Origin of the sequence: Paenibacillus sp. MAHUQ-63 (assembly GCF_028765165.1) — a bacterium.
In the GTDB taxonomy this organism is placed as follows: Bacteria; Bacillota; Bacilli; order Paenibacillales; family NBRC-103111; genus Paenibacillus_E.
Map to the genome: position 1 here is coordinate 1 of NZ_JARADB010000011.1, position 57671 is coordinate 57671.

Annotated in this window: 53 protein-coding genes (1 of these 53 running past the window's edge); 49 read left to right on the forward strand and 4 right to left on the reverse strand. The window is 45.6% G+C overall.

Translation table 11 applies throughout. The features are described from left to right. Positions 1–516 precede the first annotated feature (516 nt). Positions 517–3756 (forward strand): S-layer homology domain-containing protein, encoded by a 3240-nt coding sequence (locus PUT07_RS32355; protein ID WP_274472918.1) that lies wholly within the window; start codon positions 517–519, stop codon positions 3754–3756. A 44-nt stretch (positions 3757–3800) separates the two neighbouring features. Here the strand turns inward: PUT07_RS32355 and PUT07_RS32360 are convergent, their stop codons facing one another. Continuing rightward, the gene (locus PUT07_RS32360) at positions 3801–4496 is read right to left on the reverse strand and encodes a stalk domain-containing protein (RefSeq protein ID WP_274472919.1); all 696 of its coding nucleotides are present in this window, start codon (positions 4494–4496) and stop codon (positions 3801–3803) included. A 103-nt stretch (positions 4497–4599) separates the two neighbouring features. Here PUT07_RS32360 and PUT07_RS32365 point away from each other — a divergent pair, with 103 nt between their 5' ends. The 43 genes from PUT07_RS32365 (at position 4600) to argH (ending at position 49537) form a co-directional block, all read left to right on the forward strand. After that, positions 4600–5151: a hypothetical protein gene (locus PUT07_RS32365; protein WP_274472920.1), complete on the forward strand. Its 552-nt coding sequence runs from the start codon at positions 4600–4602 to the stop codon at positions 5149–5151. A gap of 162 nt (positions 5152–5313) precedes the next feature. Then, complete coding sequence (locus PUT07_RS32370; RefSeq protein WP_274472921.1) at positions 5314–5586, forward strand: alpha/beta-type small acid-soluble spore protein; 273 nt, start codon at positions 5314–5316, stop codon at positions 5584–5586. A gap of 331 nt (positions 5587–5917) precedes the next feature. Further along, positions 5918–7123, forward strand: a complete 1206-nt coding sequence (gene metK, locus PUT07_RS32375; RefSeq protein ID WP_274472922.1) for a methionine adenosyltransferase — start codon at positions 5918–5920, stop codon at positions 7121–7123. A gap of 193 nt (positions 7124–7316) precedes the next feature. Next, on the forward strand, positions 7317–7781 hold the full coding sequence (locus PUT07_RS32380; protein ID WP_274472923.1) for a hypothetical protein: 465 nt from the start codon (positions 7317–7319) through the stop codon (positions 7779–7781). 169 nt (positions 7782–7950) lie between these two features. Then, complete coding sequence (locus PUT07_RS32385) at positions 7951–10554, forward strand: stalk domain-containing protein (protein ID WP_274472924.1); 2604 nt, start codon at positions 7951–7953, stop codon at positions 10552–10554. Between the two features lie 96 nt (positions 10555–10650). Continuing rightward, a complete protein-coding gene (locus PUT07_RS32390; protein ID WP_379241165.1) occupies positions 10651–11838 on the forward strand; it encodes a sensor histidine kinase in 1188 nt (395 codons plus the stop codon). Next, positions 11816–12541, forward strand: a complete 726-nt coding sequence (locus PUT07_RS32395; RefSeq protein ID WP_274472926.1) for a response regulator — start codon at positions 11816–11818, stop codon at positions 12539–12541. Before PUT07_RS32390 ends, PUT07_RS32395 begins: the two co-directional genes overlap by 23 nt. Positions 12542–12605: 64 nt before the next feature. Continuing rightward, entirely contained in the window at positions 12606–13001 is a 396-nt protein-coding gene (locus tag PUT07_RS32400; protein ID WP_274472927.1) for a hypothetical protein, read from the forward strand. A gap of 50 nt (positions 13002–13051) precedes the next feature. Further along, entirely contained in the window at positions 13052–14938 is a 1887-nt protein-coding gene (locus PUT07_RS32405) for a DEAD/DEAH box helicase (RefSeq protein WP_274472928.1), read from the forward strand. A 267-nt stretch (positions 14939–15205) separates the two neighbouring features. After that, positions 15206–15709 (forward strand): ComF family protein, encoded by a 504-nt coding sequence (locus PUT07_RS32410; protein WP_274472929.1) that lies wholly within the window; start codon positions 15206–15208, stop codon positions 15707–15709. Between the two features lie 112 nt (positions 15710–15821). After that, positions 15822–16244, forward strand: a complete 423-nt coding sequence (locus tag PUT07_RS32415) for a TIGR03826 family flagellar region protein (protein ID WP_274472930.1) — start codon at positions 15822–15824, stop codon at positions 16242–16244. Between the two features lie 113 nt (positions 16245–16357). After that, positions 16358–16630, forward strand: coding sequence for a flagellar biosynthesis anti-sigma factor FlgM (gene flgM / locus PUT07_RS32420; protein ID WP_274472931.1), 273 nt, complete (start codon positions 16358–16360; stop codon positions 16628–16630). Positions 16631–16665: 35 nt separating this feature from the next. Next, on the forward strand, positions 16666–17166 hold the full coding sequence (locus tag PUT07_RS32425) for a flagellar protein FlgN (protein ID WP_274472932.1): 501 nt from the start codon (positions 16666–16668) through the stop codon (positions 17164–17166). A gap of 47 nt (positions 17167–17213) precedes the next feature. Next, positions 17214–18659, forward strand: a complete 1446-nt coding sequence (gene flgK / locus PUT07_RS32430) for a flagellar hook-associated protein FlgK (RefSeq protein WP_274472934.1) — start codon at positions 17214–17216, stop codon at positions 18657–18659. 34 nt (positions 18660–18693) lie between these two features. Continuing rightward, complete coding sequence (flgL, locus tag PUT07_RS32435; RefSeq protein ID WP_274472935.1) at positions 18694–19593, forward strand: flagellar hook-associated protein FlgL; 900 nt, start codon at positions 18694–18696, stop codon at positions 19591–19593. 24 nt (positions 19594–19617) lie between these two features. After that, positions 19618–20187, forward strand: a complete 570-nt coding sequence (locus PUT07_RS32440; protein ID WP_274472936.1) for a DUF6470 family protein — start codon at positions 19618–19620, stop codon at positions 20185–20187. Between the two features lie 77 nt (positions 20188–20264). Beyond that, entirely contained in the window at positions 20265–20711 is a 447-nt protein-coding gene (fliW, locus tag PUT07_RS32445) for a flagellar assembly protein FliW (RefSeq protein ID WP_274472937.1), read from the forward strand. A 5-nt stretch (positions 20712–20716) separates the two neighbouring features. Beyond that, positions 20717–20947: a carbon storage regulator CsrA gene (gene csrA / locus PUT07_RS32450; RefSeq protein ID WP_274472938.1), complete on the forward strand. Its 231-nt coding sequence runs from the start codon at positions 20717–20719 to the stop codon at positions 20945–20947. Between the two features lie 169 nt (positions 20948–21116). Continuing rightward, positions 21117–22739, forward strand: coding sequence for a flagellin N-terminal helical domain-containing protein (locus PUT07_RS32455; RefSeq protein ID WP_274472939.1), 1623 nt, complete (start codon positions 21117–21119; stop codon positions 22737–22739). Positions 22740–22821: 82 nt separating this feature from the next. Beyond that, positions 22822–23112: a hypothetical protein gene (locus PUT07_RS32460; protein WP_274472940.1), complete on the forward strand. Its 291-nt coding sequence runs from the start codon at positions 22822–22824 to the stop codon at positions 23110–23112. A 1-nt stretch (position 23113) separates the two neighbouring features. Continuing rightward, positions 23114–25096, forward strand: a complete 1983-nt coding sequence (locus PUT07_RS32465) for a glycosyltransferase (protein ID WP_274472941.1) — start codon at positions 23114–23116, stop codon at positions 25094–25096. Beyond that, complete coding sequence (locus tag PUT07_RS32470; RefSeq protein WP_274472942.1) at positions 25077–26399, forward strand: glycosyltransferase; 1323 nt, start codon at positions 25077–25079, stop codon at positions 26397–26399. Before PUT07_RS32465 ends, PUT07_RS32470 begins: the two co-directional genes overlap by 20 nt. Positions 26400–26445: 46 nt before the next feature. Next, entirely contained in the window at positions 26446–27651 is a 1206-nt protein-coding gene (locus PUT07_RS32475) for a DegT/DnrJ/EryC1/StrS family aminotransferase (protein ID WP_274472943.1), read from the forward strand. Beyond that, on the forward strand, positions 27641–28219 hold the full coding sequence (locus tag PUT07_RS32480) for an acyltransferase (protein ID WP_274472945.1): 579 nt from the start codon (positions 27641–27643) through the stop codon (positions 28217–28219). The genes PUT07_RS32475 and PUT07_RS32480 overlap by 11 nt, the downstream gene beginning before the upstream one ends. Beyond that, a complete protein-coding gene (locus tag PUT07_RS32485) occupies positions 28216–29523 on the forward strand; it encodes a nucleotide sugar dehydrogenase (protein ID WP_274472946.1) in 1308 nt (435 codons plus the stop codon). The genes PUT07_RS32480 and PUT07_RS32485 overlap by 4 nt, the downstream gene beginning before the upstream one ends. A gap of 17 nt (positions 29524–29540) precedes the next feature. Further along, positions 29541–30575: a Gfo/Idh/MocA family protein gene (locus PUT07_RS32490; RefSeq protein WP_274472947.1), complete on the forward strand. Its 1035-nt coding sequence runs from the start codon at positions 29541–29543 to the stop codon at positions 30573–30575. Positions 30576–30664: 89 nt separating this feature from the next. Continuing rightward, positions 30665–31075 (forward strand): flagellar protein FlaG, encoded by a 411-nt coding sequence (locus tag PUT07_RS32495; protein ID WP_274472948.1) that lies wholly within the window; start codon positions 30665–30667, stop codon positions 31073–31075. 27 nt (positions 31076–31102) lie between these two features. After that, positions 31103–32998, forward strand: a complete 1896-nt coding sequence (gene fliD, locus PUT07_RS32500; RefSeq protein WP_274472949.1) for a flagellar filament capping protein FliD — start codon at positions 31103–31105, stop codon at positions 32996–32998. 43 nt (positions 32999–33041) lie between these two features. Next, the gene (gene fliS / locus PUT07_RS32505; protein ID WP_274472950.1) at positions 33042–33443 is read left to right on the forward strand and encodes a flagellar export chaperone FliS; all 402 of its coding nucleotides are present in this window, start codon (positions 33042–33044) and stop codon (positions 33441–33443) included. Beyond that, on the forward strand, positions 33436–33777 hold the full coding sequence (locus PUT07_RS32510; RefSeq protein ID WP_274472951.1) for a hypothetical protein: 342 nt from the start codon (positions 33436–33438) through the stop codon (positions 33775–33777). The genes fliS and PUT07_RS32510 overlap by 8 nt, the downstream gene beginning before the upstream one ends. A gap of 83 nt (positions 33778–33860) precedes the next feature. Beyond that, positions 33861–34862: a CatB-related O-acetyltransferase gene (locus PUT07_RS32515; RefSeq protein ID WP_274472952.1), complete on the forward strand. Its 1002-nt coding sequence runs from the start codon at positions 33861–33863 to the stop codon at positions 34860–34862. Positions 34863–35114: 252 nt separating this feature from the next. Further along, positions 35115–35312 (forward strand): cold shock domain-containing protein, encoded by a 198-nt coding sequence (locus PUT07_RS32520; RefSeq protein ID WP_274472953.1) that lies wholly within the window; start codon positions 35115–35117, stop codon positions 35310–35312. Between the two features lie 166 nt (positions 35313–35478). Continuing rightward, complete coding sequence (gene hpf, locus PUT07_RS32525; RefSeq protein ID WP_274472954.1) at positions 35479–36027, forward strand: ribosome hibernation-promoting factor, HPF/YfiA family; 549 nt, start codon at positions 35479–35481, stop codon at positions 36025–36027. A 259-nt stretch (positions 36028–36286) separates the two neighbouring features. Beyond that, positions 36287–38806: a preprotein translocase subunit SecA gene (gene secA, locus PUT07_RS32530; protein ID WP_274472955.1), complete on the forward strand. Its 2520-nt coding sequence runs from the start codon at positions 36287–36289 to the stop codon at positions 38804–38806. A 72-nt stretch (positions 38807–38878) separates the two neighbouring features. Continuing rightward, positions 38879–39998 (forward strand): peptide chain release factor 2 gene (prfB, locus tag PUT07_RS32535; protein WP_274472956.1). Its coding sequence is split into 2 segments (ribosomal slippage): positions 38879–38950 and positions 38952–39998, totalling 1119 coding nucleotides; the frame shifts between segments, so codons are not numbered across the junction. A gap of 144 nt (positions 39999–40142) precedes the next feature. Further along, positions 40143–41018 (forward strand): YitT family protein, encoded by an 876-nt coding sequence (locus PUT07_RS32540; RefSeq protein WP_274472957.1) that lies wholly within the window; start codon positions 40143–40145, stop codon positions 41016–41018. Between the two features lie 435 nt (positions 41019–41453). Then, entirely contained in the window at positions 41454–42503 is a 1050-nt protein-coding gene (gene argC, locus PUT07_RS32545) for an N-acetyl-gamma-glutamyl-phosphate reductase (RefSeq protein ID WP_274472958.1), read from the forward strand. Positions 42504–42528: 25 nt separating this feature from the next. Then, positions 42529–43755, forward strand: coding sequence for a bifunctional glutamate N-acetyltransferase/amino-acid acetyltransferase ArgJ (gene argJ, locus PUT07_RS32550; RefSeq protein ID WP_379241195.1), 1227 nt, complete (start codon positions 42529–42531; stop codon positions 43753–43755). Between the two features lie 38 nt (positions 43756–43793). After that, positions 43794–44564, forward strand: coding sequence for an acetylglutamate kinase (gene argB / locus PUT07_RS32555; RefSeq protein WP_274472996.1), 771 nt, complete (start codon positions 43794–43796; stop codon positions 44562–44564). Positions 44565–44584: 20 nt separating this feature from the next. Next, positions 44585–45781: an acetylornithine transaminase gene (locus PUT07_RS32560; protein WP_274472960.1), complete on the forward strand. Its 1197-nt coding sequence runs from the start codon at positions 44585–44587 to the stop codon at positions 45779–45781. Between the two features lie 28 nt (positions 45782–45809). After that, positions 45810–46769 (forward strand): ornithine carbamoyltransferase, encoded by a 960-nt coding sequence (gene argF / locus PUT07_RS32565; protein ID WP_274472962.1) that lies wholly within the window; start codon positions 45810–45812, stop codon positions 46767–46769. A 36-nt stretch (positions 46770–46805) separates the two neighbouring features. Beyond that, positions 46806–48044, forward strand: a complete 1239-nt coding sequence (locus PUT07_RS32570) for an argininosuccinate synthase (protein WP_274472963.1) — start codon at positions 46806–46808, stop codon at positions 48042–48044. 77 nt (positions 48045–48121) lie between these two features. After that, positions 48122–49537: an argininosuccinate lyase gene (argH, locus tag PUT07_RS32575; RefSeq protein ID WP_274472964.1), complete on the forward strand. Its 1416-nt coding sequence runs from the start codon at positions 48122–48124 to the stop codon at positions 49535–49537. A gap of 55 nt (positions 49538–49592) precedes the next feature. On the opposite strand, the gene PUT07_RS32580 is transcribed toward argH, so the two are convergent. From PUT07_RS32580 to PUT07_RS32590, 3 genes are all read right to left on the reverse strand, one after another. Next, positions 49593–50480, reverse strand: coding sequence for a DUF4097 family beta strand repeat-containing protein (locus PUT07_RS32580; protein WP_274472965.1), 888 nt, complete (start codon positions 50478–50480; stop codon positions 49593–49595). A gap of 3 nt (positions 50481–50483) precedes the next feature. Then, a complete protein-coding gene (locus tag PUT07_RS32585; protein WP_274472966.1) occupies positions 50484–51242 on the reverse strand; it encodes an HAAS signaling domain-containing protein in 759 nt (252 codons plus the stop codon). 129 nt (positions 51243–51371) lie between these two features. Next, positions 51372–52817 (reverse strand): VanW family protein, encoded by a 1446-nt coding sequence (locus PUT07_RS32590; protein ID WP_274472967.1) that lies wholly within the window; start codon positions 52815–52817, stop codon positions 51372–51374. A gap of 253 nt (positions 52818–53070) precedes the next feature. On the opposite strand from PUT07_RS32590, the gene ftsE reads away from it, so the two are divergent. The 5 genes from ftsE to PUT07_RS32615 form a co-directional block, all read left to right on the forward strand. Then, positions 53071–53757, forward strand: coding sequence for a cell division ATP-binding protein FtsE (gene ftsE / locus PUT07_RS32595; protein WP_167055104.1), 687 nt, complete (start codon positions 53071–53073; stop codon positions 53755–53757). Next, a complete protein-coding gene (gene ftsX, locus PUT07_RS32600) occupies positions 53747–54664 on the forward strand; it encodes a permease-like cell division protein FtsX (protein ID WP_274472968.1) in 918 nt (305 codons plus the stop codon). Before ftsE ends, ftsX begins: the two co-directional genes overlap by 11 nt. A gap of 130 nt (positions 54665–54794) precedes the next feature. Then, a complete protein-coding gene (locus PUT07_RS32605; protein WP_274472969.1) occupies positions 54795–55985 on the forward strand; it encodes a murein hydrolase activator EnvC family protein in 1191 nt (396 codons plus the stop codon). A 75-nt stretch (positions 55986–56060) separates the two neighbouring features. Then, positions 56061–57524, forward strand: a complete 1464-nt coding sequence (locus tag PUT07_RS32610; RefSeq protein ID WP_274472970.1) for a S41 family peptidase — start codon at positions 56061–56063, stop codon at positions 57522–57524. A gap of 123 nt (positions 57525–57647) precedes the next feature. Then, positions 57648–57671 carry the start of a PDZ domain-containing protein gene (locus PUT07_RS32615; RefSeq protein ID WP_274472997.1) on the forward strand. The gene runs 1260 nt beyond the window's last position, so the window shows 24 of its 1284 coding nt (coding positions 1–24); it begins with the start codon at positions 57648–57650; the stop codon falls past the right edge of the window.

Genomic DNA, 57671 nt, shown 5'->3' on the forward strand with positions numbered 1-57671 from the left:
AGGTAACATCAAAGTAGAAAGAATCGCTGATAAAGATGGCAACTTGCAAGATGCAGCATTCGATCTGACTATCACTTCTCCAAGCGGTAAATCCGACGTTGTCGCGGTTACTGTAGCAAGTGCTAAATAATTAACTTTCATTAAAAAAGAAGGCCTTTAGGCCTTCTTTTTTTGTTTTTATAAATGTACTATGCGCATAAGCACATGTAATTATAATGATACTCTAGGGCTCAATTAGATAAATTGAAAAAAAAGAAAAACTTTTTTCGATTAAGCGCAACTTTTTCGAACCCACTGCGTTTAATACTTTGAAAAGAACGAAATAATAAAAAGTTAACCAAAAGTTAAGGCAACAAAATAACTCTTTACGACGCTATTCGACCAATGTATAATGTAAATTGGTGTGGGCGTCCATATTCCTACTAAAGTTTACTAGTTTCTAATGTAGCCACTAGAGCGCTACACGCGAACTTAGTTATATTATGCTCTAACTCTGGAAAGGGGGTGAACCAAACAATGAGTGATACGAGCTCAGATAATGTTAGATTCAACCTAAAAAATAAAACCAAAGATATTCAAGGAGGAGAAAAAAAGGTTATGAAGAAAAGTTTATCCGTAGTTCTTTCTACAGCAATGGCATTATCCATGTTTTCTTCCGTAGCATTCGGTAAAACATCCGCTGACTTCACAGATCTTAAAGATCTTGACGCAGCTACAAAAGCAAAATTTGATGCAATGATCTCTGCAGGTATTTTTGACGGAGTGACTGACACTACATTTGGTCTGAAAGACGAAATGAACCGTGCTCAATTCGCAAAAGTTGCAGCTTTGATCACTGGTATCGAAGTTAACAAAGATCTTAAAACTTCCAGCTTCTCCGATGTTAAAGTTGACGACGCAGCTAACGGCTATGCGCTTCCTTACATCGAAGCTTTGAAATCCGCTGGTATCACTGACGGCTACGCTGAAGGTCAATACAACCCAGCTGGTAAAGTAACAAAAGAGCAATTGGCTACTTTCTTGGTTCGCGTACTGGGTAAAGATGCTGAGGCAAAAGCAAAAACTGGCGACGACAAATCCGTTTCCGACTGGGCACAAGGTTATGTAGCTCTTGCTCTTGAGCTGAAACTTCTTGCTAACGGAACTGATGGCACTTTCGGTGGTCAAGCTAACGCAACTCGCGATCTTCTTCTGACTGGTGCATACGAAGCAAAACAACAATACGTACCAGCTGGTAAAGTATCCGTAACTGGCGCTAAAGCAACAGGAGCTCAACAAGTAACTGTTACTTTCAACAAAGCAGTTGATACTGAAAAAGCGAAACTGACTTTGAAAAAAGGTACAGCTGAAGTAGCTACAACTGTTAAATTTGCTGATGACAAGAAATCCGCAGTTCTGACACTGACTGATGTTAAAGTTAGCAAAGGTGAATACACAGTAACTGTATCCGGTTTGGATGAGGCTACCGTTGACAAAACTTCCGCTTCATTCACTGGCGAAGACGAAGTTCTTACAAAAATCGATTTCTTGAACGCTGGCGACACAATCGCTTACGCTGACAAAACAATCGTTAAAGTAAAAGCTTCCAACCAATACGGTGAGAACGCTACAACTAACGCTGGTTCCTACAACGTTTACACATCTGCTGCATCTTTCACAAAAATCACTAAAGATACTGACGGTACTTTGTTGATCACTTTGGATACAGCAAATGAAAACACAACTCAAGGCGTATCTGTGATTCCAGTAACAATCGTTAACAACGATTTCCACATTACAGCTACGAAAAACTTCAAATTGGGTACACAACCAATCTTGACAAAACTTGAGCTTGGTGCAGCTCGTTACTCCGTAGGTGATGCTCTTAACGGTAAAGGCGAAAACGTTAAATTCGACCTTAACTTGTTTGACCAATACGGTGGTACAATTTCCTACGATTCTTTGATCAATGCTAAAACATACAGCAAAGATAACAGCAGCACTACTAAATTGTTCGGAGAAACTACTATCATCTGGAATGACTACATTTCAACTGATGATGTGCAAACAGATTTCGAAGACAATGGAAATGATATTCCACAAGTTAAGATCTCCTTGAAAAAAGATCTTGATAAAGCTGGCGAATATAACTTCACAGTGTTTAACCAAGCGGCTACAGCAACTGGTAAAATCTCCGTGAAATCCTCTAAAGTTGCTAACAAAGTTGAAATCGGCGAGCTTAACGATGTAATCGCTGCTGGCGACAAAGAAGTTTATATTCCAATCGTTGCTTATGATGCTTCAGGTAACCAACTTAGCCTTGAGGATCTGACTAGTGACCAAAACACAAAACGTATTAAAGTTAACGTTTCTGGCGCTGGCTCCCAGTCTGTTGCTACAATCCTTGATTCCGGAGAGCACAAAGGAAGCATTAAATTGGATCAAATCAGCAATAACTCTAAAGGTGCGGTTTCTGTTACTGCGATCATTGCAGAAGCTAATGCAAGCAGCACTTCAACAAAAACGTTTACTATTGCTGACGCTCGTGTACCTGATCACTTCAAAGTAGTAACTGATCCAGCTAAAGGTGCAGTTGCTGGTGGTACGGCTGCAATTGAACTTGCAGTTATCGACCAATACGGTAAAACACTTGATGATGCTCACTTTACAGATAACCAAGGTAATGATATTGACAATGCAAATACTAATGAGTATCTAGTAACTGTAACAGCAAATACTTACGATGCTAATGGCGCCGTATTGACTAATGGTACAGTTGGTCTTAAAGCACCAGATGGAGATGTGACTACTTCTGCAGTCTTTGGTAAGAATAAAACTAAAACGAGAATTGTAAACAACCAACAAGTTACAGTTAAACAAGATTTCGAAGCTTTCAATGACGAATTCACATTGTTTACTACAGGAAGTGCAGTTGGTGGTTCGAAGGTTGACTTCACAGCAAAAATCACTAAAAACGGTGTTGAGATCTCCAAGGTGACTAAAACATTAACTGTTGCAAAAGCTACTGATGATCTTACTTACTCCGTGAATGCTGTTCCTACATTGTTCAACTTGAGCGATAGCGGTACTGTTGTTGCATCAACTTACAGTACAATTGATAACCCTACGGTTATTAACAATATCGTTGCTGATGACCTTAAAGATGTAACGAAATCCCAAGTATTCGCACGCGAAGTTAAACTTTCCGCTAAGAATGCTTCTGGCGATGTAGTTAAACTTCCAGCAGGAACAATTACTGATATTAAAACATCCAACAACGCAGTTGCAAAAGTAGCTCTTGTTGGTGGTAAAGCTTACGTTCTTGGTAACAAAACAGGTTCGGCTACATTGAACGTGACTTACAAAACTGTTAAAGGCGAAGTTAAGCAAACAACAGTAGCTGTTACTTCTAAAAATGATGCTCTATCAGTTGACAAAATTGCTGCTGATAGTGATATGACAATTAATGTAACTACTTCTGGTGCAGCAGATGGTAACGCATTTATTACTCCAGATCTAATTGTTACAGATAACTATGGTAAAGAGTATGAGCAAGATGTTGCTCAAAAAGCTAACGGAGTACTTGGTGTAACATTCTCTGCTAACAGCTACTCTGACAACATTAGTGCTGTAACTATCTATTCAAATGGTAACATTGTTGTTACTAAAAATGATGATAAAGATGGAGCATTTGATCTGACAATTACATCTCCAAGTGGTAAGTCTGATGTAGTTTCAGTAACAGTAAAAGGTCCGAAATTCGTCCCAGCTCCATAAGATTAACTAACGCTTAATAAAAAGAAGGCCTAACGGCCTTCTTTTTATTTTTGTATATATGTAGTATGCACATATTTATTGGTATTTATAATGTTCTTTTGACTATTTTCAATACTATTGAACAGACTGATTTGTAGGCTTGAATTAATCTGCGCGTCGTTCTTGCGAGTCAGCCAAAGCTTGAATAATTCTTTTGTTTGGCCGACTGTATCAAGGGCTTTGGATTGGCTGGCAAGTATTTCGTTGATCCCTGTTTCCGCACCATATTGCTTATAAACGGCAGTAGCGAACTTTAATGATTTATTGTACTCATCTGTTAGCTCTAGATAATCACGATCAAGTAAATCTTTAAGATTAGGTACTTGGTCTAAGTCCATGTATTGCTGTAGCTTACTTGCATACATATAAATTTGCATGTCCGTATCGCTTAACCATTTATAAGCATTTGTTATAGACGTGTCTTTAGTGGCACTTTGAGCTTCATCTTTCTTTATAGAAACATTCACACTATAAGTCGAATCATCCCAAGCGACTTCAGTTCCTAATTGTCTCAACATATAAATCGGAACCATCGTCCTACCCTTATAATTGATAGCGGGTACATCTTCAACCGCAAGTTCGCTTCCATTACTCTTTACGTTTACGATTGGGTTACCTTCGAAATCTCCACGGATCGAGGAAGCGTTGACGTTGCTTGTAATAAAGAATAAAATCATAGTGGTTGTTAGTAGCTTTTTCATAGAATCACTCCGTTTGCTAAATTATTTAATTGAAAATAATTCGACAAAAGAAGTAAGATATCCTTTTATTTTACAGATGATTAAGACAGGAGAGTTAATAACGATGAATAGGAAACAAATGATTTTAACAGCAGGCTGTGCGATTGCCCTACTATCCTCATCTATTTCAGTCTCCCAGGCCGAAGCCCCAGCACCGGGCTCGTCCACCGATCCGGTGATCACGAAGAGCTACTTCGATCAGAACAGCTTAAGCGAAGCCGAGGTGAAGGAATTAATCGCCTCCGCGATTGCTGCCAACCCTGGCGGAAACCAGAGTGGCAGCGGGAGCAACGGAGGCGGGGGTACGATAACGCCAGTAGGCATGAAAGTTGTCCAATTGAAAAATGGACAAACGTTATATGCCGGAGCTGGCGCCGAATTTATCGTGCGAACCGGGCGAGTACTAGCGGTGAGCAACGATGACAATGGCATCCCGGATGTAACGGGAGGCAAAGATCTTGCAGCGGGGACCGAGGTCGCGCTGAATCATCTTTTGATTTTTCCCGCTGAAGGACGCGGTATTAAGCCATCGCCAAAGAACACAGCTGACATCTTTGTCATGGTACGCGGCAGCTATTTACTCACGAATGCAGACGGAAGTCAGGTTGGGGAATAATTTTTTAGCAATACCTCTGCTCCATAATTTTACCCTTACTGACAACTTCTTATCCGGTTTGGGCATAGCATATTAGCCATACTATAGGTGTACCCAAGGTCGACTGCTTAAAGAGTATCGTTCGTTATGTTATTAACAACAACTTTAAGGAGGCGTTTAGCAATGGCTAGAAACAATAACAAAGTGGTCCCTGAATCTAAAAAGGCTCTAGATGTCCTGAAATACGAGATTGCTGCTGAATTGGGACTTCCCGTGGGAAAACATATGTCGATGAATGCTGACACGGAATTCGCGACAGAGTTGGGCTCTATCCCTTCTTCCTCTATGAAAGAGGACTATTGGGGTCATATCTCGTCCAGAGATGCAGGTGCAGTCGGAGGGACAATCACGAAAAGGCTGATTCAACGGGCTGAAGAAGCTTTATTTTCTCTCTAAGGTTTTGTAATAATTCATAATTTCTTCACGATTACTTTCATTGACACTAGACGACAAATAAAGTAAGATAACTAATTGAAGGTCAATGATTTAATTAAACCTTTTCCAATCGGGAAAGGTTCATTTTTTTGTTTGTATTCATTGATTGTTTTGCTTGGAATTTATACTTACCCGTGCGGAATTCGAAGATCTTGCCAGCGCATGAGCGCAAAAGAGGGATTCCGCTTGGCGTGAAAAGCTGACGCTAAAGCCGGGCCCACTTTTTTTCATAATAGAGGCATCGAGTAGAAGCTTTTCAAACATACTAAATGGTATTAGGAGGATGAATGATATGGCGCAAGTACGCGGACGTCGTTTATTTACATCCGAATCCGTAACAGAAGGTCATCCAGATAAAATTTGTGACCAAATTTCTGACTCGGTATTGGATGCGTTTTTGGCTAATGACCCAAATGCTCGTGTAGCATGTGAAGTGTCTGTAGCAACAGGTTTGGTTTTGGTAATCGGTGAGATTACTTCCAGCTCTGAGTATGTAGACATTCAAGCTATCGCTAGACAAACAATCAAAGAAATTGGGTACACACGTGCGAAATTTGGTTTTGACCACCAAACATGTGCAGTTCTCGTCTCTTTGAATGAACAATCCCCTGACATTGCTCAAGGCGTGAACAGAGCGCTTGAAGCTAGAGAAGGCTCGATGTCTGAAGAGGAAATCGAAGCAATCGGTGCCGGCGACCAAGGTCTTATGTTCGGATTCGCGGTTAACGAAACACCTGAGCTTATGCCGCTTCCAATTTCAATCTCTCACCAATTGGCTCGTCGTTTGACAGAAGTTCGCAAAAATGGAACTCTTCCATACCTGCGTCCTGATGGTAAAACTCAAGTAACTGTTGAGTATATCGATGATAAACCAGTACGTGTTGACGCTATTGTCGTTTCTACACAGCATGGTGAAGAAGTTACTTTGGAGCAAATCCAAAAGGATATCAAAGAGCATGTTATCACTCCTATCGTTCCAGCGCATTTGTTGGACGAGAAAACTAATTATTTCATTAACCCGACTGGCCGTTTCGTAATTGGCGGACCGCAAGGGGATGCAGGTTTGACAGGCCGTAAAATCATCGTTGATACGTATGGCGGTTATGCTCGTCATGGCGGAGGCGCATTCTCCGGTAAGGATCCAACAAAAGTTGACCGTTCCGGTGCTTATGCAGCCCGTTATGTTGCGAAAAACATCGTAGCGGCGGGGCTTGCAGACAAATGTGAAGTTCAATTGGCATATGCAATTGGTGTTGCTCGTCCGGTTTCCATTGCGGTGGATACTTTTGGTACAGCAAAAGTTAGTGAAGAGAAGCTCGTTGAGCTCATTCACAAAAACTTTGACCTGCGTCCAGCAGGCATCATTAAAGAGCTTGATCTGCGTCGTCCGATCTACCGTCAAACGGCAGCTTACGGTCATTTTGGCCGTAATGATCTGGATGTTCCTTGGGAGCGCACAGACAAAGCTGAGGCTTTGAAAGCTCAAGCATTAGTTTAACATATAGCAAAGTCGTCCAATTCGGACGGCTTTTTTCATTCCAGGAAATGGGAACATATGTTTGACATAATCTCATCAAAATGGTAATATATTCATATACTCCAATAGTTTTTCATCCAGAGCGATTCATATGTTATACTGGATTCAACGATTAACAGCATCTATTAAAATTAGATGGATCGGGAGTGAAAGAATGGATCAAGAGTTGAAAGAAGCTTTATCCGCATTGTTGAAAGCAGAATTGTTGCCTGTATTTAGAGAATTGGGTGGAATTCATACACGGTTAGATGGTATTGACGCTCGTTTCGATGGTATTGATACACGTCTTGATGGTATTGATACACATCTTAATGGCATTGATACACGTCTTGATGGCATTGATAATCGATTATATGGTATTGACAATCGCCTTGATGATATTGACAGTCGTCTTGACGGTATTGACGCTCGTCTCGATGGCATTGACACTAGAATCGATGGAATCGACAGCCGGCTCGACAGACTCGAACTCGAGCAGTCTCAGATTAAACAAGCCGTACTGGAGACAAACGGAACGGTCAAACGTATGGAGCTTGTCCAGGAGCGGCAGCACTCGATCATCGAGCTTTTGTCCGCGCGATCCATTGAACATGAAGCTAAGCTAAAGCGTATTTTATAAGATAATCTCAAGCAGAGAGCAGCCCATTCAGGGGCCGTGCTCTCTTTTTTGGTGTATAAATACAACTCAGCGCTTATCGTAACTTTTTCCATAGTTTATGAGTCTATATAAGTATCGCCAAAATGATAGATACTAGAATTAATCTGAAAGAGGAGCGTGGAAAAGCAACATGACGTTACAGAAGCAAGTAGGAATAGGTGCGCTGGCTTGCGCATTGATGTGGCAGTTGGTAGCTGGGACTACAGTGAGCGCGGCAGGTTCAACGTTAACGCTTAGTTCGCAGGAAACAATAACATCAGGTGCAATTATGAAGAACTATGTGTGGACAACAACGAGAAGCAACAAGAACGTTTCGGTGAACGCGAATGTGATTGAGGTCGATTTGACGAACCCGAACGTGAAAATAGACGCAATGGCAGGAACGAATAATCAGTTCACGAAGAACCAGAGTGTTCTAGGCATGGTGAAGGATACTGGCGCTGTAGCCGGTGTGAATGGAGACTTTTTTAATACGCAAGCTGAGGGCGTTCCTGAAGGAGCTCAAATCACGAATGGTCAAGTGATGGCAACGCCGGCCAAAATTTCAGGACTTTATTCATTCGCTATATCGAAGGATAATAAGCCAATTATCGACATTTTTGATTTTCAGGGGAAGGTAACGGCGAAGGATGGTACTTCGTTTGACCTTGGCGGTGTGAACAAAACGTACTATTGGGACGACAACGATGTGCCGTTAATTGCAGATGGACTTTTCCTTTATACGAGTGCATGGGCAATGACACAAAGAGCTGTTGATGGAACGCATGTTCCGACCGAAGCCCTGATTCAAAACGATATCGTCAAGGAAATCGCTGTAGATACGAACATCAAAATGGTTGCTCCAGCAGATGGCTATATCCTCAGAGGCTCGGGCCTAGCAAGAGAGTTCATCGTTAATCACCTCAAAGTCGGAGACAAAATCACCACGAAATATGATATGATCCCGCACGATGCGTCCAAAACCTATGATTGGAAGAACTTTAAAATGCTCATCGGCGGCAGCACGCTGCTTGTAGATGAGGCGAAGCCAAGTTATTTTACACGGAATATCAATGACTTCAGCGGTTATAGTCCGCGCTCTAGAACAGCGCTAGGCTACTCCAAAGATATGAAGACTGCTTATATCATCACCTCAGACCGTAGTGCCGGCAGTGCGGGCATGACACTTCCAGAGCTTCAGCAGTTTATGATTGATGCAGGTGTTTGGAGAGGGTTGGTTTTGGATGGTGGAGGTTCTACTCAAATGGTTTCCAGACCGCTTGGTGATTTCGATCCTAAGCTGGTGAACAAAACGGAAAACGGCAATCAGCGTTCCGTTGCTAATGGACTAGGTGTATATTCCACAGCGCCTAAAGGCGATCTAAAAGGTCTTATTTTAAAAGGTCAAAATATTTTGTTCATGAATGAATCCAGCCCTTATCAATTTAAAGCTTATGATGATTATTATAATCCGATTTCTGTTACAGGCATCGTACCACAGTGGAGTACATCTACGACAAACGGAAGCTTCAAAGATAATGTTTACACGCCATCTGCCCCAGGTAAAACTCAAATTGTAGCAAAGTCGGGCAAAGGGACTGCCTCTATGGATGTGGAGATCGTTGGGCGGGATCAGATCACTTCGATGAAGTTCAACTCGGGATCTTTTTCGTTAACGGAAGGTGGAGACTTTAAGCTACCGATTATGGTAACCACGAAGAGTGGAGCGAAACGCGAGCTGCCCGCGGCATCTGCGACATGGGAGCTTAGCGGTGTAAAAGGGAGTTTGAAAGATGGCGTCCTTCATGTGGATAGCGCTTCGGGATCTCAGGCTGCCCAAGTGATTGCACGTTATGATGGTTATAGTACGATGGTCACTTTACCTATAGGTCAGGAAAAGGTTTGGTATGATTTGGATAAATTTGCCGTTATGACAACAGGGGATAAATACCCGGCTGAGGTTGTATCCGCAGTGAATATCGAACAAGCCAGCGGGAATAAGAATTTGTCGATTGCTTATGATTTTACCAAAGGTACGGGTACGAAAGCGGCATATGCCCGATTTAACGGCACGAATGGTGCTCCGATCGAAGGGAACCCTGAGTTTATTACAGCTAAAGTGCTTGGAGATGGCAGCTTCAACTGGGTGCGTGCAGAAATTGTCGACGCCGATGGCAAGTTGAATTATGTCAGCCTTACAGAAAATATGAACTGGACGGGTTGGCGGAAATTGACTGCTGACGTATCCGACCTGAAGTTCCCGATTACTATTAAAAGCATTTATGTGGCTAACCCTGCTAACGGGCAGGATGAAAGAGCCGCAAAAGGGAAAATTAATATTGATGATATTTCTTTTATTTATAAAGGGCAATTGGCGGCTTTGCCGAAAAACTCCGTTAAGCTTACAATTAACAAAAAACAAGTAACGGTTAATGATAAAGCCATGACGTTAGAACAAGCCCCTACTATCGTTGATGACAATACGTTGATTCCGATTCGTTTTGTAACCGAAGCATTAGGCGGCAATGTGAAGTGGGATGAGAAAGAACGGAAGGTTACGGTTATTCGCGGCGACAAACTTATCGACCTATGGATTGATAACGCGGATCTGTTGGCCAACGGAGATCGTGTGACCGCTGAAGTCGCCCCTAAAATTATGAGCAACGTAACGATGGTGCCTCTTCGTGTCATTTCCGAGAAATTAGGGTTTAAAGTAGGCTGGGATCCCCAAAATTATGGGATAACAATTGAATAAATAGTACTATAAGTACACTTCAAATTGGTCGAACTGTGCTACAATATGGGGTAGACTTATTTCTAATTATGGTTTGATAAAAGGAGCATGTTTCATTTGCAACCAGACGCTATAGATCGTGTAATAAAAAACGCAATTAACGTCATGGAGAGCAGCAAGTATCAGATGTTTGAAATCGCTGAAGCTTCCCGCTTGGAGAAAGAATCGCTTACTCGCGAACTCGAGGAGATTAAGCATGAGACGAGTGTAACGATCGATTTGGTCGACAAGTTGGAGAAGGATTACAAGCGTTCTCGCATTCGACTCACGGAGGTAAGTCGGGATTTTAACAAATACCGTGAGGAAGATATCAAGGTTGCTTATGAAGCGGCTATCGCTTTTCAATTACAGCTTACAATTGCTAGAGAGAAAGAGAATAATCTAAAGGCTAGACGCAATGATCTGCAAGTGCGAACGAAGAATGTGGATAAACAGGTTGAGCGAGCTGAGACGATTGTTTCTCAGATGAATGTCGTATTAGAATACTTATCAGGCGATCTAAATCAAGTTACTCGCATATTAGAATCCGCTAAAAATAGGCAGCTGCTTGGTTTGAAAATTATATTGGCGCAAGAGGAAGAGCGTAAGCGAATCGCGCGTGAAATTCACGACGGGATGGCTCAGACCTTAGCTAATGTAGTGCTTCGAACGGAGATCGCGCAACGCATGTTGGTGAAAGAGGACATTCCGTCTGTGAAGGAAGAGTTGGCAGATTTAAAGGGACAGGTTAGAGGGGGGCTTGAAGAGGTTCGCAAGATCATCTTCAACCTCCGCCCTATGGCTCTGGACGATCTGGGAATCGTACCGACACTGCGTAAATATGTGCAAGATTTCGAAGAAAAGTATCGTATTCGTACGCAATTCAATCTCGTAGGCAAACAGACTCGCATTCCATCAGGGCTAGAAATCGCGATTTTCCGACTGGTGCAAGAAGCTCTATCTAATGTAATTAAACATGCGAAAGCTACATTCTTATCTGTTGAGCTAACACTGGAACCAGATCATGTTCAAATCTATGTTGTAGATAACGGGATCGGCTTCGATGTGCCGCAAACAGAGCAGAAAATAGCCAAAGGGAATAATTTCGGTCTCCTCGGCATGCGAGAGCGTGTAGAGCTGCTGGAAGGCACAATGACAATTGATTCCGCGAAAGATTCCGGGACAAGAATAAAAATGCTAATCCCAATTGGTGGCGGTGCAGAGAACAAGGAGGAAAATCAAAATGGACAACACGGCGAGTCATAAACGCAATGTACGAATTGTGATTGCGGACGATCATCAACTTTTTCGTGAAGGTGTTAAACGAATTATTAACATGGAGGATGATATGGAAGTCATCGGGGAGTGCGGTGACGGCATCCAGGTGATTGAGCTTTGCAATCAGATTACGCCCGACATTGTTCTCATGGACATTAACATGCCGCTTGAGAACGGTGTAGTAGCAACTGAGCGTTTGAAGCTGATTTTCCCTGATATTAAAGTTATCATCCTTTCGTTGCATGATGATGAGAGCTATGTGTTCGAGACGCTGCGCAAAGGGGCATCGGGCTACTTGCTTAAGGATATGGAAGCGGAGTCACTCATTAATGCGATTCGTTCCGTTGTAGCCGGTCATGCCTACATTCATCCGAAGGTAACAGGCAAGCTGATTAATCAGCTAAGACGCATGACCTATCTGGACGATGTAGGAGTGGTTGGATCAGGCCAAGGCGTGAAGGATTCGGCGTTGAAATACATACATAATACAAACAGCCCACTAACTAAGCGGGAAGCGGAAGTGCTTCGCCTTATGGCAGAGGGTAAAAGCAATAAGCTGATTGGAGAATTCCTCTACATCAGTGAGAAAACGGTGAAAAACCATGTTAGCTCTATTCTCCAGAAGATGGAGGTCGATGATCGAACGCAAGCGGTCATTATTGCGATCAAGAATGGTTGGGTAACCTTGTAAGCATTCCCTGTTGGAACCCCTCAACTTTTTGCGGCATACACTGCAAATAAGGGAGGGATCCGTTATGTGGATTGGGTTGCTTTGGATCTTGGGTTGCTACGGAATCAGCATCGCTGTGCTTCATCTATTGTTCGGAGCCCGCAAGGGTAGAAATAAGAAGCCGGCCAAAGTTCTGCTTGTCACCAAAAACAATCAAAATCAAATTGAATGGTACATTCGTTCATTATTCTTTTTCTCGGGGCTGAAAGGTTACGAAGTATCGGCAACGATCTTTGATGAAGGCTCCTCTGATGACACCAAACGAATTATTGAGCGGTTATCGCACACGCATATGCTTGATCTGCGCTATCAGACTGAGTATGATGCCATTGAGCAGTTCATGAGCCAGCATGAGGGAGAAGCAGTCGTTGTCGTTCATCTTAGCAACAGGGAGGAGCTTGTGAAGATCCCTGTTAGCTAGTGGTAATCGCTTACAGAGTTTTATCTATACCAAAGAGAGTAAGGTGAGCAATGAAGGTTCAACTTTACGCTGTTTGCATCAGAAAAGAGTGGAGATGGCACTTAAGTATTCACTCCATGACTGACATCCAATATTGGTTCGAGCAATACGCAGCCGACGCCGGCCTCGTAATGTTCGAACCTTTTGTTTCGTTTGGACAGGGTATACGGATGCTGGCAAAGTTAAACTCAGCCTCAGGGGCCGCAATAGAGGATGAAGCTATGCTGGAACAGATTCGCCAGGCAGCTAATAGTTGCAAGTTTGCATTAACAGGTGAATTGAGAACTAAGCGGATTTCATATGAAATGTGGAAGTGTGGAGCCTTCACCATACAAAGCTTAGAATCGAGCCTGTATGCTAAGCTGGTAGAAGCTTGCAGGGGCAAAGCTTTGTTGATGGAGGAGTTTGAACAGCTAACAGATGCAGTTGGGCTTGGGGGTGGGATGGGGGAGCCGAGAAGTTATTTACAGCTCGCACATCTTCATGGAGATATCACATTGACCAACGGTTTGGTTGTGATGGAGAGCAGGGATTGGCGCCGTGCTTTAAGAAGAAGGACGAGCTATCGGTGTAAGCGCTGCGGAAGTGGTGAGGAACGTATGTTCTGGTCCTTATGCCAACAATGCGGACAGTCATGTCCGTATTGTGAGGCTTGTCTGAGTATGGGAAGGTCAAGATTCTGTTCAATACTTATTCAGGGTCACACCGATCAAGTTGTTGGAACGGGTATAGAGAAGCCGTATAAGCAAGATGAAGCCGAGAATGCGGAGGACCTTCAATGCTATATAAGGCCCTGGGGCCTTAGTGAAGCCCAGGCTAGAGCATCCGAGGAAGGGCTGAGATATATCAGCAGGGAAGGCTCACGTGGCAGGGGAGAACGTGCTGACCGGAATCCTGCGAAATTTCTTATTTGGGCTGTTACCGGTGCAGGGAAAACCGAGATGATCTTTCCGTTTGTGCAGTACATTGTTACAAAAGGGGGACGAGTTCTCCTAACAACCCCTCGCAAGGATGTGGTTTTGGAACTTCAGCCGCGAATAACGCGCGCTTTCATGGACAACAGCGTCGTAACGCTCTATGGCGGCAGTGAGCAGAGATGGGAACAGGGCCAAATAACGATTGCCACCACTCATCAGCTATTGCGGTTCCATGAGGCTTTCGATTTGGTCATCATCGATGAAATCGATGCTTTCCCGTATCATAATAACCCTATGCTTGCTTACGCAGCTGCCAAGGTGTGTAAGCCTAGTGGAGTCAACATTCTGCTTTCTGCAACTCCACCGACAATCGTCAGGAAGGAAGCTGAGCGCGGGCATCTCCCCCACGTACGTGTGCCGGTGCGCTATCACCGACATCCATTGCCTGTGCCGGAGTTAATCGTAATACCAGCGTTAACCAAAGTGATCCAATCAGGGAATATACCTGGAGCCATTTTTGAAAAGCTGAAGGTTTCATTGGAACGCAATGCGCAAGTGTTCGTTTTTGTTCCAAATATCCAACTGGTCGAACCTATGGTAGCTATTCTAAGGAGTGTTTTTAGCGTTGGCGGCAGCATCGTTCGTGTCGAGGGGACATCCTCAAAAGATGCGAATCGGACCGATAAAGTTCAAAAATTCCGCAGCAGAGAGATTCGAATGCTGGTAACAACAACGATTCTGGAGCGAGGAGTAACAATTCCTCAGTCCGACGTATTTATTTTAGATGCAGATTCAAAATTATTTGATGACGCAGCGCTTGTGCAGATGGCGGGACGGGCAGGCAGATCGAAAGATGATCCGGCAGGTAAAGTTTATTTTGCAGCCAAAGAAATCACCCATTCACAAAAGGAGGCCGTTAGACAAGTCAAGAAAATGAACCGTATTGCAAGTAAGCAAGGCTATTTCGAGAGGGGGAAATAGATGAGGAATTGGCGTACCTGGATAGACGTAATTAAGGGGACATTTCGCGTAGCGCTTAGCACAAAGAGAGAGGATTGTTTACTTTGCAAGCAGTCAGGCCTTATGCATGGACAGCATTTAGGGCTCTGCCCTTCCTGTTACATGCGGATACCATGGATCCGACAAGTGATGTGCGCGGTATGCGGAAGGGGCGAGCTTTGCTATGACTGCCAAAGGCGGAAAGATGCTTACTTTATACAAAGCCGTAGTGCCGTTAGATACGATGAAATGATGAAAGAGATGTTAGCTCGTTATAAATACCGGGGTGATGAGAAACTCCAAACGATGATTGGCCATATGCTTGTTCATGCTTTTCGTTCCTTACAGATGGATAGAACGAGCATGCCTGCATTGCCGGCTAAGGTACAGGAGCTTATTACTTTCGTGCCCGTAAGCGAGCGCAGAATGGAAGAGCGGGGCTTTAACCAGGCGGAACAAATGGCTATAGAGTTAGGCAATAGAGTGGGGTTGCCAGTGATTCCTCTTCTTCACAGATCCAAGCACACAGATAAGCAAAGCTTCAAAAAGAGAAATGAGCGACTGGATGATTTGGCGCATGTATTTGAGCTGAGTTTGGGATATTCAAGCCGACTAATGAGCTATCCGGCTGACTCATACTTCATTTATATTGTAGATGATGTGTATACGACGGGCAGCACGTTGAATCAGTGTGCAAAAGTGCTTGTCCAGTCTATCCCTGCTAGTGTGTTCGGAATCACTTGGGCTAGATAGCGTAGATTTTGTCATAACTCTGCCAAAAAATATGGATATGCAAGAGATGTCGAATTGCGGTAAACTGGAATTAAACACTAGGTATTGGCAATAATAGAGGGGAGGCCATAGGATGGGCATGAATGTAGCAAATTGTCCACGTTGTGGGAAGATTTTCGTAAAAGGCTTTGCTGAGGTTTGCCCGAACTGCGTCAAGGATTTGGAGTTGCAGTATGAGAAGTGCCTGAAGTATTTGCGCGAGAATAAAGGCACTACCATCAATGATTTAAGTGAAGCCACAGCCGTGTCGATCAAACAAATCACAAAGTTCATTCGCGAAGGTCGGATTTCCATCTTGCATGCACCGAATATGTCCTACCCTTGTGAAGTATGCGGGATCTCGATTAGGGAGAACACAATCTGTGAATCTTGCCGCAGCAAGCTTGTGAAGGATGTTAAGAACAATGCGGAGGATGAGCGGCGGAGAGCAGGGTTGGCTGATAAAGAAGCCAAAGTCAGCTTTAAGATCCAAGAACGCTTAAAGGATCGGCACTAAATTACAAATAGGTCTGCAGAGATATAAAGTTTCATATATGAGATGCCGATAATAGTTCTAAAGATTATCGGCATTTTGTTTTTTAGGCCAGAAAGCATAGGAGTTGTTACGGTATGAAAATTAATGATAATCAACGCATCGGAGCCATTAATCCTTATAAGAAGACAGGCGATTCCGCTTACTCGCAAGCTGTCAGCAAGAAAGGCAAGATGAAAGATCAAGTGGAGATTTCGGCTGAAGCAAAAGAGCTTTTAGGAGCGGCGGGGGCAGCCCGTACCGAAGAGCAGGCACTGCGCATCGAACAATTGAAATCCTCGGTTGCGGCAGGGACTTATCGAGTGGATGCGGCGAAACTGGCAGAGAAAATACTCCCTTATCTGAAATAAGGAAGATACATCATAGATAGAAGTAGGTGACGATCATGTCCTCCATACAGGCCTTGTTGGAAACGATGGCGAAGCTCCAGGAAGCGCATGAAGCATTGCATGAACTGGCTAAGGCGAAGACGCCTATTCTTGTTAGCAATGACATCGATCAGCTGAATATGATTGTGAATCGGGAAAATAAGTGGATAAGAGCGATTGCAGAGGCGAACCAGCAGCGGATTCAAATCATCGGCTCTTATTTAATATCGAGAGGATATAATCCTAACCCTAAGATTACGGTCGGCGATTTAATTAAAGTTATTTTTAAGGCGGAAGACAAGCAAGCGCTGATGGAAGCACAACAAAGGCTGCTTGCGACGATAGAGGATTTGAAGAAGGAAAATGTCATCAATCAGCAACTAATTGAGCAGTCCTTAGCTTTCATCAACTATTCGGTAGATTTGGTTATCGGTCCGCCGGAGGACGATCTGGTCTACAGAAATCCGAATCAAGCTAAGAGCGGGAATCGGTTAGGGATGTTTGATCGAAGAGGATAAAGTGGATAATGTCAGAATACCCAAGTAGGGCATAGGAGAGGGAAACCATGAGATCGACTTTTGGCGGAATTGAAATATCCAAGCGGGGAATTCTTACGCAGCAAGCCGCACTAACAACAGCGGGACATAATGTGGCTAATGCCAACACGCCTGGCTTTTCACGTCAGGTAGTTAAAATGGTTGCCGCTGAGCCTATAGAAGCATTAAGCCTGCAGCGCTCGACGATCCCTGGCCAAATGGGGCAAGGTGTTATGTTTACTGAAGTTGAACGGATTCGTGAAACCTTTCTGGATAAACAGTATGCGAATGAGAACAAAAGTTTGGGTGAATGGACTATTCGTCAAGATACGTTAGAGAAGCTGGAGGCTATTATTAACGAGCCTTCCGATACGGGGCTTCGTCAGGTGCTTGATAACTTCTGGAATGCATGGCAGGAGCTAAGCAAGCAACCGGACAATCTTGAGACAAGAGCAGTCGTCAAAGAAAGTGCATTGGCTGTTACGGATGCCTTCAATCACGCAGCCAAGCAGCTGAAGGATTTAGGTTCAGATTTGAAAGACAATATGACGGTCAAGGTCACACAAGTCAATACGACATTGAAACAGATTTCCGAGCTAAACACGGAGATTTTTCGAATAGAAGGTTTGGGCAACAATGCTAACGATCTTCGGGACCAAAGGGATCTGCTGGTCGATCAACTTTCCAAAGTCATTAATGTTTCTGTACAAGAGGAATCGGGCGGCTATCATGTGAAAATGGGCAATCAGGATCTGGTTGTAGCCGGCACAGCAACGACTTTTGACGAAACGCTGGCTAGTTCAGCATATCCTGCCGATTTGAATAGCGGGGAGCTCTATGGCTTGATGCTTTCCGACCAACGTTATGTAACGGAGTATAAAAACCAGCTGAACTCCATGGTTACAACCATTGTTACAGCTGTTAATGACATGCATAAACAAGGTTATACATTGCAAGATCCTCCGACCAAAGGCGGCGACTTCTTCGTACCCGTTGCGGATTTTAATACAGCTGCAGAAGCATTTACTGTTAGCGCGAATATTACAGATAACGTGGAGCGGATTGCGGCCTCCGGCAAGACATATATAGATGCTAACGGTGTAGAGCGAGTTGTCAAAGGTAACAATGAACTTGCGCTGAAGCTGGCAGGTATCAAAAACACAAAATACAATTTCGATGGATCAGGCGTGACTAAAATTATCTTAAATGGTGGCACCTTCGACGAATTTCTTCGTGCAGTAGTATCGGAAATAGGGGTACAGACACAAGAAGCACAGCGTCAGGTCTCCAACCAAAAGATTTTGGTTGATCAAGTGGAGGCTAGACGACAATCCGTTAGCGGCGTTTCACTGGATGAAGAGATGGCGGACATGATTAAATATCAGCACGCTTATAATGCAGCGGCACGGTCATTGACTACTTTTGACGAGATGCTGGATAAAGTCATTAATTCAATGGGAACAGTAGGCAGATAAATTGCTGGACATATTTGATACGGGGTGAAATAAAATGGCATTACGTGTTACGCAAGGCATGTTGAATACTCAATTGCTTCGCAATTTGAATTCGAATCTTACACGCATGGAGACGCTCCAGGACCAGCTTTCAACAGGTCGCAAAATTAATAAACCATCTGATGATCCGGTCGGTATCAGCTTTTCTATGCGATATCGCAGTGAGCTTGAGACGAACGATCAGTATCAAAGAAACGTAGATGCCACAGTCTCCTTCCTAGACTACACAGACACGATGCTTGATCAGACAGGTAGTGTTCTACAAAGAGCACGCGAACTGGCTGTTACGGCTTCCAACGGTACTAATTCGGAAGATTCACTGAATGCGATGAAAATTGAGATTGATCAGTTATATAGTCAATTGACGAATATCGGCAACAGTCAATTTAATGGCAAGTATGTGTTCAATGGTCAAATTACAGATAAGGCGCCTTTTCCTGATCCGGATAACGCAGCTAACGCAGTTACGGACAATGGAGAAATCAAGTTTGAGATCGGTGCTGGCGTTCAAATTGCCATGAACAAGACAGCTGAGCAAATTTTTGGTGCATCCGGTATGCAAAATAATGCTTTTCAGATCTTGAAAGATCTGTCAGCTTCTCTTGCCGCGGGTAATACGTCAGGAATTCAGAAGTCTATCGAGCTTATGGATCAGCGGATGAGCGGAGTGCTTGGGGCTCGAGCGGATATTGGAGCTAAGACGAACCGTGTGCAGCTTGCAGAGGATCGTTTGGATGACATCGGTATTAACCTACAAAGTCTGCAATCCAAAACGGAAGATGCGGACATGTCGCTAGTTATCACGAATTTGAAAATGGAAGAGAACGTATACCAGGCTTCGTTGTCTGCAGGTTCTAAGGTTATTGTTCCCACACTCGTTGATTTCTTGCGTTAAAATTTCGGTTAGGAGGCGGTTGTGATGCCTAGTATTCCACAAATACAAATAAGCCAGCAACCGGCTCTTATTGGGATTGACGCAGATCTAGGCAAACAGGATATTCGGCAGCCGCGGGCAACGTATGAGATGCAGGTAGACCGCCCTAAACAAGATATCCGGCAACCGCGAGGGGAGCTTGAGATTGATCAAAGCCGGGCATGGGATGCGCTAGGCCAAGGCCCAATTCTTCAGGCGCTGAGCCGGATCTATTCTCAATCCCGTGAAATCGCTATGCAAGGCATTGCGCGGCGGGTTGAGGATGGGAATCGCATGGCTGCCATTCATCTAGGCGGCAATGCGATCGCCGAGATTGCAAAAGATCTCAGTATTAGTCGTTCTCAGTTTGATTATTACGGTGAGGCAAGCTACGATAATGTAGACATTACTTACACCGCCCATAAAGCAGAGATTAGCGTCATAGACGGGAAAGTCAACGTCAATGCGCAGGTGAACAAGCCTGAGGTTGATTATACGCGCGGGAAGCTGGACATTTATATGCGGCAGTATCCGAAGGTAGAAATAACTCCCCCCCAAATTGATTTCAAAACCTAAAGAGGTATAATCAAGCTATAGATGATTTCTATGGCTTTTTTTAATTTCGTATGTTCAATTGAAAAGGAGCTTAGAATATGCAGATTTCGACTTTGTTTTTTGGTGAATTAGAGGTACATGAATCAGAAATCTTCACCTTTCCGCAGGGAGTGCCAGGTTTTGAAGGGTTAACGAAGTTTACTTTGGTGCAGCCTGAAGACAGTGCGCCATTCTCCTATATTCAATCCATTGAGGAAAGTGGGCTTTCTTTTCTTGTCACGGATCCTTTTCTCTTCTTCAAGGAATATGATATTCATCTGCCGGAGAGCTTGCAGGAGGAGCTAAAAATTGAGAATCCCGGAGATGTCCTGGTGTGGTCTGTCGTTACGGTGAACAAGGATTTTACGAAGATTACCTTGAATCTTTTGGCGCCAATCATTTGGAATGTAAAAGAGAAGCTGGCCAAACAAATAATCCTGCATGACTCTGAATATGGCATTAAACATGAAATCGTTTTGCATGAAGTAACACAAGTGGAGGGGTGAGGAGCATGCTAGTTCTGGCAAGGAAAAAAGGCGAGTCCATTATGATTGGCGATAATATCGAAATCGTAATTCTTGGCAGCGAGGGTGACACGATTCGTGTCGGCATTCAAGCCCCAAAACATGTCGAAGTTTTTCGCAAAGAAATCTACCAGCACATCCAGGAGTCCAATAAAGAAGCTACTGCAAGCTCAATTAGTCCTATGAACCTAAGTAAACTTATTCATAAATCTAAATAACTAAAGTGTCGGCCAAAGGTCGACATTTTTTTTGTTTTCGCTATAAACTTTTGGAGCAGCTCCGACGATATATATATCAACGGGCCACAAGCAGGGCGGCCGACCCGCTTGCCAGCCTACAATAAATCCACATGGACGTGGATCAAACGAACCTTCAGGAGGAAGAAAAATGAGAATTAATCACAACATCGCAGCAGCGAACACTCACCGTCAATTGACTGGTAACACTGCAGCAGCAAGCAAATCCCTTGAGAAATTGTCTTCCGGTCTTCGTATTAACCGTGCTGGCGACGATGCAGCAGGTCTTGCTATCTCCGAGAAAATGAGAGCGCAAATCCGCGGTTTGGATATGGCTGCTAAGAATGCTCAAGACGGTATCTCCTTGATCCAAACAGCTGAGGGTGCGTTGAACGAAACTCACTCCATTCTTCAACGTATGCGTGAATTGGCTGACCAATCCGCTAACGGAACGAACACAGCTGACGACCGTGCAGCTCTTCAAGAAGAGGTTAAACAGCTGAAAGACGAAATCGACCGTATCGGTAACACAACTGAGTTCAATACTCAGAAATTGCTGAATGGCGCTTTGAAAGGTGCTGCTGGTGCTAACGTAGCTCAGGATACAACTACGAGTGCGATTACTGCAAAGTTAACTGAAGGTAAACTTCAAGCGACTGGTGCTATGGGGTCCACGGGAACGCTCGTTACAAACGCTCATTTTGTTAAAGAAACTCTTAAAATCGATGGTAATGAAATCGAAGTTAACTGGCAGAACCTCACAACAGACGAGAAGGCCATTCTCACTGGTGTGAATAAGGCAGACTCTGTTTCGCAAACGAAAGCAAAAGATCTTATCATTAATAAAATTAATGAAGCAATTGATGCAAGTGGTAAAAACACTGCACATATTACGGGTTATGTAGATAGTGCTGGTAAGTTAGTTCTTCAAAGTGGAACAAAAGGTGTTGATTCAAATATCAGTGTTTCCAGTGGTACTGGTGTAGTTAAAGGATTTACTAGTGCAACTGCGACCTCAACTGCTGGTACAAGTAAATACAATGGTCAAAACATCGCAGCTGGTTCCAAATTCACTGTGAATGTTGGAGATGTAACACTGCAAGTTTCTATTGCAGCAATCACTGGTGGAACAACAACCGAAGCAAACCTTGCAACTCAACTTCAAAATGCATTAAAAGTTGCTACAAGTGCTTATAATAAATTGCAAGGTAAGACTAAAGGCCAAGAAGGTTACATTGAAGATATTAAGGTCAATGAAACTAAAGATGGTCGCATTTCTGTAGTAGGACAAAATGGCCCAGTTACGTTCAAAGACCTTGAAGGAAAAACTACCGTTAGTGATCTTGGTTTGAATCAAGCCCAAACAGAGGCTACTGGTAATGGCGGAGTATCATTCCAAATTGGTGCGAATCGTGGCCAGACCATTAGCTTTGGTATCAGCGATATGCGTACTGCTGCTTTAGGACTATCAAGTGTTGATATTTCTACTGCAACCAGTGCATCTCAAGCACTTACTTCTTTGGATAGTGCAATCAAAAACGTATCTTCCCAACGTTCCAAAATGGGTGCTGTACAGAACCGTCTCGAACACACAATTAACAATTTGCAAACAGCTTCTGAGAACTTAACAGCTGCTGAGTCTCGTATCCGCGATGTGGATATGGCTAAAGAAATGATGGATTTCACTAAGAACAACATCCTTTCACAAGCTGCTCAAGCAATGTTGGCTCAAGCAAATCAGCAACCACAAGGTGTTCTTCAATTGCTGAGATAATTTTCTTTTTTATATCAAAAAAGGCTCTGGGGTACCAGAGCCTTTTATATTATACAAAATTTCTGTGAAGGGGTAACCATATATGGAATTGAAAGAACTACTTATTGCAACAATACAATATATAAGAGTACTTAGAAATGAATTAACTAGTCCTAAAAGTAAGCAAGAGGTTATAATCTCAACTATAGATCAATTTACTTTATTAGCTAATGCCCTTAACGAAACATTAAACGAAATCATAAAAGTTGAGGAATTAAATGAATACTTAGAAAAACTGTTAGTTGCTATTGAAAATAATGATTTTGAATTATTTGTTGATATCGCAGAGTTTGAAATTAAGCCGCTTCTTGAGTATTGGAGCTTAAATATATAATTTGGATAATGTAGGTGATGAAATGAAAAGGAATACTTATAAATTGAGTATCTGTATGATGGTAAAAAATGAAGAAAAAAACTTGGTACGATGTTTAGATAGTCTAGCAGTGTTATTGGGAAATGATTCCATAGAGTTAATAATTGTTGATACTGGATCAACTGATGCCACCATACAAATAGCGCAAAAATATACAGAAAAAGTATATCATCACCCATGGAATAATCACTTTTCAGAAATGAGAAATATAACCATTTCTTATGCAAAAGGTGAATGGATTTTTATCTTAGATGCAGATGAAGAATTAGTTGAGGGTGAAAAATTACTTGCTTTATTGCGGCTCAGAGAATTAGATAAATATAATACAGTCCAATTTAAGATGCATGACTATGTTAAGTCAACGGATGACAAAAATTATTTAACCTATATTTCTTATCGTTTGTTCCGAAATGAGTCTACCTTTAAATACGAAGGTGCTGTTCATAACCAGCCTAATTTAAAGCCTCCAGTGATGCTGGCCCCGATAGTCCTTAATCATTATGGGTACCAATTTGACAACAAAGAGCTATTAGAGCGCAAGTTTCAAAGGACAGCAACAATTTTAAAGCAAGAGTTATTAAGGGATCCAAAAAATCTATATTATCGCTATCAATTAGCTAATAGCTATTATATACATGGAGATCTGAAAGAAGCATTGGAAGAAATCAGAAAATCGTATGGGATATTGTGTGAACTCCCACTTAATGCAAGGGGGAAATATGCTTATATTTACGCGGAGTATGGAAGAGAAAGCTATGCAAACAAAAAATTTAAAGAATGTATTAAAATATGTTCAGAAGGGTTAAGTCTAAAAGAGGATTATATAGATTTACACTATTACATTAGTTTGGCATATCAGGCAGAAGAAGATGCGAGTAAGGCAATTGAGCATGCAAATGCGCACCTTACTCTAATGGACAAATATGATCAACTTGATATTACAAAAGATCCTGCAATTATTATGATGTGCGCAGATCTCTTTTCTAGAAATATGATGCAGTCTGTTCTTGCAAACCAATATTATGTAATTGAAATGTTTGATGAAGCCCTTGTGCATGCATTGAAAATGGTGGACTCTAAAGAAAGAACTCATTTTTTAATAAATATATATTTTAAACTGGATTGTTATAAAGATTTAAGAATGATTTATGAAACATTGGATGATACTCTTAAAAAAGCAATGATTGATCAGATCGAATATCTAAGAGAATCCATGACACATAATCAGAAGAAGTCAGTTACTCAGGAATTTGCTTCGGGTAGTGATGATTATGCCGTACTTAATAAAATTCGGAACGCTAATGGAGAAATGAGCGAGTTCTTAACTAAAGAATTCATACGTACAACAGACTTTAGTGATAAGGATATATTTTATGCAGAAGTATTTAGAAATTTCGACAGAGACCAGAAGGAAGTTTTAGCAGCTTTTAAGAAAATTAAAAGTAAGAAGCTAAAAATATTTATTAAGTATTTATTAGATCATTATACGGTTCTAGAAGGATCGTTTCTGACTTATTTAAAATATGGGGTAATAAGGGACTCAGATTACGAAGGGAATCGGGTTTACACATGTATAGCTAATGTGTTATTGCTAAACACTATTGAGTATGTCAAAGAAGCAAATAGTGAAATCGAAAAAATTCATTTTGAAATTTTCATGAAATATTTTGAGCATAGTATTAATCGTGTTAACCAGATTTATCGAATGGATCGTATGAAGTTAAATTATTCAACTTTGGACCAAGAGGAAGACAAATTTATAATTCTATTGTACTTAGCAAAAGAAGCTGTTGAGAAAGGGAATTATAAATCTGGAATTAAATACTTTAAAGAGGCTGTTGAAGAATATCCTTATCTCACCTTGGTTCTTAACACTTTTAGGGATCAATTTTTATCTTCAATTGAAGTTGAGGTGAACAAAACCAATGGATTCGAATTCATATAGAATTATTAAGGAGATTCAAAAAAATAAAGATAATATTAAAAGAATGATTGAAGAAAGGAAATATGATGATGCCATTCTCGCATTAGAACAATATGAGAAAGTTATGCCTGAAGATATTGATATTTATTCTATGAGAGCAGTTATTATGATTATGAATAAAAGGCTTGATATAGCTGAAGTTGAAGTACTTAAGGGACTTGAAAGAAGACCAAATGATTTTGATTTATTATTCAATTTAGGTTATATAAATGAAGTGAAAGGTCAATCAAATAAGGCTTATACAAATTACCTTAAAGCCGGTACTTTGGCTAATAATTTAGATCAAAGCAATGATATTTCATCTGCACTAGTTAGATTGAACGAAAAAATACTTAGAACACAAAAAGAAAGACTGGTTTTTTTTGTTAAACCGGGTATGGATAGCTTTCTGGACTCTGTTATTAATGAACTAAAACAAGATTTTCACACAAGAAAAATAATTGTTACAAGTGACAAGCAAATAGAAGAGGGGCTTAAATGGTGTGATGTTGCTTGGTTCGAATGGTGTGATGATTTAATTACCTATGGGAGTAATCATCCCATAGCAAATAAAAAAAAGATCATATGTAGACTCCATAGTTATGAAGCATTCACGGATTACATTCATCAAGTAAACTGGACAAATATATATAAAGTTATTTTTGTAGCGGAACATATTAGAAAATATGTACTTTCACAGCAAAAGTTATTAAAGATAGAAAGTACAATAGTTATTCCTAATGGCGTAGATATTGATTTTCATACCTTTAAGGAGAGGAGAACAGGGTTCAGAATTGCATACGTTGGATATATTAATTATAAAAAGGGGCCGATGATACTACTCCACTCGTTTAAAGCTATACATGATTTTGATAATAGATATAAATTGTATATAGCAGGTAAATTTCAAGATCCTAGGTATGTTCTATACTTTAATCAAATGATAGAAGAATTCGGACTTCAGGGGAGCGTCATTTACGAAGGTTGGCAAGAAAATGTTGAAGTTTGGCTAGAAGATAAGAATTATATACTTTCTACTAGTTTATTAGAATCACAATCAATGTCTTTAATGGAGGCTATGATCAAAGGAATAAAGCCGCTCATTCATAATTTTGTTGGGGCCAGAGAGATATATCCTTCCTCGTATATCTGGAATACTTTTGACGATTTAGTGCAAATAGTAAAAAGCCAATCTTATAATTCTTTTGAATATAGAAACTATATTGTAAACAATTTTAATTTAAAACATAGAATCTTACAGATAAAATGTTTATTGCTTACTTAAGTCCAGATTTGAAAATTTCCATAAGTTTGTAAAATTTGGAGGAAAAATGAAAATACCTTTACTTGATCTATCAAAACAATATTTAAATATTAAAGATATGGTAGACAATGTATTAATAAGGGTTACAGAATCAACTCAATACATTTCGGGACCAGAGGTAAAAGCATTTGAATCCGAGATAGCTTCATACTTAGGTTGTAAGTATGCAATCTCTTGTGCAAATGGTACTGATGCACTTATCATTTCTTTAAAAGCTTTGGGTATTGGACCTGGTGATGAAGTGATTACGTCTCCATTTACGTTTTTCGCTACCGCTGAGGCAATCTCAAGTGTTGGAGCAACACCAGTTTTTGTTGATGTAAATCAAGATACTTATAATATAAATCCGACTTTAATTGAATCAAAAGTGAACTCTAAGACAAAGGCAATTATACCTGTTCATATATTTGGACAATCTGTTGAGATGGATCCTATTATTGATATAGCCAAAAAGTATTCTTTATATATTATTGAGGATGCATGCCAAGCTATAGGGGCGGAGTATAAGGAAAAGAAGGTTGGGACAATAGGAGATATTGGATGCTTTTCTTTCTTTCCGACTAAGAATTTAGGAGCGTTCGGTGACGGTGGGTTGATGGTGACCAATTCCGATAAAATAGCAACAATTGTAAGGGGGCTTAAAGCTCACGGCAGTGGACATGCGGGAATGCTTGCGTACAGAAATTTAAATCCCGGTTTAGATGAATCAAACACAAAAACAATAAGTGGTTTAGATGAGCAATCAGCAAAATACTATAATTATTTAGTGGGATATAATTCAAGATTAGACGAAATTCAAGCCGCTGTTCTACGAATTAAGTTAGTCTACTTAGACAAATGGAATGATTCTAGGAGACAATTGGCAGCAAGATATACAAAGAATTTAAATGAAACTTTATTAGTGACTCCAAAAGTTTCAAGTCAAGGAAGAGAAGTTTTTCATCTTTATATTGTTCAAACGGAAACAAGAAGTCAATTAGTAAAATATTTAAGTATGAAGGGCATATCAACAGGTGTTTATTATCCTGTTCCTCTCCATCTTCAAACAGTCTACCAACATTTGAATTATAAAATGGGAGATCTGCCGGTATCTGAGTATTTATCTCATCGAACTCTTGCTTTGCCACTGTATCCGGAGATGTCTCAAGCTGAACAAGATTACATTATTGATTGCATAAATCAATTTGAAAGCGAGAATCAAGATGGAACCTGAAGTTTTTATTCATGAATCGAGCTATGTTGACCAGCCATGTGAAATAGGTACTGGAACAAAGGTTTGGCATTTTAGTCATATTATGGCTAACTCAAAAATAGGTAATAATTGTAATATTGGTCAGAATGTTGTCATTTCGCCGTATGTTATTTTGGGTAATAATGTTAAAGTCCAAAATAACGTATCCGTTTATACTGGGGTTACTTGCGAAGATGACGTATTTTTAGGTCCATCTTGTGTCTTTACAAATGTTACTAATCCAAGAAGCCATATTAATCGTAAAAGTGAATATAAACAAACTCTAGTTGGAAAAGGTGCAACAATCGGTGCTAATGCTACGATAGTTTGTGGGCATAATATTGGTAAATATGCATTTGTTGGTGCAGGTGCAGTTATAACAAAGGATATCCCAGATCATGCTCTTGTTGTTGGGAATCCATCAAAGATAGTAGGTTGGGTTTGTCAATGTGGGGAAAAACTTCGATTTATACAGGATCAAGCTATCTGCTTAAAATGTAAGTTTGAGTATATATTGATTGATGGACAAATAAGGGAAGTGCTAATATGAGCGAGACCTTGCTAAGGAAAATTCAAACTAAAACTGCGGTTATTGGAGTTGTTGGTTTAGGTTACGTAGGCCTTCCACTAGCCTTAGAGAAAGCAAAGGCAGGATTCCGCGTCATTGGATTTGATATTCAAGTAGACAAAGTTGAGAAGGTAAACCAAGGGATAAATTATATAGGTGATATTATTGATAGCGAGTTTACGGACATAGTTTCAAAAGGAATGCTTTCGGCAACTTCCGATTTCTCGTTTGTTAAAGATGTAGATTGTATTGCAATTTGTGTTCCAACACCATTGGATAAGTACTATCAACCTGATATTTCTTATGTTGTTAATTCAACAAAAGACATTGCGAAATTTTTAAACAAGGAAATGTTAATCATTCTTGAAAGTACGACGTATCCTGGTACGACTGAAGAAATATTGAAGCCAATTCTTGAAGGAAGTGGCCTAAAATGTGGAGAGGATTTCTTTTTGGCTTTTTCGCCTGAACGTGTAGATCCGGGAAACAAGCTTTATGGTACAAAAAATACGCCGAAAGTTGTAGGAGGAGTAGGAGAAGTCAGTACTAGACTCGCTGCTGCTTTATATCGAAGTGTTTTAGAGGGGGAAATTCATGAAGTTTCTAGTCCAGCTGTAGCAGAGATGGAGAAAATACTCGAAAATACTTTTCGAAATATAAATATTGCGCTTGCAAACGAAATGGCAATACTTTGCAATAAAATGGGGATTAATGTCTGGGAAGTTATTGATGCTGCAAAGTCAAAACCATATGGCTTTATGGCATTCTATCCAGGTCCTGGATTAGGAGGGCATTGTATTCCTGTTGACCCCTTTTACCTAACTTGGAAAGCTAGAGAATATGATTATCACACTAGGTTGATTGAAACTGCAGGTGAGATAAATATCTATATGCCGCAGTTTGTGACAGAAAGAAGTATGAAGATTTTAAATCGCTTCAAAAAAACGATGAACGGTTCCAAGATTTTACTTCTTGGTGTAGCATACAAACAAGATATTGATGATCTGAGGGAATCTCCTGCTTTAAAAGTTATTGAGCATCTAGAGAAAGAGGGGGCATTAATCAGCTATTATGACCCATATATTCCGGAATTTAAACATCAAGGGAAGGAATATCGGTCCATCGAACTAAATCATGAGAAACTTAATAATTCAGACCTAGTTATTTTAACTACGATGCATACACAATACGACTATGAAGCTATTGCACGGGATGCTAAATTTATTTTTGACACGAAGAATGCGTTTAAGCATATTAGAAACCGGTCCAATATAGAGGTTTTATAGAGAATGGAGCGATTGAAATGGGTGGAAAAAAACTAAAAGTCGCTTTAGTTGGCTGTGGAAGAATATCAGCAAATCATTTTGAAGCGATCGATAAGAACCCCAATTTAGAACTAGTCGCTGTTTGTGATGCTCTTCAAGAAAGAGTTGAAGAAGCAGCTCAGAAATGGGATGTTGCTTCTTATACATCTTATGAAGAAATGTTGGATAAATCAGAAATTAACATAGTGACTCTGTGTACACCAAGTGGTCTACATTCTAAGCAGGCAGTCATGGCAGCATCCAGAAAAATTCATGTAATTACAGAAAAACCTATGGCAATTACATTAAAAGATGCTGATATGATGATAGAAGCTTCTATAAAAAATGATGTTAAATTATTCGTGGTTAAACAAAACAGATTAAATACGACTCTTCAGCTTGTTAAAAGAGCTGTTAAAAAGAATAGATTTGGGAAAATCTATATGGCTACTGTAAATGTGTTCTGGCAACGGCCACAGAGCTATTATGACGCGGCATCCTGGCGAGGGACATGGGAGTTAGATGGCGGAGCATTTATGAACCAAGCTAGTCATTATGTGGACATGTTAGAATGGTTAATTGGTGATGTAGAGAAAGTATACGCTATTACTGATACTATGGGTCGTGACATTGAGGCAGAGGATACAGGGAGTGCTGTATTACGTTTTCAAAATGGTGTAATTGGGAATATGAACGTGACCATGCTAACCTACCCTAAAAACCTTGCAGGTAACTTAACTATCCTTGGTGAAAAAGGCACTGTGATTGTTGGGGGGACATCCGTAAATACAATTGAGAAATGGGAATTTGATGAGCCAGACGAGGATGACATTCTTGTTCATGATGCAAGTTATACGCCTCCATCGGTTTATGGATTCGGCCATCAAGGATATTATGAAAATGTTACGGATGTGCTCATGAATGGAGCCATGGCGGGAACTGATGGAAATGAGGGAAGGAAATCATTAGAGGTGATACTTGCGATTTATCAATCAGCTAGAGAGAATAGAGAGATTAAGCTTCCATTGTTTTGAAAAGTAAAATATACACAAAGACTATAACAACTAAACAACCTCCATCCGATATAAAAGATATACGTATATCTTCGGATGGAGGTTTTTCTATGACCATTAGTAACCCAATTGGTGGGTATGGAAGTAACGGGGATAACAGGCCGGCTCCTGAGCCAGTAAGGGTCCATAAATTGGATGAGATCGGAACCGAAAATGCTGCGGCATTCATTGCATCCAACATTACCAATACATCAGAGCTCAAACAGGCCGAGCTTCAAGGTGAAAATGTTACGATTAGTGATGCTCAGCTAGTTAAGGCGATTGAACATGCAATCAAGGCTATTCAAGGGAGAACAACGTCTCTTGAATTTTCCATCCACCAGAAGACAAAGCTGATTTCTGTGAAAGTTTTAGATAAGGACACTGGTGAAACAATTCGTGAAATCCCACCAGAAAAGAGCTTGGATTTCGTCGCCAAGCTGTGGCAAATGGCAGGAATCCTTGTAGATGAGAAAAGATAGCTATCTAATTGGAGAGGACAGAATAACATGGTAATGCGTTTAAGCGGGTTTTCGAATACAGGCATAGATATTGATGAAACCGTTAAGAAATTGGTCGCAGCTGCACGAATTCCTCAAGATAAGTTGAAACAGCAAAAGCAACTGCTGGAATGGCAACGTGACGATTACCGCGCTATGAACACTAAGATTTTGAATTTCCGGAGTGCTGCATCAGACATGACACGCCAAGCCGTGTATCAAACTAAGAAGTCCACTTCTGCTGATGATAGTGTTGTTTCAGTAACTTCGACGGCTACAGCTCCGGAAGGGATTTACTCTTTGAAGATAATTAAGCTCGCGACTTCTGCGTCCGTTACTTCAGGTAAGACGGGGCTGGCTTCAGAAACGGCAGAGCTCAAAGCAATTGACGCAACTTTCACCAAAGCAACTACGTTGACAATTGGGGGTGAAAAAGGATCGGCAACAATCAATGTGAAGCCAACGGATACTATCGCCGGTCTAGTTGCTGCTGTTAATGCAAAAACGAGCACGACAGGTGTTACAATGAGTTATGATGCTACGTTGGACAAGTTTTTCTTTGCTTCCTCTTCTACGGGTAGTAAGGCAGAGATTAATCTTAAAATGGGCAGTGAAGAGAATGGACACAATCTGTTAAATTCCCTTTTAAAGTTGAACTCGGGTACACCAACTACACCAGTTCCGGTAGACCAAGTGAACAAGGGTCAAATCATCACAGGTACCCAGGTGTTTGCGTCGGGCATCACCACCTTGATCGATGAGGATCTCACAACTACCCAAAAGTTTCATGTGGAGGTTAATGGCAAATCCTTTGACATGGATATTACAAAAACGACGACAGTAGGCCAGCTAATTGATCAAATCAATAGTTCGGACATTGGGAAATCGGGAGTTTCCGCCTATTTGGATGCAAATAATAAAATTGCTTTCAATAACCCGGATCAAACTAAAACAATTACGTTCGGTGATGGCACAACTGACACTTATGATTTGCTGGATAAATTAGGTGTGAAGGCACCAATCACAACAGCAGATCAAGATTATGCTGCGTACAGTATTAAAGGCCAGAAAGCGCAGATTGAATTTAACGGCGCGGCTGCCGAGTATGATACGAATACTTTCTCAATCAGTGGAATGAACATTACGATTAAAAAAGAACAGTCTACAGCTGTTAATATCACGAATACACGTGATGTGGATAGTGTCTTTAACGCTATTAAATCATTTGTAGATAAATATAACGAGCTGGTAGACTCCGTTAATACGAAATTATCAGAGAAAAGGTATCGTGATTTTAGTCCATTAACAGACGAGCAACGAGAAGCTATGGAAGAAGATCAAATTAAGCAATGGGAAGATAAGGCGAAGAGCGGTACGTTGCGCAGTGACTCCCTGCTAACCCGTGGGCTGACCAATTTCAGGACATCCTTCTCTTCAGCAATCGACGGTCTTCCTGTTGGTAATGCCAAAACGTTATCCCAAATTGGTATTTCTAGTACGAATATAAGCGGGAGTGTCATATCCGGGAGCTATCTGGAGAATGGTAAGATCTACATTGACGAAGATAAGCTAAAAAAGGCGATTGCGGAAAAGCCGGACGAAGTAATGGCATTATTCACAGCGAATGATGGCTTAAAGGACTCGGATAAAGGAGATGGGCTAGCGAGACGTTTGTCAGACCAAGCCGATGCTTTATTTAAGAACATCACAGCTAAAGCAGGCATTACCAACAGTGTGGATACAAGTTACCTAATGGGTAAAACCATGAAGGATATGGATAAACGGATTGACGCTATGACTGATAAGCTTGAAGCCCTTGAAACTCGTTACTACAATCAATTTACTGCAATGGAAAAATATATAAGCCAGATGCAAGCGCAAAGTTCGCAACTGTTGTCTCAATAAATGGGCTAAGAAGAGTCCTACTTTTTACTAGGGGGAATAACAAATGATTCAAGCCCAACGTAATAAATACTTGGAGAATACGGTACAAACCGCTAGCCCGGCACAATTGCTAATTATGCTTTGTGACGGCGCCATTCGCTTTTGCCGCGCCGGTATAGAGGCTTTGAAAAATACGAACTACCAAGACGCTAACACCAACCTAGTCAAGGTGCAGGATATTATTAGCGAATTCTCCATTACAATCGATCGCAATGCACCAATCTCCGGGGACTTGCTGAGACTCTATGAGTACTTTATATATCGTTTGATTGAGGCTAATATGAAGAAATCGGTTGAGCCTGCTGAAGAAGTCCTTGGTTATCTGATTGAGCTCAAAGAAACCTGGCTTCAAGCTGCTAAACAAGTTAACGCTGCTTCAGCAACAGCGGGAGCTGTCCATGGATAAGCTGGTAACAGAGCTAGAACGATTGACTCAGCAGGGCCTTGCAGACTTGGTGACGATGGATGTCGAGCGTATAACTGACTTTATGGAGCAACGAGGCGAGATTATGCAAAAGCTTATTGAAGCCAGAGAAAAGGCGACAGCTATTGATAAGAGCGCATATAAGACTCGTATTCAATCCGTCCTAAGTTTGGATGCCATTTTCATCAAGAAGCTCGAGCAGTTTAGGAATGAAGCCAGTTTACAATTGGCTAAGCTCGACGCGGGGAAAACGCAAAGAAATGCATATGATAACCATTATGATGGGGAAAGTCTCTTTTTTGATCGAAAGAAATAAAGAAATGAAACAACCTTCAGCCTCGTAGCGGAAGGTTGTTTATCTTATGATATAGATTATATTAATTATGGAGGGGTTATAGGATGATTAATGTCGGGTACAGCGATTCCATTCGAACATTTACATTTAAAAATGGGGAGAAGGAGAATTTCCCCTTATTCACCATTGGGAAGAATAGTTACATTAATAGTATGGATGTTCAGCATTCAGAAGGAAATGAAACAATAAACATTCATATCGGAAATTATTGCTCATTTGCTTATAATATTCAATTACTAGTTGATAGGAACCACGATTATTTATCTATCTCCACATCACCGCTTTTGGAGGTGAATAGGAAACTTAAAAAGAAAGGTCAAATTATTATCGGGCATGACGTGTGGGTAGGCAATGAAGTAACGTTACTATCGGGAATCCATATTGGACACGGCGCTGTTATAGGTGCGGGAACCATTGTGTCTAAGGATGTACCTCCATATGCCATTGTTACAGGAAATCCAATGAGAATTGTGAGGTATAGATTTGATGAGAAGATCATCGATCAACTTCTGAGAATCCAATGGTGGAACTGGAGTAAACATAAAATCGATATGAATAAAGAATGGTTTGGTAAAGAAATAGAAGAATTTGTAGATAAATTCGAAACTAATCAGATTAAAGATATAGCAGAAATTGAGATGACTACAAATAGTGTAAGATTACTATTTATACCGGATTTTGATGACACGTATCCAATTTGGGAGAAAGTCCTCAACCAGTATTTGAATGTATTTTCTATTAATGATGATATAACCCTGGTTTTGAGAATTGAACAGGGACTAAATTTTGATGGAAATGTAAATAAAGTTATTCAAGTAATTTCAGCTTTTGGAGTAGAACGAGCAGCAGACATCCTTGTTGTTAATGATTCTATTAGCGATATGCGAAGTTTATTTAAAAGTGTAGATTATTTTATCACAAACAGGAACCCTTGTACGATGGAACTTGTGGATATAGCGAATTTGTTTAACGTTACTGTGCTTTCAGGAGTTGATACTCCTATATTTGATAAATCGATGTACACAACCAAATCACAACAAGCCTGACTTATCCATAATCCCCTCAACAGGACCTGTGGATAATGTGAATAATCCTGTGCATAACTTTGTGCATAAATGGGATAAACCATTGATACGACAGCATTCTACAAATTCCGCACTTATCCACGGCTTGTATATACCGGAATTTTCAAAAAATTTACGTTAGAGCCAAGTTTCAAATTGACAGGCCAAGCGCGACGGTGTTATAGTCGAAAAGTAAGGGCTTACATTTTTTAAAACGAAGGGAATGTGTACGTTATGCAAGGTAAAGTGAAATGGTTTAACGCAGAAAAAGGTTATGGCTTCATTGAGCGTGAAGACGGTGGGGATGTATTCGTACATTTCTCAGCGATCCAAGCTGAAGGTTTCAAAACGCTGGACGAAGGTCAAGCTGTAGAGTTTGACATCGTGGAAGGCGCACGCGGACCACAAGCCGCTAACGTGAACAGATTATAATGAATCCGGCACACCGGTGCCGCTAGTATACACCTACGAACATGCACACCCTGGGAATCGTCCTGGGGTGTTTTTTTGCGTAAAATATTATGCTCGGAATTTAAAGGAATTATGAAGATGGAGTGGAATGTAGTATAATGTAAGTAAGGAAGGGAGATGTTTAACTATGATGATTAGCATTCGCGGAGAACACCTTGAAGTAACTGAAGCACTCAGGGACTATGTCGAGAAGAAATTAACAAGACTAGATAGGTACTTTGATGCTCCCCTCACATCCGACGTACAAGTTAAGCTAAGCGTGGTTAAAGGTCTGCAAGCCATTGAGGTATCCATTCCCCTTACAGGCGTGCTGCTAAGAGCCGAAGAACGCAACACGGACATGTATGCTTCGATTGATTTGGTCGTGGACAAGTTGGAACGCCAAATTCGCAAGCACAAAACGAGAACCAACCGCAAAATTCGCGAAGAAGGCGGCAAGCGCGATCTGTTCAAAATCGAAACATCGCCGGTCACCTATGTGGATGAGGAAGAGGACTTTGAATTGGTCCGCAACAAACGCTTCGATCTGAAGCCGATGGATGTGGAAGAAGCGATTTTGCAAATGAATCTGGTTGGTCATAACTTCTTTGTATTCTCCAATATGGACACAGACACTGTGAATGTAGTATATAAGCGTAACGACGGCAAATACGGATTAATCGAGCCGGCGATCTAACACATACGAGATAACCACAAAGCTTGATTCGACCCGTTCGAATTAAGCTTTTTTCTATTGAAAGCCGGAGCTCAGACGTCGTTCATTTAGCATGCATGCATTTCGGACAACGATTGAATACTATAGAAATAGGTTTTAAAACGTGAGCTTTATGAGCCATCAGGATGGATTAAAGCATGGAGATACAGGCTCTGTTGCGGCAAGCTGGTCAAAGGTGGTACAATTTAAGGATACGAATGCAATGGAAAGGGGTTCACCGATGCTAGGACTAGTGAAGAAAATTTTTGGTGATTCCAATGAACGGGAAGTTAAACGGATGTTGAAGGCTGTTGATTATATCAACGAGCTTGAAGCGACGATTCAGCCGTTATCCGACGAAGAGCTTAAAGGCAAAACGGTGGAGTTCAGAGAACGCCTGGCCAAGGGCGAGGATCTGGATGATTTGCTGCCGGAAGCTTTTGCTGTTGTGAGGGAAGCGGCCAAGCGTGTACTCGGCAAGCGTCACTACGACGTTCAGCTCATCGGAGGTATGGTACTGCATGAAGGCCGTATCGCGGAGATGAGAACAGGGGAAGGGAAAACGTTAGTTGGAACCCTTCCGGTTTACTTGAATGCCTTGTTGGGCAAAGGCGTGCATGTAGTAACGGTCAATGACTACCTGGCACAGCGCGATAGCGCCGAAATGGGCGAAGTCTATAAATTCCTCGGCCTGACGGTTGGGGTTAACCTGCATGAGCTTTCTCATGAAGAGAAGCAAGCGGCTTACGCTTGCGATATTACGTATGGAACGAATAACGAATACGGCTTCGACTACCTGCGCGATAACATGGTGCTATACAAAGAGCAGATGGTTCAGCGCCCGCTGTATTATGCGGTAATCGACGAAGTAGACTCGATCTTGGTCGACGAAGCGAGAACGCCTTTGATTATTTCCGGACAAGCCGCTAAGTCCACGGATCTTTATTATGCGGCGGACCGTTTTGTTTCGAAGCTGAAAGAGGAAGAGGACTTCACAATTGATATCAAAGTGCGTTCCATTGCTCTGACGGAAGAAGGCGTCGCGAAGGCAGAGCGCGCATTCGGCATTGAGAACTTATTCGATCATCAAAATGTGAACATTAACCATCACGTGACTCAAGCGCTTAAAGCGCGTTTCATCATGAAGCGTGACGTGGATTACGTCGTTCAAGACGACGAGGTCATGATCGTCGATGAATTTACAGGCCGGATTATGACAGGCCGCCGATATAGCGATGGGCTGCACCAAGCGATTGAAGCCAAAGAGCAGCTGCAGGTTCAAAATGAGAGCATGACGCTGGCGACCATTACGTTCCAGAACTATTTCCGGATGTATCGTAAGCTTGCGGGGATGACAGGTACGGCGAAAACGGAAGAAGAAGAGCTCAAGAAGATTTACGGTCTTGAAGTTATTATCGTTCCGACGAACCGTCCGATGATTCGTAAAGATATGCCGGATGTGGTATATAAATCGGAGAACGGTAAGTTCAGGGCTGTTGTTGAGCAAATCGTAGAGAAGCACAAGCTGAACCAGCCTGTTCTTGTAGGTACGGTGTCGATCGAGAACTCGGAAAGACTGTCCGAGATGCTCAAGAAGAAAGGCGTTCCGCATAAAGTGCTTAACGCCAAATACCATGCCGAAGAGGCGGAAATCGTATCGCGTGCGGGTCAACCGGGTGCGGTCACGATTGCAACGAACATGGCGGGCCGCGGTACGGATATCATGTTGGGCGAAGGCGTACACGATATCGGCGGTTTGCATATTATAGGTACGGAACGTCATGAGAGCAGACGGATCGACAACCAGCTGCGCGGACGTGCGGGACGTCAAGGCGACCCGGGTTCCTCCCAATTCTATCTCTCTCTGGAGGATGAATTGATGAAGCGTTTCGGTGCGGAGAACATCATGGCGATGATGGACCGCCTCGGGATGGAAGAGGACCAACCGATCGAGAGCAAGCTGATCTCGCGTGCGGTGGAGTCTGCTCAGAAGCGCGTTGAGGGTAATAACTTCGACGTGCGGAAAGTCGTTCTACAGTATGACGACGTCATGAACCAACAGCGTGAGATCATTTATAAACAGCGCCGCGAGCTGCTGGAATCGGAAAATATCCGCGAAGTGATCGAGGGTATGATCAACGCTGTGATCGAGCGTGTCGTGAAAGCACATTGTCCGGAAGAAACGATCCCGGAAGAATGGGAATTGCAAGAGGTCGCTAATTTTGTGAATAACAACTTCCTTCAGGAAGATGCGCACATCAGCGATCAAGATATTTGGGGCAAAGAGCAAGAAGAGATTATCGAATATATTAAAGAGCTCGTAGCCAAACGCTACGATGAGCGTGAAGAAGAGATCGGTCCGGAATTCATGCGTGAATTCGAGAAGGTTGTCGCGCTGCGTGCGGTAGACTCCAAATGGATGGATCACATCGATGCGATGGATCAGCTGCGCCAAGGGATTCACCTGCGTGCTTACGGTGGTACGGATCCGCTTCGTGAGTACCAGTTCGAAGGCTTCGAGATGTTCCAAGAGATGATTGAGAACATTCGTGAGGAAGTCGCGATGTATATCATGAAGGCACATGTACAGAGCAACCTGGAGCGTCAAGCGGTAGCAGAAGGCCAAGCGGTGGATACAAAGAATGAAGCTGCAGGCAAAAAGCCAGTCGTACGCGGCGACGAGAACCGTATCGGACGCAACGACCCATGCCCATGCGGCAGCGGCAAGAAGTTCAAACAGTGCCACGGACAAGGCAGCTAAGGCGAATCGAATCCAATCGAAGATTGGTTAAGCCGCTTTTAGAGGCATAAGAGAATAAAGAGGTGTTAAGATATGCTGGAACCAGAAGTGAAACAAGACTTAAGAGAAACAGCAAAGCGACTAACCGAATTACGGGGGTCTCTTTGACTTAGATCATAAACTGGAAATGATCGGCGATCTCGAGGAGAAAATGGGAGCGCCGGACTTCTGGGACGATAACGAACGCGCCCAGAAGACGATTGCCGAGCTTAACGCGGTGAAGAGCGTTGTGGATCAATTCCAAGGCTTCTCGAACGAGTTCGAGGACCTGCAGGTCATGGTCGAGCTCGAGGAAGAGGAGAGCGATGCCGGCCTGGTGGCTGACATTGAGTCAGGCATCGCGGCGCTCAAGACCAGGCTCGAAGCCTTCGAGCTTGGCTTGCTGCTCAATCAGCCATATGACCGGCTGAATGCGATTCTGGAGCTACATCCCGGTGCGGGCGGCACGGAGTCGCAGGACTGGGCGGAGATGCTGCTGCGCATGTACCGCCGTTGGGCGGAGAAGCGGGGCTACAAAGTCGAGGTGCTCGACTATTTGCCCGGCGATGAAGCCGGCGTGAAGAGCGTCACGCTGCAGATCACGGGCTTCAACGCCTACGGCTATTTGAAGGCGGAGAAGGGCGTGCACCGGCTCGTGCGTATTTCGCCGTTCGATGCGTCCGGCAGACGCCACACGTCCTTCGTGTCGTGCGATATCATGCCGGAAATCGAAGACGATACGGAGGTTGAGATCCGCACGGAGGATCTCAAGGTCGATACGTATCGCGCCAGCGGTGCCGGCGGTCAGCATATTAACACCACGGACTCCGCCGTACGGATTACGCATATTCCGACGGGCGTCGTGGTTAGCTGCCAGCAGGAGCGCTCGCAGATCAAGAACCGCGAGAAAGCGATGAAAATGCTGCGCTCCAAGCTCTACGAGAAGAAGATCGAAGAGCAGATGAAGCAGCTGGCGGAGATTCGCGGCGAACAGTCCGATATCGGCTGGGGCAGCCAAATCCGTTCGTATGTCTTCCATCCATACAGCATGGTCAAGGATCACCGGACCTCTGCGGAGACAGGCAATGTCGGCGCGGTCATGGACGGAGATCTGGATATGTTCATCGATGCGTTCCTGCGCCATCAGATTAAGAAGCCGGAGAACGAGGAGTAAAGCGAAGCGAAGCGAGCGGCGGTTATCGACGTGGCCGGCATTAAGCGGAATCCACTCGCTGAGCCGTGCCGCGCATAGCCAAGACTTCAGACGATCATCCTACACCTAACAGGTGTAGGTTTTTTTGTGAGAGGAGGGCCTAGGGTGTCCCGAAGCCGAAAAGAACCATGGATACGGATAGGAAGTCCAGCGCATACCGTATTGGAATATACGTTATTAATAGTAGGCTCGTTAATTATGGCGGCGAGCTTTAACTGTTTTCTGAACGCGAACCAAATTGCCACCGGAGGCGTATCGGGCATTTCGACGATCGTTCAGTATGTGGCGGGTGTGAGCCCGGCAATCACCCAGTGGGCACTCAACATACCGATTTTCCTTTTGGCCTTGTGGCTGCTCGGCGGACAATTCGGGTTGAAAGCGGCCGTAGGATCGGTCGTATTCCCGCTGTGCGTCCTTGTCACCAGCCATCTGGGTATTCCGACGCATAATCCGCTGCTAGCCGCCGTTTACGGCGGAATCGGCGTAGGGTTGGGATTGGGTATCGTTTTCCGCGGCCGCGGATCGACAGGGGGTCTAGGGTTGGCCGCACAAATTTTACATAAGTATACGGGCTTGAGTTTGGGTTTCTCGGTTGCGGTGTTCGACGGCTTGGTCATTATCAGCTCAGCGCTGGCGTTTACGCCGGAGAATGCCCTGTACGGGTTGATCGGGCTTTTCGTCACGACCAAGACGATCGATATCGTGCAGCTGGGCTTCAATTATGCCAAAGTGGCGTTTATAATTTCGGATCAGACGGAGGCGCTGCGCAAAGCGATTCTGTACGATTTGGACCGCGGCTTAACGGAATTAAACGGCTCGGGCGGATTTACCGGGGAGTCGCGGACGGTGATGATGGTCGTGGTGAAGCAGAGCGAAGTGAGCCGGCTGAAGACGCTGGTGCGGTCGGTGGATCCGCAGGCTTTTGTGATTTTGAGTGAAACGAATGAGGTGCTGGGCGAAGGGTTCAAGCGGCATGCCTAGGTGCGGCGATTGGCGTTTCTACGGCTCTCACATATTGAATCAGGCGGGGTAACCCCAAAGACTGTCAGGCCCTGAAATGCACGCCCAATGGTAGATCGTGTCTAACAATTGGAGCGCACTTCGCGGCCTGACGGTTTTTTTGATAGGGCGAGCGCTGAACTCCACAAAAAAAAGTTGCTAGTCCACTGCTCAATTTGGGATAATATAACTGTTCGTTTTCTGAACAAGCCGTCTATGCATATTATGAATATTTTTTCGTGGAGTCCCTGAGGGAAACAGCTCTTGGGGTTTTCGTTCAAAAAGCTGTCAAACCCTTGACCGATCCTGCATCTTCTGACCTAAATCCAGCGAAAAAGGACGAAAAAAATTCATTGAATTATTATGTATATGACTGTATAATCATACATATATTTTCGGAGTAACGGGGGAATTCATATGAGTCAAGGCGTTAGAGCGGCAATTATCGGAGCTACTGGATACGGCGGCGTGGAAGTCATCCGCCTCTTGCAGGCGCATCCATTGGTGACAATCACTTCGGTCATTTCGACCTCGAATGCGGGAGCGCCATTGGCGGACCATTTTCCACATTTGCAAGAAATCGTGGTTGATATACTCGACGAATTAGACGTTAATTTGATCGCAGGCAAAGCCGACGTCGTGTTCCTGGCCACACCGGCGGGCGTCAGTGCGGAGCTTTCACCGAAACTTTTGGCTGCGGGCCTGAAGGTTATTGATATTTCCGGAGATTTGCGTTTGAAGTCCAGCAGCGATTACGAGAAATGGTATAAAAAGAAACCGGCCTCCGAGGACGTGCTGGCGAAATCGGTCTATGCGCTATCCGAAGTGTTCGGAGACGAAGTGAAAGGCAGCGATCTGGTCGCGAATCCGGGCTGTTATCCGACAGCAACGCTGCTTGGTTTGATCCCGGCTGTCAAAGCGGGCTGGATCGATCCTGCGACGATCATCATCGATGCCAAATCCGGCGTATCCGGAGCGGGTCGCGGGGTGAACCTCGGCGTGCACTACGCGGAAGTGAACGAGAATCTAAGCGCGTATAAGGTGAATAAGCACCAGCATATTCCGGAGATCGAACAGGCGCTCAGCCGTGTAGCGGGGAAACCGGTCGTTACTACGTTTACGACACACCTGGTGCCGATGACACGCGGAATTATGTCGACGATGTACGCGACGGTTCAAGGCGAGCATACGACAGCCGATTTCATCGAGCTGTATCGTCAGTTCTATGAAGGCCGGAAGTTCGTGCGGATTCGCCAAGAGGGCAAATACCCGTCTACGAAGGAAGTTGCCGGCTCCAACTACTGCGATATCGGCTTTTCCGTGGATGAACGGACAGGTCGTGTGACGATTGTGTCGGTCATCGATAATGTCGTGAAGGGCGCTGCAGGGCAGGCTATTCAGAACTTGAATTTGATGTACGGCTGGGAAGAAACAACCGGATTGCTGTTCGCGCCGGTTTATCCATAAGAAGAGGACATGTGAGGAGACGAGAATCTTGGATAAAGCTAGTTTCACGGTCGTGCCGGAGGGCACGGTAACGACGCCGAAAGGCTTTCGCGCAGGCGGTCTGCACTGCGGTTTGAAGAAGACGGAGCGCTTCGATTTGGGCGCTATCGTATGTGATGTGCCGGCGGCAGCGGCGGGCGTATACACGCTGAACGCGTTCCAGGCGGCACCGCTGCGCGTGACGCAGGAGAGCATCGCGCAAGGCGGCAAGCTGCAGGCGATGATCGTCAACAGCGGCAACGCCAATGCTTGCACGGGCCAGCAAGGCGAGGACGACGCCTATGCGATGCGTGCGGCTAGCGCGAAGGCGCTGGGCGTGGCGGAGCATCACGTCGGCGTCACAAGCACGGGCGTGATCGGCGAGCTGCTGCCGATGGGCAAGGTGCTGTCAGGCATCGAGCAGCTGCCGCAGCGCATTCAAGCAGACGGCGGGGAAGACTTCTGCCAAGCGATCCTGACGACGGATCTTGTGCAGAAGATGACATGCGTTCGTCTTACGGTCGGCGGCAAGGAGGTTCACATTGCCGGGGCAGCCAAGGGTTCGGGGATGATTCATCCGAACATGGCGACGATGCTCGGCTTCATGACGACCGACGCGCCGATCGAGAGCGAGCACCTGCAGGCGCTGCTTAGCAGGATTACGGATAACACCTTCAACATGATCACCGTTGACGGCGATACAAGCACCAACGACATGGTCGTGGTGATGGCCAGCGGTTTGGCCGGCGGTGAGACGCTGACACCGGCGCACCCGGATTGGGAAGCCTTCGCAGCAGGCTTCCAGTATGTCGGCGAGTACCTCGCCAAGGCAATCGCACGCGACGGCGAGGGCGCAACGAAGCTGATCGAGACGACAGTCATCGGCGCGGAGAACGATGAAGCGGCGCGGAAGATCGTGAAGTCGATCATCGGTTCGAGCCTCGTGAAGTCCGCCGTGTACGGCGCTGACGCGAACTGGGGCCGGATCATTGCGGCCGTCGGTTACTCGGGCCAACCGGTGAATGTGAACACGGTTGATATCCGCTTGGGCGATATCGCTGTACTGGAGCAATCGCGTCCGGTAAAGTTCGACGAGGAAGCGGCGCTGTCTTATTTGAAAACGGACACGATTCAAATACACGTGAATTTACATATGGGCGCCGGCAAGGCAACGGGCTGGGGCTGCGATTTGACATATGATTACGTACGCATCAACGCGGCTTACCGCACTTAAGAAGGGGAACGAGCGCAGTGAAGAACAATTGCTTTGTGATGAAATGCGGCGGCAGTACGCTTGCGGCGCTGCCGGCCAGTTTTTTTGAAGATATGCGTCAGCTGCAAGAAGAAGGCATTGTCACCGTGATTGTGCATGGCGGCGGGCCGGCGATTTCGGATACGCTCGGGAAGCTGGGCATCGAATCCGGCTTCGTGAACGGACTCCGGGTAACGACGGAGGCGGTGCTCGACGTCGTGGAGATGGTGCTATCCGGCCAGATCAACAAAGAGATCGTCCGGCGCATTCAATTGACCGGTGCGGCGGCGCTCGGATTGTCTGGTGTGGATGGACATCTGATTGAAGCGAAGCCGGTGGCGAACAGCCATGAAGTCGGTCTTGTCGGCGACGTAACGAAAGTCAACGCCGAACTCATTCAGGGCGTTGTGAATATGGGCTATATTCCGGTCATCGCGCCTGTCGGTCTTGGTGCTGACGGTGGCCAGCGTTACAACATCAATGCGGATACGGCGGCCGGTGCCGTTGCGTCGCACCTAGGTGTCGAGCAGATGGTCGTCGTAACGGACGTTCCCGGCATTATGAAGACGGTGGACGGCGAGAAGCAGGTACTGCCTGTCGTGAGCGTGGCGGAGATCGAAGAGATGATCGCTAGCGGAGACATTTATGGCGGCATGATTCCGAAGGTTCGCGCAGCGATTGCTTGTATCCAAGGCAAGGTGCAGGAAGTTGTGATCGTGAACGGAGCGGAGCCGAATGTGCTGAGCAAAGTGCTGAAGGGCACGGGAATCGGAACAAGAATTGTACGATAAACACTAAGGAGGGAATGTACATGAGTGAAACGGGGAAAAGCTCGCTCTTTCCAACGTACGCCAGATATCCGATTACGCTGGTGAAAGGGGAAGGCAGCCGGCTGTGGGATGACACAGGCAAGGAATATATCGACTTGATGAGCGGGATCGCCGTAGCGAACCTTGGGCACGCGCCGAAGGAAGTTAAGGAGGAGCTTGTGCAGCAGTTGGATCAGCTGTGGCACGTAAGCAACCTTTTCCATATTCCGAATCAGGAGAAGCTTGCATCGTTGTTAACGGCGAACAGCTGTGCGGATGCCGTTTTCTTCTGCTCCACGGGAGCGGAGGCGAACGAGGCTGCGATCAAGCTGGCACGCCGTTACAATCAGAAGGTGCTGAACAACGGCCGGTACGAGATTATCACGTTCAACATGTCGTTCCATGGACGTACGCTCGCAACATTGACGGCAACGGGTCAAGATAAAGTGAAGGAAGGCTTCCTTCCGCTTCCCGAAGGCTTCGTCTATGCACCGTACAACGATATCGAGGCTGTCCGCAGTCTTGTGAATGATAAAACATGCGCTATCATGCTGGAGATGGTCCAAGGAGAAGGCGGCGTGCTGCCGGCGGATCCGGAATTCGTGAAACAGCTTGCCGAGCTGTGCAAGCAGGAGAATCTGCTGTTGATTGCGGATGAGATTCAAACGGGTGTAGGACGCACAGGCAAGCTCTTTGCCTATGAGCATTATGGGGTTGAACCGGATATTTTCACATTGGCCAAAGGTTTGGGCGGCGGGTTCCCGATCGGGGCGATGCTCGGCAAAGCTTTCTTGGCGGAAGCGTTCAACGCGGGAAGCCACGGCTCGACATTCGGCGGTACGCCGATTGCGACGGCTGCCGGCTATGCGGCGGTGAATGCGATTCTAAGCCAGCAGCTGCCGGAGCGCGCAGCCGAAATCGGCGACTATACGATCAAGAAGCTGGAGAGCAAGCTGGCCGGCAATCCGCTCGTCGCGAAAATTCGCGGCATCGGGCTTTTGATCGGCATTGAGTGCACCCAGCCTGCAGGCGAATTCATCAGCGAAATGCATAAGCGTGGCGTACTGGTCATTCCGGCGGGGCCGAACGTGATTCGGTTAGTGCCTGCTTTGAATATACCGCAAGCGGATTTGGATCAAGGGCTTGATGTGCTGTGCGCCGTCCTCTCGGAGAAGGCAGCGACGATCAGCGCGAAGTAATGAGGAAACAGGGAGAGAGGTTGAACGAATGAACACAACTTTACAAGAAGAAGTGGCGGCCCAGTTGAAAGGTAAGGATTTCCTCGCACTGGCTGATTATACACCGGAAGAAATTGAATATTTGATTCACTATGGCATCGAGCTGAAGCGCAAGCAGAAGGCGAGAGAGCCGCATGCCGTGCTGGCCGGCAAGACGCTCGGCATGATTTTCGAGAAGTCCTCGACGCGTACGCGCGTTTCATTCGAAGTGGGGATGTACCAGCTTGGAGGGCAGGCTTTGTTCCTGAGCAAAAACGACCTGCAGCTCGGACGCGGCGAAACGGTTTGGGATACGGCGCAAACGCTGTCCCGTTACCTCGACGGCATTATGATCCGTACCTACGAGCATCGTAAAGTCATCGATCTGGCACGCGGTTCAACGGTTCCGGTCATTAACGGTTTGACGGACTATGCCCATCCTTGCCAAGTCATGGCTGATTATCAGACCGTGCTTGAGAAAAAAGGCCGCCTGAAAGGCATCAAAGTCGCTTACATCGGGGATGGCAACAACATGGTGCATTCCTTGATGGTGGGTGCGAGCAAATTAGGGATGGACTTCGCGATCGCTTCGCCGGAAGGGTACGATCCCGATCAGGAAGTCATTCAGAATACGAAGGAAAATGCCGCACAATACGGCGGAAGCTTCCTGTTGACGCGCGATCCGCGTGAGGCGATTGAGAATGCGGATATCGTCTACACCGACGTATGGGCCAGCATGGGCTTTGAAGCCGAGCAGAAAGAGCGCGAGATTGCGTTCAAAAACTACCAAGTCAATGAGGACCTCGTGAAGTATGCCAAGTCCGATTACTTGTTCATGCATTGCTTGCCGGCACACCGCGGCGAAGAAGTGAGCGAAGGCGTCATCGACGGCTCGCATTCGATTATTTTCGACCAGGCAGAGAATCGTCTTCATGCGCAAAAGGCTATTATGGCCGCGACCATGATATAATAAATAGAACTATAGGAAACGGAGAGATTACTAGACATGGCTAAGGAAAAAATCGTACTCGCGTATTCCGGCGGGTTGGATACATCGGTTATTTTGAAATGGCTGAAGGAAACGTATGACGCCGAAATCATTGCTTTCACCGCGGATATCGGGCAAAAAGACGAGCTGGACGGTCTGGAGGAAAAAGCGCTCAAAACCGGCGCATCCAAAATCTACATCGACGATCTGCGCGATGAGTTCGCGAAGGATTTCATCAACCCGATGTTCCAAGCGGCGGCTTTGTATGAAGGGCAATACTTGCTCGGCACGAGCATTGCGCGTCCGCTGATCGCGAAGCGTATGGTCGAAATCGCGCGCGCGGAAGGCGCAACGGCGATTGCCCACGGCGCAACCGGCAAAGGAAACGACCAAGTGCGTTTCGAATTGACAGCAGCGGCGCTTGCTCCTGAGATTTCTGTTATCGCACCTTGGCGTCTGGAAGAATTCCGCGAGCAGTTCCCTGGCCGCGCTGAGATGATCGCGTATGCCGAGAAGCACGGCATTCCGGTAACGGCTTCCGCTGCCAAGCCTTATTCGACCGACCGCAACCTGCTGCACATCTCCTTCGAGAGCGGCATGCTGGAGGATCCTTGGTTCGATGCGGCAGCTGACTCCAACAAAGATATGTACGTTCTGAGCGTGGCGCCGGAAGATGCGCCGGATCAAGCGGAATACATCGAACTGGAGTTTGAGAAAGGCGACTGCGTCGCCATCAACGGCGCGAAGCTGACTCCGCTGCAAGTGATGGAAACGTTGAATGAAATCGGCGGCAAGCACGGCATTGGCCGTGTGGACATGGTGGAGAACCGTTTCGTCGGCATGAAGAGCCGCGGCGTGTACGAAACGCCGGGCGGTACGATTCTGTTCACCGCTCACCGCAAAATGGAATCCCTCACGATGGACCGCGATGTGATGCACCTTCGTGATTCCCTGATCTCGAAATATGCGAGCCTGGTATACAACGGCTTCTGGTTTGCTCCGGAGCGTCTGGCGATCCAAGCGCTTGTGACGGAAAGCCAAAGAAACGTGACCGGTACGGTTCGCTTGAAATTGTACAAAGGCAACGTCATCGGAGCCGGCGTGAAGAGCCCGGTATCCCTTTATAATCCGGATATCGCTACGATGGAAGCCGATCCGACCAAAGCTTACGATCAAGGCGATGCAACAGGCTTCATTCGCTTGAACGCGCTTCGTCTGAAAGTATCTTCCGGTGTCGAGCAGAACGCGAAGAAATAAGTTTATCATAAGCTGTGAACCGGGCTTTCCCTTGTGGAAAGCCTTTGGGCTGTAAATATAGAGAGGAGTGGGTGTGCGTGTCAAAGCTATGGGGTGGACGATTCACGAAACAAACCGACCAATTGGTCGAGGAATATACGGCATCGATTACATTTGATAAAGAACTCGCGGAAGAAGATATTCAAGGCAGCTTGGCCCATGTTACCATGTTGGGGAAATGCGGGATTCTTCCTGCTGCGGATGTCGAAACGATCAAGGACGGCCTGCTGCAGGTGCAAGGCATGATTCGCCGCGGCGAGCTGGCATACACCATTCAGAATGAAGATATTCACATGAATATCGAGAAAACATTGATCGACCTGATCGGTCCTGTCGGCGGCAAGCTGCACACCGGCCGCAGCCGCAACGACCAAGTCGCGACGGACATGCATCTCTATTTGCGCAAACGCGTCGTGGAGTTCGTCGGACACTTGATCAAGCTGCAGGAAGCATTGATCGATCAAGCGAAGAAGAACATCGACACGATCATCCCGGGCTACACGCATCTGCAGCGTGCGCAGCCGATCTTGTTCGCGCACCACATGATGGCCTATGTCAGCATGTTCCAGCGTGACCTCGAGCGCTTGCAGGACAGCTACAAGCGCGTAGACGTTCTGCCGCTCGGCGCCGGCGCGCTCGCCGGTACGACGTTCCCGATCGACCGCCATTTCGTGGCGGAGCAGCTCGGGTTCGGACGCGTGTACGAGAACTCCCTGGATGCGGTCAGCGACCGCGACTTCATCCTGGAGTTCCTCTCCAACGCGTCCATGATTATGATGCACCTGTCTCGCTTCAGCGAGGAGATGGTGCTGTGGTCTTCCACAGAGTTCGCGTTCGTTGAACTCGACGATGCGTTCTGCACCGGCAGCTCGATCATGCCGCAGAAGAAGAACCCGGACGTAGCGGAGCTCGTCCGCGGCAAAACAGGCCGCGTCTACGGCAACCTGTTCGGTCTGATGACCGTGCTGAAGTCGCTGCCGCTGGCGTACAACAAAGACATGCAGGAAGATAAGGAAGGCATGTTCGATACGGTTCGCACGCTGCAAGGCGCGCTGCAATTGTTCGCCCCTATGGTTGCGACGATGAAGGTGAACACGGACCGGATGAGACAAGCCGTTAACCAAGACTTCTCCAATGCGACGGATATCGCCGATTACCTGGTGAACAAAGGGCTGCCGTTCCGCCAGGCGCATGAGGTGATCGGGAAAACGGTGCTGCATTGCATTCAGAACAAGAAATATCTGCTCGATATGAGCATCGAGGAATTCAAAACGTTCTCCGAGCTGTTCGAGTCCGATATCTATGCGGTGCTGCAGCCGGAGCAAGTGGTCAATGCGCGCAATGTTTACGGCGGTACAGCCAGCAATCAAGTATCCGAAGCGATTGTCCGCGCCGAGCAAGTGCTCGCCGCGTCCAACGCGTGGCTGCAAGAATACCTGGAGAAAAGCAAATAAACAAAAGCCTTCAACGCCATCCGGCTGGATGGGAGTTGAAGGCTTTTTTGCTGCTTTACCGGCCGGTGACGGAGATATAGCCGGTATCGACGCGGATTTTGACTTTCTTGCTGCCGTCGCCGAGGGTGCCTTTGGCGGCATGATGATCTTCGCGGTCTACGGTTAGACCGGGCACTTCCAGATTGACGGCGCCCGTATCGGCCGCTAGATCGAAGTTGACGTTCTTAGGCACGGGATCGAGCGTCAATCGCACGCTGCCGGTATCCGACTCCAGAGAGACGGACTCGCCGATCTCGGCCATTCTGGCTGTGATGCTTCCCGTATCGGTCTTCAGCTTCGCATCGCCCTGTCCTTCTTGAATGTGAATGCTGCCCGTATCCGTTTGGAGGTTCATCGATTTGCCTTCGTAACGATCGAGCGAAATGTTGCCGGTATCCGTATTGACCGTCAGCTTCTCGGCTTTCAGGTCGTTGAGTGCGATGCCGCCCGTATCGGAATTGACGGTAATGGCTTTGTACATTTTGTCCGGCAGCGACACTTCGGTTTTCAGGCCAAAGCCGCGGCCGGCGATCCAATTCTTGAATTCGGTTATGTCGAAGCCGATATCGAAGTGATCTTTCTCCTTCGTGCAAACGTCTACGCGCCATACATTGCTGCCTTCCGTCACCGCCTCTACCGTACACTCGTTGGCGTTCTGCTCGCGCATCGTACCGGATAGGCGGACCTTGATTTCATCCCCGTTCGTCGGGACGAAAGTGATGTTGGAAATATCGTTTTGAATGATTATCGTATCAATACTAGCGGCAGATATTTTCTTCTCGATATCGACTTTGGCGATGCCGGCCTCGAGATCTAACGTCTTGAAAGAAATAGCTGAACCTACCAGACCCACGGCCAAACAGGCAAAGCCAGTCAGTAGGAAAAATTTGTATCCACGTTTCATGGCTTAGGCCCCCTTAATGAGTTTGGCGTTGAATTGGATGTACGACCAGCTGAGTTTGAAAAAGGCTTTGATCAGCCAAGTGCTGATGGTCGTCAGAATGACGCCTAAGCCGAAGCAGCTGAGCATGGCAAAGCCGATGAAACGCAGATCGTTGCCGACCGTGCCCATGAAGCTGCTCAGCATACCGGCGATCGGGGCGACAATCAGAGCGAATCCGGATGCAAATAGTGCGATTAGCGTGGCCAAAATGCCGAACCACGGACCTACCACGAACAGCAAATTGAAGAAGCCCAGCGCGATAGATACGATAATCGCCTTGATTCCGGTCTCCTGTTTAACCGGATAGGGGTACGGAGGCTGCTGGCTATAATAGGGGTTCGGCTGCGGCGGCGTGTACGGCGGGAAGCCTGGTGCGTCCGGTGCCTGCTTGGGTGCTGGGCCCGGTTCAGGTCTTGCGTAAGCTCTGTCCAATGGAGGGAGCTTCTCCTCCGCGTTTCGGATTGGCGGCTCAGGACTGACGAAGGGCATCTCCTTAGGTCCCCTGGCCGACTGAGGCTCATGAGGCTCTTTAGGCTCCTTCGGTCCATCCCAATTCGGTACTCGCGGATAGCCGAGCGATTGGGCGACCTCGTCCTCATGCTTGCCGTTCTCAACCGCCTTCTGAAACAATTCTTCGTAAACAGACAATATATTTTGGCGCTCCTTCTCCGGAAGTCCGCGCAGTCGATAGTTTAATTCTTTGAAATAATCAACCTTACTCATCGTGCATCCTCCTTATGTGCAATCTCTATATGCTTATCTTAATAAAAAAAAGTCATAGTGACCTAGTAACTACAGTCACATGACCTTTTGATAAAAGACATATATTTGCGGCCGATCCAGTCACAAAGCTTATCGGAAGGACGGTCCTTTGACGCCGTCCTCCAAGATGGGTTGCTGTGGAGGCTCAGTCCCTCCGCCTTCCTCGGCCTTGACGTCGCCGCGGTTGGAGGCGATCAGTGTAGGAACAGCCGAGTACTGATCTTTGGAGATCAGTTCTCTGCTAACGATTGCCCCGTTCTCCTTTTTAATTCGGTACGTCTCTACCTTATAGCCTGCTTTGCCGGTAGAGATCGGCCGGGTAGCGCCAGGGGCTAAGCTCGGGTTGTGTAAATATTTGACCGGAGGTTGAATCGTTTCAACGACCTTGGAGTCGATGTCGTAAGTGACCGATGGCGACATATGCCCGTAGAGTTTAACCGTAATGTCGTGGTCCGTTGTTACGGTGCGGATTAAGAGGTAAGCGTCCGTGTTGTTGCGGAATTTGAAATTGATATAGCCGTTCGCGAATGTCGCATCTTGTCCCAATGCGATATACGAGACGGGCAGGGAATGGTTGCGCCGCTCCACGATCTGCAGCCCGCTGCGCAGCACGGCATTGTACAGCGTTGTCGAAACTTGGCAGATGCCTCCGCCGATGCCCGGAACGAGCTTGCCGTTCAAGATGACCGGGGCTTCCTTATAGCCGAATCGGCTCTCGGTCTGCGCGATGATTTTGCTGTAGTCGAACGTCTCGCCGGGGGCTAGAAGCATGTCTTGGATAGACGCGGCGGTAGAGCGGATGTTGTGGATCCGACCTTCGCCCGACACCGGGAAGGCGGTCGTGAACTCGGATATTTTGCGCTCAATTCCTTGCTTCCTTAAAGTTTCTACCGTCACCGAAGGGCTCTGTTCGTAGAGGGGAAGCGTCAGTCTGATCGGCGCAGCGTAATGGATGTAAGAGACCGAGGGGGCGATTTCCCGCAAATGCTCGCTCAGATGGACGGTGTCAACGCGAAGAACCCGGCGCTCCGGTTCATAAATCAGTTGGTCCTGTGCCGTTACGACGCGCTTGGCCGGTACGGGCTGCTGGCTATAGAGATCCTTCCAAGTTTCTTTGACGGTTCCGGCAAGCCGCGTCTCGCTAACGGACACTTCGAGCGGGACATCGGCTCGCCGAAGCTGCCAGCGCGCTTTAATCCGCTCCCAGGGGGAGGCGCGGAACAGACGGTCCAACGCTTGCTTCAAAGCCTCGTCATGATATTCAATACCTAATTGTCCAAGGGTTAGCTGGCGATTGGCGATATCCGGATAGGAGGTTTGCAGCTGTACGGGAAAGGAGGACAACAGGTTCAACCGCTCGTCGTATTGTTGTTGAAACGTGTCGTATGGCATGCCGCCGACCCGCCAGCCTGCAACGGCGAATTTCGGAGGCAGCGTGCTTTGGGAACCATACATATATAGAGCTATGCCGAGCGCGCCCAGCATTCCTGTTACGATGGATACATGGATAGCGACTTTCCGAAGGTGGAGTGGCATGTCAGCGGCTCCTTTACATACGAATTGTGAAAAGGCCTGTACTACCATATGTATGTTCCCGGGGAACGATTTATGATTAAAACCTTATAAACCTCAAATGTGTACAAATCATGTTATAATGACAGTAACCAACATGAATAATGGTACGGTTTTAGAAGGAATTTCCGCTTTTGTGTCGAATTCATAAAGGCTAACTATACAACAGAGACACTTTGGGCTCAGCCCGAAGATCCATATTTTAGGATGTGATATTGTGATCGAAATGCAGGACGTATGGAAGACGTACTCCAACGGCACGCATGCATTGAGAGGGATTAATGTAAAAGTGGACCGCAACGAGTTTGTCTATGTTGTCGGGCCATCCGGCGCTGGTAAATCGACATTTATGAAGTTGATGTATAGAGAAGAAAGACCGACGAAGGGTCAAATTTTCGTGAACGGATTTAATCTGGAGAAGTTGAAGCAGCGCAAGATTCCGTTTCTGCGCAGAAACATCGGCGTCATATTCCAGGATTATCGCTTGCTCCCGAAACTGTCAATTTTCGACAATGTGGCCTTTGCCATGGAAGTCATTGAAGCACCGAAAAAGCAGATCAAGAAGCGTACGATGGAAGTGCTGGAGCTCGTGAAATTAAAGGATAAAGCGAATTCGCTGCCGTCGCAGCTATCCGGTGGCGAGCAGCAGCGGGTAGCCATTGCCCGGGCAATAATTAACAACCCATCCGTCATAATCGCCGACGAACCGACAGGAAATCTAGACCCGGAGACGTCATGGGGGATCATGAAGCTGATGGAAGAAATTAATTTCCGCGGCACAACAATCGTTATGGCAACGCATAACAAAGAAATCGTGAACACGATGCGTAAACGAGTCATTGCAATCGAGAACGGCCTTATAGCGCGTGACCAGGTGCGGGGGGAATACGGTTATGAAGATTAGCACATTGTCCCGCCACTTGCGCGAAGGCATGCGGAATGTCGTCCGGAATGGATGGATGACGTTTGCGTCGATCTCGTCGATTGCGATTTCCTTGTTTATTTTAGGTGTTTTCGTACTCATCACATTGAACGTGAACGATATTGCAAGCCAGATTGAGGATCAAGTCGAAATTAACGTCTACCTGGAGGTCAACACGCCTCAGGACCAAATAACGGCGCTGGAAACGCAAATCCAGGGCATCATCGGTGTGAAAACAATCAAGTTCGTCTCGAAAGAAGAGGGACTTGTCTACTTGCGCGAAAAGCTTGGCGAAAGCGGCAAAGCGCTGCTGGATGGATTCGAAGGGGAGAACAACCCGCTTAACGATGCTTTCACAGTCGAAGTGGATGACCCGAGGAACGTAGCGGCGGTAGCGGATCAAATCAGTGCGCTGAATATCGGCAAAGATCCGAAACCGATTTACAAAGTGAACTACGGCAAAGGGACTGTCGAGGCGTTGTTTAAAGTGACGCAGATTGTTCGCTGGGTCGGCTTTGGCATCGTGATTTTACTGTCATTTACGGCTGTATTCCTGATTGCCAATACGATTAAAATTACGATTCTTGCCCGGCGCAAAGAAATTGCCATTATGAAAATGGTGGGTGCGACGAATTCCTTTATTCGTTGGCCGTTTTTTATAGAAGGGGCACTGCTTGGCTTCGTCGGATCACTGATTCCCGCGGCATTGATTCTGGGCGGATATTGGAAGCTGCTGAATATCAGCTCATTGAATATGAATTTGCTCATGATCGAATTAACGCCATTCCGCGAGATTGCTCCTACCATGATTGCGTTATTGCTGGGAATCGGCATCGTGATCGGCATCTGGGGCTCCCTGATTTCCGTACGTAAATTCCTCCGCGTGTAGAAGACGGCTTATTAAGCCGGCTTTGAAGCATTTTTGTGTTTTCAAAGATTCAAAGATTAATAGATGGAAGTTGAAGAGAGTCAAGTTTCTGGAACTCGTATCAGGTTTTGAAAATGAGGAGGCTACGTGCTTGAAGAAGAAGATTCTACCCTTGGTACTGACACTTGGGATTACGGCTTCGCTAGCGGTCCCATATGCGGGTTATGCCGCATCGACAACGGAGAAGATCGATCAGCAGTTGACTCAGCTTAAAAAACAGAAGGCGGCAGCGCAGCAAAAGGCGAACGACGCCGAGAATCAAATTTCCAAAGTGCAGGACGAGAAAGATCAAGCTACGAAAGACATGAATACGTTGATTCAACAGGTCAATGAAGCCAGCAAGAAGCTGACTCAGTTGAATGAGCAAATTGACCAGGTTTCCGACACGTTAGAGGAGAACGGGAAGCAGCTGGACGAGGCTATAGCCCGGGTGGAAAGCCGCGACCAAATGCTGAAATCACGAGTGCGTCTGATGTACATGAACGGCTTCGTTTCTTATATGGATGTGGTTCTTAGCGCGACCAGCTTTTCTGACTTTTTGAATCGGATAGAAGCTTTGAAATCTATTGTAAATCAAGATAAGGTCGTGCTAGAAGCGAACAAGAAAGATAAAGAGATTGTAGCCAAGAAGAAGGAAGAAACCGAGCAGCAGTTGGAGAAGGTGAAGAAGCTATACGCCGATGCCGATGTGGTGAGAGACGAGCTGCAGGCGAAGGAAAAAGCCAAGGAAGTGAAGATCGCTTCCCTATCGAAGCAAGAGAAGGCTCTTGAGGGGATTTCCGAAGAGAACGAAAGATTGATCACACAATTAGCGAAGCAGGAAGCGGATCTTCAAGCGAAGAAACGGGCTGCGACCAAAGCCAAGTCGCCATTCACGTATGCGGGAGGCAAGCTGGGTTACCCGCTGGCCGCGCAAGCGCCGCTTACGTCGGACTTCGTGAACCGGATTAACCCGGTTACGGGCAGAAGCGAGAATCATAAAGGCATTGACTTGGGCGCTCCCAAAGGAACCGGCATTCTTGCCGCCGAGAACGGCTCCGTTATCTACGCCTCTTGGATGAACGGATACGGGAACTGCGTGATCGTCGATCACGGCAATGGATTATGGACGCTGTACGGCCATATTATGAATGATGGCATTTATGTCAAAGTCGGCGATGTCGTGAAACGTGGCGAGAAAATCGCCGGCGTAGGCTCTACGGGCCAATCGACAGGCAATCACTTGCATTTCGAAGTCAGGCTGAATGAAACTCCGACCGATCCCAAACCGTTCTTGCGATAGGACAACTTGGTTATAAAACAGGAAGGGCTTGTCATATACTACAAGCAGACGGGAAAAAGGTAGGTGAATCGCGCCTTGCAATTCAAAGGACGCACGGTCATAGTATTTGTTTTGTTAGCCATGTTCGCAAGCTCAATTGTCACGCTGACGATTGTGGACCCATCCTTTACATGGGGGCGGAGCGAGCAGCCGACGGGAAGCGCCGCCGCTGCTATAAGCTCTTCGTCGGGTCTTTCCAGCAAAGAATTAAGCAAAATTGCCACAACGTTTCAATTAATTGAAAGCAAATATTTGAAGCAACCGGATCATGAGAAGCTGGTGAACGGCGCGATCAACGGCATGCTGGAATCTCTGGAAGATCCGTTCACGGTATATATGGATCAGAAGGAAGCGCAGCAGTTCGACGAGAGCATCACATCTTCGTTCCAAGGAATCGGGGCTGAAGTTTCCTTCGAAGAAGGTAAATTCGTAATCGTATCTCCCATTAAAGGCTCGCCGGCAGAGAAAGCGGGCATTCAGGCCAAAGACGTCATTCTCTCGGTGAACGGGGAGAAGCTGGACGGCCTCACATTGAATCAAGCAGTCATGAAAATCCGCGGTCCCAAAGGCACGCAGGCGAAGCTCGACCTGCTTCGTCAAGGAGCGGGCGATCCGGTTCAGGTGATCGTCGTTCGGGATAATATCGACGTAGAAACCGTCTACGCGGAAATGCTGCAGGACCAGATCGGCAAAATTGAGATCCGCCAATTCTCCTCCAATACGGCTGTACGCTTCGCGGAAGAGCTGAAGAATCTGGAGGCCAAAGGCATGAAGGGGCTGGTCATTGACGTGCGGAATGACCCGGGCGGCCTGCTGAACGTTGTCGTCGACATCGTCAATCCTTTCGTGAAGAGCGGCAAGCCGATCGTACAGGTTGAGAACCGGGACGGGAAGCGGGAGCCGACGCCTTCGACGGGATCGGGCAAAAGCTATCCGGTGACAGTGCTGATCAACAAGGGCAGCGCAAGCGCTTCGGAGATTCTGGCCGGCGCGTTCCAGGAAGCGGTCGGCAGCAAGATCGTCGGTGAAACGTCCTACGGAAAAGGCACGGTTCAAGTCACTTTCGAGAAGGAAATGGGTGACGGCAGCAACATCAAAATGACCGTCTACAAATGGTTGACGCCGAACGGCAACTGGATTCACAAAACGGGTATCCAGCCGGATATCGCGGTGGAGCAGCCGGCGTATTTCAAAGCGGCTCCGCTTTCGAAGAAAACGGTGCTGAAGCAAGATACGACGAGCGACGATGTGAAAAACCTGCAGCTGATGCTGGCGGGGTTAGGATTTAACCCTGAGCGCTCGGACGGCTACTTCAGTGAGAAAACGACCATGGCCGTGAAAGCTTTCCAACGGACGAACGGCTTGCCGATGACCGGGGAAGTCGATACGGACACGGCGAACAAGATTGAGAAGCTGCTCTTGGCGCAGATTCGCGAGCCTAAGAACGATCTTCAATTGAAGGCGGCAGTTGGTCAAATTCAGAAGCAGCTCGGGAAATAATATTGGTGAGCTGCTGGAAATTGACCGTCAGCGGCAGGAAATAAGCGGTCGCAGTCGAAATATTGTAGGAAGGATGCTTCGGCAACCTTCCTACTTTTATTTTATTGAGGAGACCGAATCGTGATGGATGTTCTGATTCAACTCTTG

What these genes read in the sequence shown, in the direction of transcription:
- PUT07_RS32355 (WP_274472918.1), top strand. Translation starts at nt 517, where the DNA reads ATGAGTGATACGAGCTCAGATAATGTTAGATTCAACCTAAAAAATAAA.
- PUT07_RS32360 (WP_274472919.1), bottom strand. Translation starts at nt 4,496, where the DNA reads ATGAAAAAGCTACTAACAACCACTATGATTTTATTCTTTATTACAAGC.
- PUT07_RS32365 (WP_274472920.1), top strand. Translation starts at nt 4,600, where the DNA reads ATGAATAGGAAACAAATGATTTTAACAGCAGGCTGTGCGATTGCCCTA.
- PUT07_RS32370 (WP_274472921.1), top strand. Translation starts at nt 5,314, where the DNA reads ATGGCTAGAAACAATAACAAAGTGGTCCCTGAATCTAAAAAGGCTCTA.
- metK (WP_274472922.1), top strand. Translation starts at nt 5,918, where the DNA reads ATGGCGCAAGTACGCGGACGTCGTTTATTTACATCCGAATCCGTAACA.
- PUT07_RS32380 (WP_274472923.1), top strand. Translation starts at nt 7,317, where the DNA reads ATGGATCAAGAGTTGAAAGAAGCTTTATCCGCATTGTTGAAAGCAGAA.
- PUT07_RS32385 (WP_274472924.1), top strand. Translation starts at nt 7,951, where the DNA reads ATGACGTTACAGAAGCAAGTAGGAATAGGTGCGCTGGCTTGCGCATTG.
- PUT07_RS32395 (WP_274472926.1), top strand. Translation starts at nt 11,816, where the DNA reads ATGGACAACACGGCGAGTCATAAACGCAATGTACGAATTGTGATTGCG.
- PUT07_RS32400 (WP_274472927.1), top strand. Translation starts at nt 12,606, where the DNA reads ATGTGGATTGGGTTGCTTTGGATCTTGGGTTGCTACGGAATCAGCATC.
- PUT07_RS32405 (WP_274472928.1), top strand. Translation starts at nt 13,052, where the DNA reads ATGAAGGTTCAACTTTACGCTGTTTGCATCAGAAAAGAGTGGAGATGG.
- PUT07_RS32410 (WP_274472929.1), top strand. Translation starts at nt 15,206, where the DNA reads ATGATGAAAGAGATGTTAGCTCGTTATAAATACCGGGGTGATGAGAAA.
- PUT07_RS32415 (WP_274472930.1), top strand. Translation starts at nt 15,822, where the DNA reads ATGGGCATGAATGTAGCAAATTGTCCACGTTGTGGGAAGATTTTCGTA.
- flgM (WP_274472931.1), top strand. Translation starts at nt 16,358, where the DNA reads ATGAAAATTAATGATAATCAACGCATCGGAGCCATTAATCCTTATAAG.
- PUT07_RS32425 (WP_274472932.1), top strand. Translation starts at nt 16,666, where the DNA reads ATGTCCTCCATACAGGCCTTGTTGGAAACGATGGCGAAGCTCCAGGAA.
- flgK (WP_274472934.1), top strand. Translation starts at nt 17,214, where the DNA reads ATGAGATCGACTTTTGGCGGAATTGAAATATCCAAGCGGGGAATTCTT.
- flgL (WP_274472935.1), top strand. Translation starts at nt 18,694, where the DNA reads ATGGCATTACGTGTTACGCAAGGCATGTTGAATACTCAATTGCTTCGC.
- PUT07_RS32440 (WP_274472936.1), top strand. Translation starts at nt 19,618, where the DNA reads ATGCCTAGTATTCCACAAATACAAATAAGCCAGCAACCGGCTCTTATT.
- fliW (WP_274472937.1), top strand. Translation starts at nt 20,265, where the DNA reads ATGCAGATTTCGACTTTGTTTTTTGGTGAATTAGAGGTACATGAATCA.
- csrA (WP_274472938.1), top strand. Translation starts at nt 20,717, where the DNA reads ATGCTAGTTCTGGCAAGGAAAAAAGGCGAGTCCATTATGATTGGCGAT.
- PUT07_RS32455 (WP_274472939.1), top strand. Translation starts at nt 21,117, where the DNA reads ATGAGAATTAATCACAACATCGCAGCAGCGAACACTCACCGTCAATTG.
- PUT07_RS32460 (WP_274472940.1), top strand. Translation starts at nt 22,822, where the DNA reads ATGGAATTGAAAGAACTACTTATTGCAACAATACAATATATAAGAGTA.
- PUT07_RS32470 (WP_274472942.1), top strand. Translation starts at nt 25,077, where the DNA reads ATGGATTCGAATTCATATAGAATTATTAAGGAGATTCAAAAAAATAAA.
- PUT07_RS32475 (WP_274472943.1), top strand. Translation starts at nt 26,446, where the DNA reads ATGAAAATACCTTTACTTGATCTATCAAAACAATATTTAAATATTAAA.
- PUT07_RS32480 (WP_274472945.1), top strand. Translation starts at nt 27,641, where the DNA reads ATGGAACCTGAAGTTTTTATTCATGAATCGAGCTATGTTGACCAGCCA.
- PUT07_RS32485 (WP_274472946.1), top strand. Translation starts at nt 28,216, where the DNA reads ATGAGCGAGACCTTGCTAAGGAAAATTCAAACTAAAACTGCGGTTATT.
- PUT07_RS32490 (WP_274472947.1), top strand. Translation starts at nt 29,541, where the DNA reads ATGGGTGGAAAAAAACTAAAAGTCGCTTTAGTTGGCTGTGGAAGAATA.
- PUT07_RS32495 (WP_274472948.1), top strand. Translation starts at nt 30,665, where the DNA reads ATGACCATTAGTAACCCAATTGGTGGGTATGGAAGTAACGGGGATAAC.
- fliD (WP_274472949.1), top strand. Translation starts at nt 31,103, where the DNA reads ATGGTAATGCGTTTAAGCGGGTTTTCGAATACAGGCATAGATATTGAT.
- fliS (WP_274472950.1), top strand. Translation starts at nt 33,042, where the DNA reads ATGATTCAAGCCCAACGTAATAAATACTTGGAGAATACGGTACAAACC.
- PUT07_RS32510 (WP_274472951.1), top strand. Translation starts at nt 33,436, where the DNA reads ATGGATAAGCTGGTAACAGAGCTAGAACGATTGACTCAGCAGGGCCTT.
- PUT07_RS32515 (WP_274472952.1), top strand. Translation starts at nt 33,861, where the DNA reads ATGATTAATGTCGGGTACAGCGATTCCATTCGAACATTTACATTTAAA.
- PUT07_RS32520 (WP_274472953.1), top strand. Translation starts at nt 35,115, where the DNA reads ATGCAAGGTAAAGTGAAATGGTTTAACGCAGAAAAAGGTTATGGCTTC.
- hpf (WP_274472954.1), top strand. Translation starts at nt 35,479, where the DNA reads ATGATGATTAGCATTCGCGGAGAACACCTTGAAGTAACTGAAGCACTC.
- secA (WP_274472955.1), top strand. Translation starts at nt 36,287, where the DNA reads ATGCTAGGACTAGTGAAGAAAATTTTTGGTGATTCCAATGAACGGGAA.
- argC (WP_274472958.1), top strand. Translation starts at nt 41,454, where the DNA reads ATGAGTCAAGGCGTTAGAGCGGCAATTATCGGAGCTACTGGATACGGC.
- argB (WP_274472996.1), top strand. Translation starts at nt 43,794, where the DNA reads ATGAAATGCGGCGGCAGTACGCTTGCGGCGCTGCCGGCCAGTTTTTTT.
- PUT07_RS32560 (WP_274472960.1), top strand. Translation starts at nt 44,585, where the DNA reads ATGAGTGAAACGGGGAAAAGCTCGCTCTTTCCAACGTACGCCAGATAT.
- argF (WP_274472962.1), top strand. Translation starts at nt 45,810, where the DNA reads ATGAACACAACTTTACAAGAAGAAGTGGCGGCCCAGTTGAAAGGTAAG.
- PUT07_RS32570 (WP_274472963.1), top strand. Translation starts at nt 46,806, where the DNA reads ATGGCTAAGGAAAAAATCGTACTCGCGTATTCCGGCGGGTTGGATACA.
- PUT07_RS32580 (WP_274472965.1), bottom strand. Translation starts at nt 50,480, where the DNA reads ATGAAACGTGGATACAAATTTTTCCTACTGACTGGCTTTGCCTGTTTG.
- PUT07_RS32585 (WP_274472966.1), bottom strand. Translation starts at nt 51,242, where the DNA reads ATGAGTAAGGTTGATTATTTCAAAGAATTAAACTATCGACTGCGCGGA.
- PUT07_RS32590 (WP_274472967.1), bottom strand. Translation starts at nt 52,817, where the DNA reads ATGCCACTCCACCTTCGGAAAGTCGCTATCCATGTATCCATCGTAACA.
- ftsX (WP_274472968.1), top strand. Translation starts at nt 53,747, where the DNA reads ATGAAGATTAGCACATTGTCCCGCCACTTGCGCGAAGGCATGCGGAAT.